The 57,671-nt window shown below is 51.9% G+C and carries 58 protein-coding genes, 1 tRNA gene, 1 rRNA gene and 1 riboswitch (1 of these 61 running past the window's edge); of the genes, 57 read left to right on the top strand and 3 right to left on the bottom strand.

All coding sequences use genetic code 11. The features are described 5' to 3' along the window. The 5 genes from holB to rsmI all read left to right on the top strand — a co-directional run. Positions 1 to 389, top strand: the final stretch of a protein-coding gene (gene holB, locus E1757_RS32275; RefSeq protein WP_133236038.1) for a DNA polymerase III subunit delta'. The gene continues 589 nt to the left of window position 1, outside the view; only the last 389 of its 978 coding nucleotides appear in the window; the start codon falls outside the window, past its left edge; the stop codon is at positions 387 to 389. 1 nt (position 390) lies between these two features. Further along, entirely contained in the window at positions 391 to 1,200 is an 810-nt protein-coding gene (locus E1757_RS32270; protein WP_133236036.1) for a PSP1 domain-containing protein, read from the top strand. Positions 1,201 to 1,220: 20 nt separating this feature from the next. Next, a complete protein-coding gene (gene yabA / locus E1757_RS32265) occupies positions 1,221 to 1,571 on the top strand; it encodes a DNA replication initiation control protein YabA (RefSeq protein ID WP_133236034.1) in 351 nt (116 codons plus the stop codon). A gap of 189 nt (positions 1,572 to 1,760) precedes the next feature. Then, positions 1,761 to 2,537 carry a tRNA1(Val) (adenine(37)-N6)-methyltransferase gene (locus tag E1757_RS32260; protein WP_133236032.1) on the top strand — a complete coding sequence of 259 codons (777 nt, stop codon included), beginning with the start codon at positions 1,761 to 1,763 and terminating at the stop codon, positions 2,535 to 2,537. A 13-nt stretch (positions 2,538 to 2,550) separates the two neighbouring features. Then, a complete protein-coding gene (gene rsmI / locus E1757_RS32255; protein WP_246079685.1) occupies positions 2,551 to 3,423 on the top strand; it encodes a 16S rRNA (cytidine(1402)-2'-O)-methyltransferase in 873 nt (290 codons plus the stop codon). 277 nt (positions 3,424 to 3,700) lie between these two features. Here the strand turns inward: rsmI and E1757_RS32250 are convergent, their stop codons facing one another. Further along, positions 3,701 to 3,955, bottom strand: a complete 255-nt coding sequence (locus E1757_RS32250) for an AbrB/MazE/SpoVT family DNA-binding domain-containing protein (RefSeq protein WP_010501678.1) — start codon at positions 3,953 to 3,955, stop codon at positions 3,701 to 3,703. Positions 3,956 to 4,311: 356 nt separating this feature from the next. On the opposite strand from E1757_RS32250, the gene E1757_RS32245 reads away from it, so the two are divergent. From E1757_RS32245 to spoVT, 19 genes are all read left to right on the top strand, one after another. Continuing rightward, positions 4,312 to 5,601, top strand: coding sequence for an HD domain-containing protein (locus tag E1757_RS32245; RefSeq protein ID WP_133236028.1), 1,290 nt, complete (start codon positions 4,312 to 4,314; stop codon positions 5,599 to 5,601). 62 nt (positions 5,602 to 5,663) lie between these two features. Next, positions 5,664 to 6,431, top strand: coding sequence for a TatD family hydrolase (locus tag E1757_RS32240; protein ID WP_133236026.1), 768 nt, complete (start codon positions 5,664 to 5,666; stop codon positions 6,429 to 6,431). Positions 6,432 to 6,655: 224 nt separating this feature from the next. Beyond that, a riboswitch (cyclic di-AMP (ydaO/yuaA leader) is annotated at positions 6,656 to 6,849 on the top strand. Between the two features lie 305 nt (positions 6,850 to 7,154). After that, a complete protein-coding gene (locus E1757_RS32235) occupies positions 7,155 to 8,294 on the top strand; it encodes a resuscitation-promoting factor (protein ID WP_133236024.1) in 1,140 nt (379 codons plus the stop codon). Between the two features lie 301 nt (positions 8,295 to 8,595). Further along, complete coding sequence (gene rnmV / locus E1757_RS32230; RefSeq protein WP_133236022.1) at positions 8,596 to 9,141, top strand: ribonuclease M5; 546 nt, start codon at positions 8,596 to 8,598, stop codon at positions 9,139 to 9,141. Positions 9,142 to 9,147: 6 nt separating this feature from the next. Beyond that, positions 9,148 to 10,053 (top strand): 16S rRNA (adenine(1518)-N(6)/adenine(1519)-N(6))-dimethyltransferase RsmA, encoded by a 906-nt coding sequence (gene rsmA, locus E1757_RS32225; protein ID WP_133236020.1) that lies wholly within the window; start codon positions 9,148 to 9,150, stop codon positions 10,051 to 10,053. 59 nt (positions 10,054 to 10,112) lie between these two features. Next, positions 10,113 to 10,985, top strand: coding sequence for a sporulation peptidase YabG (gene yabG / locus E1757_RS32220; protein WP_133236018.1), 873 nt, complete (start codon positions 10,113 to 10,115; stop codon positions 10,983 to 10,985). Between the two features lie 184 nt (positions 10,986 to 11,169). Continuing rightward, positions 11,170 to 11,442, top strand: coding sequence for a biofilm formation stimulator Veg (veg, locus tag E1757_RS32215; RefSeq protein ID WP_133236016.1), 273 nt, complete (start codon positions 11,170 to 11,172; stop codon positions 11,440 to 11,442). A gap of 261 nt (positions 11,443 to 11,703) precedes the next feature. Further along, on the top strand, positions 11,704 to 11,898 hold the full coding sequence (locus E1757_RS32210; RefSeq protein ID WP_133236014.1) for a small, acid-soluble spore protein, alpha/beta type: 195 nt from the start codon (positions 11,704 to 11,706) through the stop codon (positions 11,896 to 11,898). 119 nt (positions 11,899 to 12,017) lie between these two features. Next, positions 12,018 to 12,872: a 4-(cytidine 5'-diphospho)-2-C-methyl-D-erythritol kinase gene (gene ispE / locus E1757_RS32205; protein WP_133236012.1), complete on the top strand. Its 855-nt coding sequence runs from the start codon at positions 12,018 to 12,020 to the stop codon at positions 12,870 to 12,872. 135 nt (positions 12,873 to 13,007) lie between these two features. Beyond that, positions 13,008 to 13,835, top strand: a complete 828-nt coding sequence (gene purR / locus E1757_RS32200) for a pur operon repressor (RefSeq protein ID WP_133236010.1) — start codon at positions 13,008 to 13,010, stop codon at positions 13,833 to 13,835. Positions 13,836 to 13,841: 6 nt separating this feature from the next. Beyond that, the gene (locus tag E1757_RS32195) at positions 13,842 to 14,228 is read left to right on the top strand and encodes a RidA family protein (protein WP_133236008.1); all 387 of its coding nucleotides are present in this window, start codon (positions 13,842 to 13,844) and stop codon (positions 14,226 to 14,228) included. 121 nt (positions 14,229 to 14,349) lie between these two features. After that, positions 14,350 to 14,634, top strand: coding sequence for a septation regulator SpoVG (gene spoVG / locus E1757_RS32190; protein WP_089201676.1), 285 nt, complete (start codon positions 14,350 to 14,352; stop codon positions 14,632 to 14,634). Positions 14,635 to 14,946: 312 nt separating this feature from the next. Continuing rightward, positions 14,947 to 16,347 carry a bifunctional UDP-N-acetylglucosamine diphosphorylase/glucosamine-1-phosphate N-acetyltransferase GlmU gene (glmU, locus tag E1757_RS32185; protein WP_133236006.1) on the top strand — a complete coding sequence of 467 codons (1,401 nt, stop codon included), beginning with the start codon at positions 14,947 to 14,949 and terminating at the stop codon, positions 16,345 to 16,347. 94 nt (positions 16,348 to 16,441) lie between these two features. Then, positions 16,442 to 17,071 (top strand): 50S ribosomal protein L25, encoded by a 630-nt coding sequence (locus tag E1757_RS32180; RefSeq protein WP_133236004.1) that lies wholly within the window; start codon positions 16,442 to 16,444, stop codon positions 17,069 to 17,071. Between the two features lie 288 nt (positions 17,072 to 17,359). Next, the gene (gene pth, locus E1757_RS32175) at positions 17,360 to 17,920 is read left to right on the top strand and encodes an aminoacyl-tRNA hydrolase (RefSeq protein WP_133236002.1); all 561 of its coding nucleotides are present in this window, start codon (positions 17,360 to 17,362) and stop codon (positions 17,918 to 17,920) included. A 66-nt stretch (positions 17,921 to 17,986) separates the two neighbouring features. After that, a complete protein-coding gene (gene fin / locus E1757_RS32170) occupies positions 17,987 to 18,217 on the top strand; it encodes an anti-sigma-F factor Fin (RefSeq protein WP_133236000.1) in 231 nt (76 codons plus the stop codon). A gap of 410 nt (positions 18,218 to 18,627) precedes the next feature. Further along, positions 18,628 to 22,149, top strand: coding sequence for a transcription-repair coupling factor (gene mfd / locus E1757_RS32165; protein WP_133235998.1), 3,522 nt, complete (start codon positions 18,628 to 18,630; stop codon positions 22,147 to 22,149). Then, positions 22,136 to 23,236 carry a peptidylprolyl isomerase gene (locus E1757_RS32160; protein WP_133235996.1) on the top strand — a complete coding sequence of 367 codons (1,101 nt, stop codon included), beginning with the start codon at positions 22,136 to 22,138 and terminating at the stop codon, positions 23,234 to 23,236. The genes mfd and E1757_RS32160 overlap by 14 nt, the downstream gene beginning before the upstream one ends. A 245-nt stretch (positions 23,237 to 23,481) precedes the next feature. Next, positions 23,482 to 24,024 (top strand): stage V sporulation protein T, encoded by a 543-nt coding sequence (gene spoVT, locus E1757_RS32155; RefSeq protein WP_133235994.1) that lies wholly within the window; start codon positions 23,482 to 23,484, stop codon positions 24,022 to 24,024. Between the two features lie 125 nt (positions 24,025 to 24,149). Here spoVT and E1757_RS32150 read toward each other — a convergent pair whose 3' ends face one another. Then, positions 24,150 to 24,818, bottom strand: coding sequence for an ABC transporter substrate-binding protein (locus tag E1757_RS32150; RefSeq protein WP_246079684.1), 669 nt, complete (start codon positions 24,816 to 24,818; stop codon positions 24,150 to 24,152). 141 nt (positions 24,819 to 24,959) lie between these two features. Continuing rightward, positions 24,960 to 25,157, bottom strand: coding sequence for a hypothetical protein (locus E1757_RS36155; RefSeq protein WP_181956721.1), 198 nt, complete (start codon positions 25,155 to 25,157; stop codon positions 24,960 to 24,962). A 291-nt stretch (positions 25,158 to 25,448) separates the two neighbouring features. On the opposite strand from E1757_RS36155, the gene E1757_RS32145 reads away from it, so the two are divergent. From E1757_RS32145 to E1757_RS31985, 33 genes are all read left to right on the top strand, one after another. Continuing rightward, the gene (locus E1757_RS32145; RefSeq protein WP_133235992.1) at positions 25,449 to 27,188 is read left to right on the top strand and encodes a putative polysaccharide biosynthesis protein; all 1,740 of its coding nucleotides are present in this window, start codon (positions 25,449 to 25,451) and stop codon (positions 27,186 to 27,188) included. Between the two features lie 88 nt (positions 27,189 to 27,276). Beyond that, complete coding sequence (yabN, locus tag E1757_RS32140; RefSeq protein WP_133235990.1) at positions 27,277 to 28,773, top strand: bifunctional methyltransferase/pyrophosphohydrolase YabN; 1,497 nt, start codon at positions 27,277 to 27,279, stop codon at positions 28,771 to 28,773. A 64-nt stretch (positions 28,774 to 28,837) separates the two neighbouring features. Beyond that, the gene (locus E1757_RS32135) at positions 28,838 to 29,110 is read left to right on the top strand and encodes an HU family DNA-binding protein (RefSeq protein ID WP_133235988.1); all 273 of its coding nucleotides are present in this window, start codon (positions 28,838 to 28,840) and stop codon (positions 29,108 to 29,110) included. Beyond that, positions 29,110 to 29,394, top strand: a complete 285-nt coding sequence (locus E1757_RS32130) for an RNA-binding S4 domain-containing protein (protein ID WP_133235986.1) — start codon at positions 29,110 to 29,112, stop codon at positions 29,392 to 29,394. The genes E1757_RS32135 and E1757_RS32130 overlap by 1 nt, the downstream gene beginning before the upstream one ends. Positions 29,395 to 29,512: 118 nt before the next feature. After that, positions 29,513 to 29,797: a sporulation protein YabP gene (gene yabP, locus E1757_RS32125; protein ID WP_133235984.1), complete on the top strand. Its 285-nt coding sequence runs from the start codon at positions 29,513 to 29,515 to the stop codon at positions 29,795 to 29,797. After that, positions 29,794 to 30,372: a spore cortex biosynthesis protein YabQ gene (gene yabQ, locus E1757_RS32120; RefSeq protein ID WP_133235982.1), complete on the top strand. Its 579-nt coding sequence runs from the start codon at positions 29,794 to 29,796 to the stop codon at positions 30,370 to 30,372. Before yabP ends, yabQ begins: the two co-directional genes overlap by 4 nt. 15 nt (positions 30,373 to 30,387) lie before the next feature. Continuing rightward, positions 30,388 to 30,720 (top strand): FtsB family cell division protein, encoded by a 333-nt coding sequence (locus tag E1757_RS32115; RefSeq protein WP_133235980.1) that lies wholly within the window; start codon positions 30,388 to 30,390, stop codon positions 30,718 to 30,720. 106 nt (positions 30,721 to 30,826) lie between these two features. Then, positions 30,827 to 31,348, top strand: a complete 522-nt coding sequence (locus E1757_RS32110; RefSeq protein ID WP_133235978.1) for a S1 domain-containing RNA-binding protein — start codon at positions 30,827 to 30,829, stop codon at positions 31,346 to 31,348. A 128-nt stretch (positions 31,349 to 31,476) separates the two neighbouring features. Continuing rightward, positions 31,477 to 31,550: transfer RNA gene (locus E1757_RS32105), tRNA-Met, on the top strand. 466 nt (positions 31,551 to 32,016) lie between these two features. After that, positions 32,017 to 34,512 carry a stage II sporulation protein E gene (gene spoIIE / locus E1757_RS32100; protein ID WP_133235976.1) on the top strand — a complete coding sequence of 832 codons (2,496 nt, stop codon included), beginning with the start codon at positions 32,017 to 32,019 and terminating at the stop codon, positions 34,510 to 34,512. Between the two features lie 408 nt (positions 34,513 to 34,920). Further along, positions 34,921 to 35,697, top strand: coding sequence for a vWA domain-containing protein (locus E1757_RS32095; RefSeq protein WP_246079683.1), 777 nt, complete (start codon positions 34,921 to 34,923; stop codon positions 35,695 to 35,697). Further along, the gene (locus E1757_RS32090) at positions 35,681 to 36,601 is read left to right on the top strand and encodes a protein kinase domain-containing protein (RefSeq protein ID WP_133235972.1); all 921 of its coding nucleotides are present in this window, start codon (positions 35,681 to 35,683) and stop codon (positions 36,599 to 36,601) included. Before E1757_RS32095 ends, E1757_RS32090 begins: the two co-directional genes overlap by 17 nt. Before the next feature lie 93 nt (positions 36,602 to 36,694). Beyond that, entirely contained in the window at positions 36,695 to 38,149 is a 1,455-nt protein-coding gene (gene tilS, locus E1757_RS32085; RefSeq protein WP_133235970.1) for a tRNA lysidine(34) synthetase TilS, read from the top strand. Positions 38,150 to 38,182: 33 nt separating this feature from the next. Further along, a complete protein-coding gene (gene hpt / locus E1757_RS32080) occupies positions 38,183 to 38,722 on the top strand; it encodes a hypoxanthine phosphoribosyltransferase (RefSeq protein ID WP_133235968.1) in 540 nt (179 codons plus the stop codon). 70 nt (positions 38,723 to 38,792) lie between these two features. After that, a complete protein-coding gene (ftsH, locus tag E1757_RS32075) occupies positions 38,793 to 40,742 on the top strand; it encodes an ATP-dependent zinc metalloprotease FtsH (RefSeq protein ID WP_133235966.1) in 1,950 nt (649 codons plus the stop codon). Positions 40,743 to 41,135: 393 nt separating this feature from the next. Next, a complete protein-coding gene (gene nadA, locus E1757_RS32070; RefSeq protein ID WP_133235964.1) occupies positions 41,136 to 42,074 on the top strand; it encodes a quinolinate synthase NadA in 939 nt (312 codons plus the stop codon). A 36-nt stretch (positions 42,075 to 42,110) separates the two neighbouring features. Then, positions 42,111 to 43,718: an L-aspartate oxidase gene (gene nadB / locus E1757_RS32065; RefSeq protein ID WP_133235962.1), complete on the top strand. Its 1,608-nt coding sequence runs from the start codon at positions 42,111 to 42,113 to the stop codon at positions 43,716 to 43,718. Further along, a complete protein-coding gene (gene nadC / locus E1757_RS32060) occupies positions 43,711 to 44,580 on the top strand; it encodes a carboxylating nicotinate-nucleotide diphosphorylase (protein WP_133235960.1) in 870 nt (289 codons plus the stop codon). Before nadB ends, nadC begins: the two co-directional genes overlap by 8 nt. Next, positions 44,577 to 45,341 (top strand): type III pantothenate kinase, encoded by a 765-nt coding sequence (locus E1757_RS32055; protein WP_133235958.1) that lies wholly within the window; start codon positions 44,577 to 44,579, stop codon positions 45,339 to 45,341. Before nadC ends, E1757_RS32055 begins: the two co-directional genes overlap by 4 nt. A 48-nt stretch (positions 45,342 to 45,389) precedes the next feature. Then, positions 45,390 to 46,259 carry an Hsp33 family molecular chaperone HslO gene (gene hslO, locus E1757_RS32050; protein WP_133235956.1) on the top strand — a complete coding sequence of 290 codons (870 nt, stop codon included), beginning with the start codon at positions 45,390 to 45,392 and terminating at the stop codon, positions 46,257 to 46,259. Between the two features lie 59 nt (positions 46,260 to 46,318). After that, positions 46,319 to 47,251 carry a peptidyl-prolyl cis-trans isomerase gene (locus E1757_RS32045; RefSeq protein ID WP_133235954.1) on the top strand — a complete coding sequence of 311 codons (933 nt, stop codon included), beginning with the start codon at positions 46,319 to 46,321 and terminating at the stop codon, positions 47,249 to 47,251. 107 nt (positions 47,252 to 47,358) lie between these two features. Further along, positions 47,359 to 48,297, top strand: coding sequence for a cysteine synthase A (cysK, locus tag E1757_RS32040; RefSeq protein WP_133235951.1), 939 nt, complete (start codon positions 47,359 to 47,361; stop codon positions 48,295 to 48,297). 113 nt (positions 48,298 to 48,410) lie between these two features. Next, the gene (locus E1757_RS32035; RefSeq protein WP_133235949.1) at positions 48,411 to 50,018 is read left to right on the top strand and encodes an anthranilate synthase component I family protein; all 1,608 of its coding nucleotides are present in this window, start codon (positions 48,411 to 48,413) and stop codon (positions 50,016 to 50,018) included. A gap of 45 nt (positions 50,019 to 50,063) precedes the next feature. Continuing rightward, on the top strand, positions 50,064 to 50,645 hold the full coding sequence (pabA, locus tag E1757_RS32030; RefSeq protein ID WP_133235947.1) for an aminodeoxychorismate/anthranilate synthase component II: 582 nt from the start codon (positions 50,064 to 50,066) through the stop codon (positions 50,643 to 50,645). Next, the gene (gene pabC / locus E1757_RS32025; RefSeq protein ID WP_133235945.1) at positions 50,642 to 51,529 is read left to right on the top strand and encodes an aminodeoxychorismate lyase; all 888 of its coding nucleotides are present in this window, start codon (positions 50,642 to 50,644) and stop codon (positions 51,527 to 51,529) included. Before pabA ends, pabC begins: the two co-directional genes overlap by 4 nt. 11 nt (positions 51,530 to 51,540) lie before the next feature. Further along, the gene (gene folP / locus E1757_RS32020; protein ID WP_133235943.1) at positions 51,541 to 52,386 is read left to right on the top strand and encodes a dihydropteroate synthase; all 846 of its coding nucleotides are present in this window, start codon (positions 51,541 to 51,543) and stop codon (positions 52,384 to 52,386) included. A gap of 24 nt (positions 52,387 to 52,410) precedes the next feature. Beyond that, positions 52,411 to 52,773 carry a dihydroneopterin aldolase gene (gene folB, locus E1757_RS32015; protein ID WP_133235941.1) on the top strand — a complete coding sequence of 121 codons (363 nt, stop codon included), beginning with the start codon at positions 52,411 to 52,413 and terminating at the stop codon, positions 52,771 to 52,773. A 5-nt stretch (positions 52,774 to 52,778) separates the two neighbouring features. Continuing rightward, positions 52,779 to 53,282, top strand: coding sequence for a 2-amino-4-hydroxy-6-hydroxymethyldihydropteridine diphosphokinase (gene folK / locus E1757_RS32010; RefSeq protein ID WP_133235939.1), 504 nt, complete (start codon positions 52,779 to 52,781; stop codon positions 53,280 to 53,282). Then, entirely contained in the window at positions 53,267 to 53,476 is a 210-nt protein-coding gene (locus tag E1757_RS32005) for a helix-turn-helix domain-containing protein (RefSeq protein ID WP_133235937.1), read from the top strand. Before folK ends, E1757_RS32005 begins: the two co-directional genes overlap by 16 nt. A 21-nt stretch (positions 53,477 to 53,497) precedes the next feature. Next, the gene (dusB, locus tag E1757_RS32000) at positions 53,498 to 54,514 is read left to right on the top strand and encodes a tRNA dihydrouridine synthase DusB (RefSeq protein WP_133235935.1); all 1,017 of its coding nucleotides are present in this window, start codon (positions 53,498 to 53,500) and stop codon (positions 54,512 to 54,514) included. A gap of 192 nt (positions 54,515 to 54,706) precedes the next feature. Continuing rightward, positions 54,707 to 55,183: a transcription elongation factor GreA gene (greA, locus tag E1757_RS31995; RefSeq protein WP_133235933.1), complete on the top strand. Its 477-nt coding sequence runs from the start codon at positions 54,707 to 54,709 to the stop codon at positions 55,181 to 55,183. Between the two features lie 120 nt (positions 55,184 to 55,303). Then, a complete protein-coding gene (lysS, locus tag E1757_RS31990) occupies positions 55,304 to 56,803 on the top strand; it encodes a lysine--tRNA ligase (protein ID WP_133235931.1) in 1,500 nt (499 codons plus the stop codon). Positions 56,804 to 57,368: 565 nt separating this feature from the next. Further along, positions 57,369 to 57,671 (top strand): 16S ribosomal RNA (locus E1757_RS31985); the annotation flags it as partial.

Raw genomic sequence — 57,671 nt, 5'->3', positions numbered from 1 at the left:
CCGCGCGGGAGCTTATTCAAGGAAATGGGTTTGCAGAAATCAGAAATCTAGTGATACAATTGACGAAGGAGAGCTTGACCCGTTTGCCTGCGGCCATGCTGACAGCGCAGCAGAAGCTGGCGAAATCGGAGCTGTCGGATCAACTCCCTATGTTTATGGACATGCTGATCTTATGGCTCAAAGATATGGTACGGTTAAATCTCGGAGACCGGAACGACCTGGTTTACGCAGATCAATCCGATTGGATGGCAGGGCAGTCCCTGTCTTATGATATGAAGCATTGGGTTCACTGCCTGGATCAAGCGATTGAACTGAAAAAAAGACTTCGCTTCCATGCTAACCCGCAGCTCGTGCTCGAGAAAATGTTGATGCAACTGAAGGGGGTGTAACATGTACTCGGTTGTTGGTGTTCGCTTCAAAAAAGCGGGCAAAATTTATTATTTTGATCCTATCGATTTGCCGGTGGACAAAGAAAGTTCAGTCATCGTCGAGACGGCTCGCGGCATCGAATACGGTAAAGTGGTGATCGGGAAACGAACGGTGCAGGAATCCGATGTCGTGCTGCCTTTGAAGAAAGTGATCCGGATCGCCGACCAGACGGATGCTCAGCTTGTAGAAGACAATAAATCGGCGGCCAGGAACGCTTTTGCTTTATGTCAGGATAAAATAAGAGACCATCAGCTAAAAATGAAGCTGGTGGATGTTGAGTATACATTTGACCGCAATAAAATAATTTTTTATTTTACGGCTGAAGGAAGGGTCGATTTCCGGGAGCTTGTAAAAGATTTGGCGGGCGTGTTCCGCACACGGATTGAACTAAGGCAGATCGGCGTTCGCGACGAAGCCAAAATGCTTGGAGGCATTGGTCCATGCGGCCGGATTTTATGCTGCTCTTCGTTTTTAGGCGATTTTGAACCGGTCTCGATCAAAATGGCCAAGGATCAAAATTTATCCTTGAATCCTACGAAAATTTCCGGGCTTTGCGGCCGGTTGATGTGCTGCTTGAAATATGAGCACGATAATTATGAAAGCGCCAAAGAAGATGTGCCGCGGGTTGGCAGCGATGTCATCACTTCATTAGGCAACGGTCGTGTCGTTTCCTTGAATATTGGCGAGCGTACGGCCAAAGTGCAGATTTACGAACTGGGTAAAGTGATGGAGCTTTCCTTTGACGATGTGGTGGCGGCGGCGCAGCATTAAGCTCTTTTTGAGGTGAAAGTGTGGATAAACGTGATGTTTTTGTGCAGATCGATCAAATGGAAGAGCAGATGGGGACCCTTTATTCGGAGTTAGGCCGGATGAAGCAGCATATCAAGGAGCTTTTGGAAGAAAATAAAAGACTCAGTCTCGAAAATCAGCAGCTGCGCAAGCTGTTGAAGGATGTCGATCACGCAGACGCTGAACTGCCGCTCGTTCCTATCACAGCAGCGCAAGCAAAAGAAATAACCGGCGAAGGCCACGACAATTTGGCGAGGCTGTACCATGAAGGCTTCCACATTTGCAATGTGTATTACGGACATTTGCGGACCGAAGGCGATTGCTTGTTCTGCATGTCATTTTTAAATAAATAATGGTACGTGGATGAATCTCAATCTTATGAATGGGGGAAACGCCGTAGGGAAGGAACACTTCTCTGCGGTTTTTTCTTGGGTTGTATGGAAAGTATAAATTTCATACTTAGCTTCGCAAACTTTGATAAACGCGCTCATTTCGTAAGAAACCGCGAAGCCGTTTATTCTGGAAAGAGGATAAACTAGTATATGAACAATGTTAACTTGAAGGCCAGCGAAAGGCTGGACGATTTGCTAACGGAAAACATTAAAATCATTCAGAGCGGCGAAGTATTCAGCTTCTCGCTGGACGCCGTATTATTGGGGCGGTTCAGCTATGTGCCGCCAACCGCCAGGGGACGTGTAGTCGATCTGTGTACCGGCAACGGCGTCATTCCGCTGCTCCTGACAACGAGGACGAAAGCTTCGATTGTCGGGGTGGAAATACAGGACAGGCTGGCCGATATGGCGGAGCGCAACGTGCGCATCAATAAGCTGGAACAGCAGGTTCGAATCGTGCACGGAGATTTGCGTCATGCGGATAAACAATTGGGTCATGGCGTCTTCGATGTGGTTACCGTAAACCCTCCCTATTTGCCGGTGCCGAACGGCGAGCAAAATGTCAACGAGCATGTCGCTGCGGCGAGGCACGAGGTCCACTGTACGCTGGAGGATGTCGTCAAAGCAAGCTCCAGGCTGGTACGGAGCGGCGGACGCGTCGCGATGGTGCACAGGCCGAGCCGGCTGGTGGAAATTTTTTGCGTGATGCGCGAATATAGACTGGAGCCCAAACGGATTCGCTACGTGCATCCGCGCGCCGGCGAGGAAGCGAACATGGTCTTAATCGAGGCGCTCAGGGACGGCAAGCCGGAGCTGAGGACACTGCCGCCTTTAATCGTTTACAAAAATAAAACGGAATATTGCGATGAGCTGCTGGACGTTTATTACGGCAAGCGGACCGAGCTCATTCAACCGCCCGTTATATAATGAGGGAACGCGTGTGAATATTCAAAAAAGCTACCAAAACGACAACGGGAAAGGCAAGCTGTATTTGGTCGGTACGCCGATCGGCAATTTGGAAGACATCACCTTCCGGGCGATCCGGGTGTTGAAGGAGGTGCAGCTGATCGCGGCCGAGGATACGAGGCAAACGCGAAAGCTGCTCACCCATTATGACATATCGACCCGGCTGGTCAGCTATCATGAACATAATAAACAGGCCAGCGGACCCGAATTAATCCGGCTGATGATGGCGGGCGAATCGATAGCGCTGGTCAGCGACGCCGGCTTGCCGGCGATCTGCGACCCCGGCGCCGATCTCGTTAGGCAGGCGGTGGAGGCAGGGGTGGACGTTATACCGATTCCGGGCGCCAATGCCGCTCTATCGGCCCTGATCATATCCGGCCTGCCGACAGACCGATTCACGTTCCTCGGCTTTTTGCCCCGGGACAGGAAGCCGCTGCTGGAGGAGCTCCGATCGCTGCAGCATGTTAAGGACACGCTGATCTTCTATGAGTCGCCTCATAGGATTGAAAAGACGCTGGAAGCGATGCTCGAGACGTGGAATCCGGAGCGGCGCATCTGTTTAATTCGCGAGCTGACGAAGAAATATGAAGAGGCGGTCAGAGGGACGGTTAAGGAATGCAGTGAGCTGTTGAAGGAACAGCCGCCGCAGGGCGAATACTGTATCGTTGTAGAAGGAGTAACGGCCGCCGAGCAGACGGCAGCCGCAGACTGGTGGGAAGCATTCAGTCCGGAGGAGCATGTCGAGCATTATGAAGCTCAAGGGCTTGACCGCAAAGAGTCGATCAAACGCGCCGCGACCGATCGTCGAATCCCGAAGCGCGAGCTGTATAATTACTTACATAAATAGGAAAACATCCGCGAAATTAATAATTTCGACCGTTGGAACGGGCTGATTAAACGTCTTTCTTCTATTATATAGTGTGCAAGCCTAACAGTCGTAAGGAGTGGAAAGAGGAGAGAGCAGCCCCCGCTCTTTCAGCCGGAAATGCTCTCGCTCCCGCGGCAGCCGTTCAAAAAAAATCCCCAATTGGCAGAAGCTCTGCTAATCAGGGACATAGAGGAGATATGAAAAAGGTTAGAATTACCTAAGTAAGAATTGCTATCCTTATTATAACCTATTTTTCTTATTTTGTCACAGGTATTGGCATTTCTGATAAACATTCATGGCAAACAATTTTTCCCTTAAAATACGAAACGTTCTCGGCATTGCCGCAGAAGATACAAGCCGGCTCATATTTCTTCAGCATGATCCGTTCGCCGTCCACATAAATTTCCAAAGCGTCCTTCTCGCCAATACCCAATGTACGGCGAAGCTCGATCGGAATAACAACGCGACCCAATTCATCGACCTTTCTAACAATACCGGTAGATTTCATCATGATAATAAGTCCCCTCTCGGAAAATAAATCGCCATGTTTCGACATAATTCTTATTTCTTATGATACCAACCATTCCCATAATAGTCAACCTGCTATTTACTAATTTATTTTTCAAAATATGGAAGAGAGAAGGCGATTTTATGAAAATTTTATTATAAATTAAGGAAATCCTTCACAAAAATGCAAACCCAATGCATCCAATTCGGAGGTTTTTCTAGTAAACTTTTGATATAAAGCTAATTATTGTAAGCTCTGAAAAAGTCGAATTTGGAAGATTTTCATGACATTTTTCGACAAATATCGCCTAATTGCGAAGTGCTTTGTCGAAAAAATAATCGTACAAGGAGGTAGCCCTTATGACACTTCCCTTAAGAGAAGAAAAAGTATTCAAGGATCCGGTTCACAAGTACATTTATGTTCAGGATCGAACGATTTGGGACCTGATTAACACGAAAGAATTTCAGCGGCTTCGCCGGATTCATCAGCTCGGCACCTGCTTTTTGACCTTTCACGGCGCCGAGCACAGCCGGTTCTCCCATTCGCTTGGCGTGTACGAAATTACCCGGAAAATCATCTCGCAGTTCGAGCGTAACCGGTATGACGATTGGCCTAGCGAGGAAAGACTGCTTTGTTTATGCGCCTCACTGCTCCATGACGTCGGGCACGGGCCGTTTTCCCATTCAATTGAGAAAACGTTCGGAACCCATCACGAGGACTGGTCCTGCCGCATCGTACTGGGCGATACGGAAGTAAACCGGGTGCTCCGCGAGGTATCGCCGACCTTCCCTCAACAGGTTGCGGAAGTCATTGCCAAAACGTACCATAAAGAAATAGTCGTCAGTCTCGTTTCCAGTCAGCTGGATGCCGACCGGATGGATTATTTGCTGCGTGACGCTTATTTTACCGGTGTCAATTACGGCATGTTCGATCTGGAACGGATTCTGCGCGTCATACGGCCTTTCCAAGGACATATCGTCTTGAAAGAAAGCGGTATGCATGCCGTAGAAGATTATTTGATGTCACGCTACCAAATGTATTGGCAGGTGTACTTTCACCCGGTAACCCGCAGTGCCGAAATTGTTTTGCATAAAATATTCCAGCGAGCCAAGCAATTGCACGAGGAAGGCTATACGTTCTCCTTTATGCTGCCGCCGCTGCCCAGCTTGTTTCGACAAACGCTGACGGTGCAAGAATATCATATGCTGGATGAAGCGCTGATGCAGACGGCTCTGATGCAGTGGTCGTACGAGCGCGACCCGGTCTTGTCGGACCTGTGCTCGCGGTTTTTGAACCGCTGTCTCTTGAAATACGTGATGCTGGAACGGATCGAGACACCGCTTATCGATCAGCTCCGCGAGATGATGCGCAGCTTCGGCATCGACCCCGAGTATTATCTCGAGATTGATTTTCCTTCCGATCTTTCGTATGATGTGTACCGTCCCGGCGAACATGACGAGAAGCTGCCGATCCTGCTGCTCGACAACAAGGATACGCTGACGGAAATATCCCGCAAATCGGAAATCGTCAGGTCGATCAGCGGCATCCATATGGGCAAATACCATTTGTACTTCCCCGAGGAGCTGCTGGACCAGTGCCGTTCCCAGTCGATTTCGCCTGCATTATGCAAGCTGCTCAGGCTGGAATGAACGCCTGATGACTACAGCGCAGTCCAATACCGAACACGCACATTAAAGGAGATCACATTGCCATGTTGACCGATACTCATACCCATCTTAATGCTCCCCAGTTCGATGAAGATCGACATGATGTCATTCAGCGCGCGGTTGAGAGCGGAATTAGTCGAATTATCAATATCGGATTTAACCGCGAGACGATTCCGAGCTCGATCGCACTGGCGGAGCAGTACGATTTTATTTATTCAACCGTTGGTTGGCATCCGCAGGATGCGAAAGATATGACGTCTGACGATCTGGCATGGATCGAACAATTATGCAGTCATCCCAAGGTTGTGGCGATCGGCGAGATCGGACTCGATTATTATTGGGACACGTCGCCCAAGGATGTGCAGGATCGCGTATTTCGCGAGCAAATCCGGCTCGCCCGCAAGCTGGACATGCCGATCGTGATTCATAACCGCGATGCCCACCACGACATCCTCCAGGTGCTTCGCGAGGAGCGCGCGGCCGACGTAGGCGGTGTGATGCACTGCTTTTCAGGCAGCTGGGAAACGGCCAAGCTATGCCTCGATATGAATTTTTACATTTCGTTCGGGGGCCCGGTAACGTTTAAGAACGCCAAGCAGCCCAAAGAGGTGCTGGAGAAAGTGCCGTTGGATCGATTGTTGATCGAAACCGACGCGCCTTACCTCACTCCGCACCCATTTCGAGGCAAACGCAACGAGTCGTCATATGTGAAATTAGTCGCAGAAACCGCAGCACAAATCAAAGGCTTGACCTTAGAGAAGCTGGCTCATGCGACCACGCAAAATGCAATTACATTATTCGGGTTACTTTAATTGCATAAGAGGGTTGAGACGAGTCTATTTTCGTCGAAAAGACGATAACGCGAGAAAAATAGTTAATAAAGTACGACAGCATTAGAAAGATAATGATTACATGCCGTATTTCGGGAAAAAAACGGAAATTCGGATGAAAATCGCAGTTTTTTGGTGTGTTTGTATACTTTACAATTTTGCATCAGACAGCGTAAACTCAATATTAACTTAATACGTTTGCCAAATTTTCATTTTCGCTGAGTTTCCGTCAGGGAAACGGGGGAACCGCAAGGTGGCCGTCCAGTTTTTACAATGAGACAAAGGTCACATTTTCAGGGGTGAATCACGGTTAAGGTTATGCAGTTTGAACCGGCCGTGTAGGGCGACTCTCAAGTCCGAATCCGTCAGCTAACCTCGTAAGCGTTAAGAGAGAGGTAACGATTGTCGTGCGCTTTATTTCATAACAAGTGAAATAATTCAAAGTCACGGGAAGAGACCTCTTTCCGCGGCTTTTTTGTTTTCCTTCGTTGCAGCAGCTTGGAAGTTTAACCTTTGATCGGGAATACGAACGTACCCGGGTATACAGGAGGTGATGACTCCGCAGGTAAAAGAACGATATGGAACGGAAGCTTGCAGCCCTTACTTATGTTGAGAGACGAAAAGCTTGCAAAACTTAACCATAGTCGCGTCAGATGGATCTTTTGAGTAATAACGACGGCGGGGCTTTGAAGGAGGACCGAACAAGTGGGAGCTATTCAACAAGAGCAAACCCATGTAAGACGATCATCCAGCATGTCCTTCGCAATGCGATGGAATCATGAAACCTTGCGTTTAACATTGATTGTTTCAGTAAGTTCGATCGCGATGATTTTATTGTTTATGCTAATGTTAAGCGGTACGGCTGCCAAGAAGGTGACCGTAATTGTAAACGGCCAGGAATCGGTTATCGTTACGAAGCAAGGGGAATTACAGCATTTACTGGATGAGCAAAAAATTGCAGTAGGAGAGCATGACTATATATCGCAGGGACCGGGCTCGAGGTTGAGGAACGGTGACCGAATTACGATCGAGCATGCCAAGCCGGTTCAATTGACCGCAGATGGCGAAACGAAAACCGTCTTTACGGTTGGTAAAACGGTAGGTCATGTTTTAAATGAACAGAATGTACCTGTTGGCGAGCTTGACAAGGTAAACCCGGCTGTCGATGCCGCGCTGCCGACTGATGGAGCGATTCAGGTTGTCCGTGTCAAGAAAGAAACCGAGGAGGTTTCGGAGCCGATTGCTTTTGATGTGGAAAAAAAGAACGATCCTCAGCTTCCGAAGGGCAAGGAGAAGACCGTTCAGGAGGGGCAGGAAGGATTGCTTCTCAAGACGAAGGAAAAGTTGTATGAAGACGGCAAACTGATAGCCGAGCAAGTGATTGACGAGAAAGTAAAGTCCGGAAGCGTTAATAAAATTGTGGCCATAGGAACCAAAAATCCGGTAGTGGCTTTATCGGCCTCCTCGCCGAATACGCAAGATGTGATCAAGAGCGGGGTCTCCTTCGGAGTGAAGCAGGTTATTAACAACGCGACGCTTACGGCCTATTCGGCTGGGGTTGCGTCGACCGGCAAGAGCGCCGAGCACCCGCAGTATGGACTGACGTCCTCAGGCACGAAAGTAATGGAAGGTCGAACGATTGCAGTGGATCCGAATGTAATTCCGTTAGGTTGGTGGGTTTATATTGACGGTCTTGGATTTCGCAGGGCTGAAGATACCGGCAGCGCAATCAAGGGTAACAAAATCGATGTTTATTTTGACAGCAACGATTATGCGAACCGGTTTGGCACGAAGCGCGGGTATACGATTTACGTCATTGGACCGAAGAAACCGACGGCGGACTAAAGGCCTGCAATTGGGGCAGACTCATCATATATAGAGACGATTGAGAGAGAAGAGGGAGTCCTCTTCTTTTTCTCTGTTTTTCCCGCCGCTTCAAGCTCCGGGCAGGGACGGGATAAAGAGCTTCCGCTCCGGATGCCGAAATAAATAGGGACCTTGAGGTAAGGAAGTGCTTCCTGTGATATGATAGGTGAAACATCGTTTTCCTCCCCGGGGGACATGCTCCCATTGGCGCACAATCCGGCCGAGATGGGGTATTGGGTGAGGAAGTATTAGGGAAGTTTCGGGAGGAAATAGGCAGATCATGATCAAGGAAATCATCGTTGTGGAAGGCAAGGACGATACGACGGCCATTAAGCGGGCGGTGGATGCGGAAACGATAGAAACCGGAGGATCGGCCATTAATAAAGATATTTTGAAACGGATCAAGCTGGCTCAGCAGCGGCGCGGCGTTATCGTACTGACCGATCCCGATCACGCGGGAGAGCGGATTCGTAAAATTATTGCCGCACAGGTGCCCGGCTGCAAGCATGCGTTTATTACGCAGGAAGAAGCGACCAGCAAAGGGGATATCGGTGTGGAAAATGCTTCTGTTGAAACGATACGGAAAGCGCTGACGAACGTACGTACGGATTATGAGTCGGTGGAATCGGACATTCGCTGGGACGACTTGATCGCGGCGGGACTCATCGTTCACCCGCAGGCCGCTTCCAGACGGATGGCGGCGGGGCAAAGTCTCGGCATAGGCTATTGCAACGGCAAGCAGTTTTACAACCGCTGCAGAATGTTTCGGATTACACGCGAGGAATTTGCCGCCGCATGCCGGCAGTTGGATGAAGAAAAGGGGTAAGTCATTATGGACACAGGTAAAACGGTTGTACAGGAGGATATTGCTTCCCCGAAAAAAACGAGCGAGCTTTTGAAAAGGCATGGTCTCGTATTGAAAAAAAGCTTGGGGCAAAACTTTTTGGTCGACCCGAATATTTTGCACAAAATCGTAGCCGCGGCAGAGCTGGACAAAACGAAAGGCGCGCTTGAAATCGGGCCGGGCATCGGAGCGCTGACCCAGCAGCTGGCCAAGGAAGCCGGTAAGGTGGCGGCTATCGAAATCGATCAGCGGCTGCTTCCGTTACTGAAGGAGACGCTTGGCGGCTACCCTCATGCAACCGTCATTCACGGCGACGTGTTGAAGGTGGCATTGAAGCCGTTATTCGAGGAGCAGTTTCAAGGCTTTGAGCAGGTCAGCGTCGTTGCCAATCTGCCCTATTACATCACGACGCCGATCATAATGAAGCTGCTGGAGGAAAAGCTGCCGCTGGAGAACATTGTCGTAATGATCCAGAAGGAAGTGGCGGAACGGATGTCGGCCAAGCCGGGGGGCAAAGAATACGGCAGCCTCAGCATCGCCGTGCAATATTATTGCGATCCGGAGATTGTGACGATCGTGCCGCATACCGTATTCGTGCCGCAGCCGAATGTCGACTCCGCCGTGATCAAGTTGAAGGTGCGCAGGCGGCCGGCGGTCGAAGTGGAGGATGAAGCGTTTTTCTTCGATGTCGTCCAGGCTTCATTCGTCCAGCGCCGGAAGACGATCTATAATAACTTGGCTGCGCGTTATTTCACCAAGGAAACGAAATCGCAGCTGGAAGCGATATTGCGGGAAGCGGGGATTGAACCGTCCCGCCGGGGAGAAACGCTTTCGATGCAGGAATATGCGCGGCTCAGCGGCATCCTGTCTCAAGCGGTGGGGCGTGCAAAATAAAAGGTTGCGGTCACCAAATGCCGACCAAAGCCATAGGATACACGAGGAGGCGATTGCCCATGAAACAGGGAGATCTGGTCACTCGTAGATCTTATGGCGGTGACATTCTTTTTAAGATTCAGGACATCCAGCCGCAGCTGGCCGTTTTGCGGGGGGTGGATTACCGCCTGCTGGCCGATGCGCCGTTAAGCGACTTAACCGTGGCGCATCAGTACGATCCTTATCTGCATGCGGGCGCGGCAAGGCCGCCTTGGATGGATTCCATGCGCATAACCCAGCCTGCGGCCATGCTGCCGTTTCCTAACGGCTGGACGTCGAACAATGCGAATACGGCGCCGCAATATTTCGAAATGCCCGGTAAAGTGCTCCATTTGGACGGAGACCCTGCATATTTGCGGAAATGCATGAATCTGTACGGAGAGCTTAGAGTGCCTGTAGAGGGCTATTACGTGGCCGAGGCGGACATGGCCGATGCGTTATACCGGCTGCTCCCGCAAACAAGACCGGATATTGTAGTCATTACGGGACATGACGGAATTTTGAAAGAAAAGCGAAAAGGAGATATCAGCCAGCTCAGCAGCTATAAAAATTCCCATAACTTTGTGAAAGCGGTGCAGGCAGCCCGCCAATATGAGAAAAACAAGGATGCGCTGACGGTAATCGCCGGGGCGTGCCAATCGCATTTTGAAGCTTTGCTGCAGGCGGGGGCCAATTATGCCAGCTCGCCTGCCCGCGTCCTGATCCATGCGTTGGACCCGCTTTGCATCGCCGCTAAAGTAGCGTTTACGCCGATCAAGGATACGGTCAATATGGTGGATATCATCAGGCTGACTCACAGCGGACTGGAGGGTATGGGCGGTATCGAATCGCGGGGAAGTTACCGCCGGGGCGTTCCCAAAGTGCAAAAATATATTCCTGCTCAAGCGCCTTAGGGTGCTTTTTTTTGTAAATTCGACAATTGTGTGAACGAACCCTTTCTTTTTTGATTCAAAAGCGGACCGGAATAAGGTAAAATGCCGTTGACAATAGGTTTGTGTGGCTGATATAATATTTATTCAAATTTGACATACTACCTCTATTGCTGTATACTTTGTAAGGAAAGAGGTGGAATGGTCAATGGCAAAAAATGCGCTGTTGGAGATCAAACGCAGTTTGGAACCTCATGTCGGACAAAAAATCATGTTAAGAGCAAATGGCGGACGCCGCAAGACGATTGAACGATCCGGTGTGCTGGAGGAAACCTACCCTTCCGTTTTTATCGTAAAACTGGATCAGGAACAAAATGCGTTCAAGCGAGTCTCTTACAGTTATGCAGATATATTGACGGAGTCCGTAGAAGTAACCGTGTGCAATGATGACGGACAAGTACGGATCACGATACAACAATAAATACATAAACAGCATGCCCCCGGGTGTGCTGTTTTTTGTTAGGTGAATAGAAAGAATAAGCTTTATACTTAGCTTCGCACAACCATGGCAAACGCACTTGTCCTTAAGGACGGCGGAGCTGTTTATCCTTGGCTGAAAGCTTGATAAACGCTCTCGTCCTCTAAGGAAGGCGAAGCCGTTTATCCCGGGCAGGGAGCGGCTGCATGGAACCGGAGCGGCAGGGCATACTACAGCTATATTATCGTAAAGGAGGGATCGTGCATGGCGCGCAGAAGCCGCGGAGTGATGTCGGAGCAGTTCAAGTCCGAGCTGGCGAAGGATCTTGGTTTTTATGAAACCGTGCAGCGTGAGGGCTGGGGAGGTATACGTACGAAGGATGCGGGAAACATGGTGAAGAGAGCGATTCAAATTGCCGAGCAAGCCTCCCGCCAACCGCAGCAGCCCCCGAGGTATTGATCCTGGCCGGTTTCAACGGTCCAAACGGAAGCTGGAGCACGCGAAGCGCGCTTTAGCTTTTTTTTGTTGTCTGGTATAGTATTAGAAAAAGAACTTTAGCGCTGTAAAGAAGGTGTCCTATGAAAGTTTTTGAGAAAGCGCCGGCCAAAATCAATCTCATGCTGGATGTCCTGCATAAGCGGGAGGACGGCTACCATGAGGTCGAAATGATCATGACGATGGTAGACCTGGCCGACCGGATCGAAATGCAGGAGCTGCCCCGCGATACGATCATCATTTCGAGCCAGGCCGGTTACATACCGTTGGATGAGAAAAACTTGGCTTTTCAGGCGGCAAGGCTAATTAAAGAACGCTATGACGTGAAGCAGGGCGTTTACATACATTTGGATAAAAAAATACCGGTCGCGGCCGGCCTTGCAGGAGGCAGCAGCGATGCTGCGGCTACGCTGCGCGGCTTGAACCGTTTGTGGCAGCTCGGGATTCCGACGCCGGAGCTGCAGCGCTTGGGGGCGGAGCTCGGCTCGGATGTGCCGTTCTGTGTTACCGGAGGCACCGCGATTGCTCGCGGACGCGGCGAAAAGCTGGAGCCGATCGAAGCGCCGCCGCAGTGCTGGGTCATCCTGGCCAAGCCGCCGATCAACGTATCGACGGCCGACATTTACGGCAAGCTGAGAGCCGGCCATATTCAGCGGCATCCTTCCGTGGCGAAGGTGCTGGAAGCGATTCGGCTGAAACGGTTCGATCTGCTGTGCGACGGTCTAGGCAATGTGCTGGAGGAAGTAACCCTGGACCTGTATCCCGAGGTCAGGCAGCTGAAGGAGTGCATGCTTCGGCTTGGCGCCGAAGGGGTGTTGATGTCGGGCAGCGGTCCGACCGTGTTCGGCCTCGTTTCCAAAGAGGCGAAGGTAGCGCGGATATACAACGGGCTGCGCGGTTTTTGCAAGGATGTGTACGCGGTGCGGCTGCTTACTTGATAAGCAGCCTTAAGTTCATGTTAACTGCATGTCAGAATAATTTTCATGAACATCTTGAAAAAATACGTATAAAAATGGTATATTCTCATTATATTATTCGGATTTTATGCCATTTTACGAATGAGGGGTGCACCGATGAAAAAGTTGAAACGAAGCGCAAGATTGGTCGAGATGACGCAATACTTGCTATTTCGCCCTCATACACTTATTCCTTTAACTACATTTGCGGATCGGTACAATTCGGCTAAATCCTCGATCAGCGAAGATTTGGCAATTATTAAGGAAGTGTTTGAGGAAGAGGGACTTGGCGATCTACAGACGTTGGCCGGAGCGGCCGGAGGGGTCAAGTTTATCCCGAAGGTATCCAAGGCGGCGTCGCTGATGTTTATTCAGGGCATCTGCAAGCAGCTGGAGCAGCCGGAGCGGATTTTGCCGGGCGGATATATGTACATGTCCGATATTATGGGGCAGCCGTTTATTTTGAACGAAGTCGGCAAAATGTTTGCAACCGCTTTTTCCTCCAAAGATATCGATGTCGTCATGACGGTGGAAACGAAAGGGATTCCGATTGCTTATGCGACGGCGTCGTTTTTAAACCTGCCTGTCGTGATCGTAAGGCGCGACAACAAGGTGACGGAAGGATCGGCGGTCAGCATCAACTATGTTTCCGGCTCGAACAAACGAATCCAGACGATGTCCTTATCGCGCAGAGCTATGAAAGAAGAATCGCGAGTGCTCATTATAGACGACTTTATGCGGGTTGGCGGGACCGTGCACGGAATGATGGACTTGTTGAAGGAATTCAAGGCGACAGTCAAAGGGGTCGGCGTATTTGTCGAGTCGGGCGAAGTGGAGGAGCATCTGGTCGAAGAATATATTTCGCTGGCCAAGCTGTCCGCAGTCGATCCGAAGACCAAGCAAATTACGGTAGTACCAGGAAACTATTTCTATGATGGAGTGTGACCATACATGGCATTGAATACAATCGCAACCAATCAGGCGCCGGCCGCTATAGGCCCTTATTCACAAGCCGTTCAATTCGGCAATCTGCTGTTTACTTCCGGACAAATTCCGCTCGGATTGGATGGGCAGGTGGTTGCAGGCGGAATCGAGGAGCAGACGCATCAAGTTTTTCGCAATTTGGAAGCGGTTTTGTCGGCCGCGGGCGCGAATTTCGACCAAGTGATTAAAGCAACCGTATTCATTAAAGATATGAACCAGTTTGCACAGGTAAACCAAATATATGCGGAGTATTTCGGAAGCCATAAACCGGCCCGTTCTACAGTCGAAGTTGCCCGGCTGCCCAAGGATGTGCTTGTCGAAATCGAGCTGATCGCTGCGGTTATTGTCGAATAATTAACAATTAATCAAAAATTAATTAAATTATATTAATTTAGATAAAAAAAGAAGGAATTTGCCCTAAAATGTGGAATTTTATAGACCAAGTCTTCGAGATGGAAAAAGGTGGTGAACACTAGTGCAGATTACAGACGTGAGACTCCGTCGGGTCAACTCCGAGGGAAGAATGAAAGCCATTGCTTCCATTACCATCGACAACGAATTTGTGGTTCATGACATTCGTGTGATTGACGGTAACAACGGCATGTTTGTGGCTATGCCCAGCAAGCGCACGCCCGATGGGGAGTTCCGGGACATCGCTCATCCGATCTCTTCCTCCACCCGTGAAAAGATTCAAGCCGCTGTTTTGGCGGAGTACGACCGAGCAGCGACTGAAGAAGAGGTAATCGTTGAAGGCGCATAATCGATTGGTGGGAGAGCCGGAAGGCTCTCTTTTCTTTTTGCGCAAATTCATATATATTGAGTGCAGGGCGTGCAATGCGCACATAAGATAAGCTTATAACCTGTGGGGCGCGCGAGCTTCTGGCGCGCTTCTTTTTGCGACATGCGATTGGCGGCCCGGCGGCGAATGCCCCCTCAAAGAGGCGGAATGAAACGAACGGGTCTAGAAGTGGGTGAATAAGCAGCGGAGCGGACGGGAAGCCGTCCGCGCGGCAGGCACTTGATTCAACCGGACTGCAAAGGGACTATTAATGGGTAAAGGAGTGGGCTGGAATTGAACATCATGGGGATTGTACTGGCTGCCGGACAAGGCAAACGGATGAAATCGAAATTGTATAAGGTACTGCATGAGGTCGGAGGCAAGCCGATGGTAGGCCACGTCGTTCATGCATTAGAACAGATAGAGACGCAAAGAACCATCGTCGTGGTCGGGCACGGAGCCGAGTCCGTTCAAGCCTACTTGGGCGACCGGGTTGAGTATGCAATGCAAGAGCAGCAGCTCGGAACCGGGCATGCCGTGCTTCAAGCGGAGGCACTGCTTGGCCGGGAGGACGGTCTGACCGTCGTGCTGTACGGCGATACGCCTCTCATTACAAGCGAATCGCTGCACGAAATGATCCGCATCCATCGGGAGAAGGGTGCCGCGGCGACCGTTATGACCGCAATTATGGACGATCCGACCGGACTGGGCCGCATCATTCGAAATGAACAGGGCGGCGTGTCGAGCATTGTGGAGCAGAAGGATTGCACGGCCGCGCAGCGCGAGATCAAAGAAATCAATTCCGGCATGTACTGCTTCTCGAACCGCAAGCTGTTCGAAGCGCTCAGCCAAGTAACGAACAACAATGCGCAGCAGGAATATTATTTGACGGATGTGATCGGTATATTGGTCGGTCAAAACGAAATCGTCGAAGCCTACTGTACGCCGGATGCGATGGAAACGTACGGGGTTAACGACCGCGTGGCGCTGGCCGAGGCGGAGCGTTTCATGCGCGCCCGCATAAACCGCCGGCATATGCTGAACGGCGTAACGCTGATCGACCCGGCCAACACTTACATCGGTGCGGATGTACAGATAGGTGCGGATACGGTCGTTTTGCCCGGTACCGTGCTGAAGGGCTGCACGGAAATCGGAGAGGATTGCGTCATTGGACCGCAAACGGAAATTACCGACAGCAAGATCGGCGACGGCGTTCATATCAGGCAGTCGGTACTGCTGGAGGCCGTGGTCGGCAACCGCTCTGCCGTCGGGCCGTTCGCTTATTTGCGGCCGGGCGCCAAGCTGGGGGAGCAGGTTAAAATCGGCGACTTTGTCGAAATTAAAAATGCCGTCCTGGCCGATGATGTCAAAGTGTCGCATCTTAGCTATATCGGTGATGCCAGGATCGGCAAAAACGTCAACTTCGGCTGCGGCGCCATCACGGTCAATTACGACGGCTTCAACAAGCAATTGACGGAGGTGGAGGAGGATGCCTTCATCGGCAGCAACGTCAATCTGATCGCACCGGTCAAAATCGGCAAAGGCGCCTACGTGGTTGCCGGCTCGACCATTACGCACAATGTGGAGGCCAACGATTTGGCGATCGCCCGCGAGCGTCAGGTCAACAAACCGGGCTATGCGGAGAAGCTGCGCAAAAAATTTTATGAAAAGAAAAGACAGTCGCAAAACAAGTAGACTGTTTTGATTGTCCTTCAATTGGGTAAATTAACATTAGGGATTTCTGTTAGAACCTAATCCGGTTGGCTAAATTGAAGGAGGTTTTACCCTTATGGCAGTAACAATGAATGCGGAAGAACGCCGCAGCGGTACGAAATCGGAACGCAAAGGACTGCGTGCGAAAGGGAAAATTCCGGCAGTTCTTTATGGATCGAAAGTTAACAGTATACCTATTGCGATAGATGAAAAACAGCTCACGACGCTGCTTCGCTCCAATCCTCATGCCATAATCGAATTGGACGTACCGCAGCTCGGCAAACAAAATGTCATGATTAACGAAGTACAGCGCGATTCGATTTCCCGAAACGTTCTGCATGTCGATTTCCATCAAATTAATATGGACGAGCCGGTAACGACAACGGTGCGTCTTGACTTTACGGGCGATGCGGCCGGTGTCAAAGCGGGCGGTATTTTGCAAATCCAGCACCATGAGATCGATATTCGCTGCCTGCCCAAACATATTCCGGCTTCCATCGAAGTGGATATAAGCGAACTGGAGATCGGGAGCAATGTCCTTGTATCCGAGCTGAAGGTTCCGGCATCGGTTGAAATCAAAACGGATATGAACGACGTGCTGGCTACCGTGCTGCTGCCGCAGAAAGAAGAAACTCCGGCTGATGTGGAGGAAGAAGCGGAAGCGAGAGCGGATTCGGCGGAAGCTGCAAGAGTGGAGCAGCCGTAAACAATCGTTAGCGTATCGGGCCGGAATGGCCTTGTTGGCTAAGGGGAGCGTGTCGAACTTTGGTTCGGTGCGCTCCTTTGTCGCGTCCGCGGCTGTGCGCAACAGGCGCTCTGAGCGTCTGCACAGAGATTTAGGCAGTAGTCGAAATCCAATATAACGTGCGCTGGCGCTTCCCCAGAACGCCCTCTCCGCTATATGTACCGGTCTGTTAGCCGCCTGACGTAGACCGGGCTTCATGAATGAAGCAAAGTCTGGTATGATCGAGTAAGGAAGGGGAGAGCGTACGACGTGAAATGGTTCGTAGGATTAGGGAATCCGGGAACTGCATATCAGTCAACCAGACATAACATCGGCTTTATGGCCGTTGACCGGTTTGCGGATAAGCATGGCATAAAAGTTTCCCAGAACAAATGCAAGGCGCTGATGGGCGAAGGGCATGTAAACGGGATCAAGGTATTTTTATTGAAGCCGATGACGTACATGAATTTATCCGGAGAATCGATCCGCGCCTTTATGGACTTTTACAAAGCGCCGATTGATGAATTAATTATTATTTATGACGATCTGGATACGCCTTACGGACAAATACGGCTGCGCTATCAGGGCAGTGCCGGAGGCCACAACGGGATTAAGTCGGCGATCCAGCATCTTGGCACACAGTCATTTCAACGCATCCGGATGGGCATTAACCGGCCTGCACCCGGATATAATATAGCAGATTATGTATTGTCCTCGTTTTCGAAGGAAGAATTCAAAACGATGCCGCAATTGCTGGATACGACCTGTGAAGCGATGGAGCATGCGCTGGACAATCCGTTTGAAAAAACGATGGCGAAATTCAACGGCTGACCGCGGGGCTGGCGGGCTAAATTTCTCCTTTTTTGGTCATAATGAAGGAAAAGGAGGAGAGCGCGCGTGGCCGTAAAGTATATTTGCCGTCATTGTCAAACGCTGATCGGGGAGTTGGAGCAGCAGCATGTCAGCGAGGAGCTGTTAGGCTTCCATTTCTTGACCCCCGAGGAGCGGAGAGATATAATATCGTATAACCCGAGTGGGGATGTTACGGTGAAAGTGATCTGCGATTATTGCAAGGAAGCTTTGGACAGCAACCCGGAGCTTTCATTACTGACCAGCCCGCTGCAGTAACCGTTTGGGTCGCAGCATCGTTGACACGGATTTGAAAACAAAGTAGTCGGATACCGCCTGGGCACGTTGAGTCTAGGCGCTTTTTCGGGTGCGCCGAACGGTGATTAACCCGTAATAGGCCGAACCAATGGACCGGAGTGAAAAAGGAGCCTTGCCTCACGGGGTAAAGCTCCTTATGCCCGTTGGAGCGGGGGCTTTACGAAGGCGGGCGGGAGGAAAGTCGCGCTTGCTCGGTCTGGAGGCAACCGCCGGTCCGGTACAGGTGACTTTTATACAGGAGCGTAACGGTTCAGGGGCGGAGCATGCTGGCGCCGAAGCGTTACGCCGTTAATGCTTCCATGTAGATGGAAGCTATATTGAACAGGCTTACGCAAGAAGCCTTTGTTAATGGGTGAGAGGGGTGTACGTTTTTGCAGGCTTTAATTCAAGCTTTCTCCGCGGATTCTGATTTGCAGAGCATTGTGTCAGGCGTACGCTCCGGAATGAAGGAGCAGCTCCTGTCGGGCTTATCGGGTTCGTCCCGTCAGGTCATGCTGGCGGCACTTTATGAACAGCTGCAGCAGCCTTTATTTATCGTGACGCATAACATGTTTTCCGCACAGAAAATATTCGAGGACTTGGTGGAATGCTTGCCGTCGGACAAAGTTTTATTGTTTCCGGCACAGGAGCTGCTGGCGGCGGAGTCGGCCGTAGCCAGTCCGGAAATGCTGGCGCAGAGGATCGACGCTTTAACGAAGCTGGCCGTCGGGTTCCACGGAATTGCGGTCATACCTTATGCCGGGATGCGCCGGGTGCTGCCGCTCAAAGGCTTGATCGCCGAGGCGAGAATTCCGGTCGCGGTCGGTCAGACGCTGCAGCTGGATGATTTTGTCGCCCGTATGATCGGGATCGGCTACGAGCGCGTAGAACGCGTCGAGGCGAAAGGGGAGATGAGCGTCCGCGGCGGGATTATCGATTTTTTCCCGTTGTATGCCGTTCATCCGTACCGGATTGAATTGTTTGACGAGGATGTTGATTCGATTCGGACCTTTGACATCTCGACCCAGCGTTCGATTGACAAACTTAACGATGTTGTCATTGCGCCCTGCCGTGAGATTATTGCCGATGGAAAACGGTTACAATCTGCGGCGCAGCATGCTTATGAGCTGCTGCAGGCGCAGCTGGAAAAAATGGCCGACCGCGGCGCGAAGGAGCGGCTGCTTGAAGGCGTCGGGCATGAGATCGAAATGCTGCGGGAAGGTCAATATTTTCCCGGATTGTTTAAATATGTTTCGCTGCTTTATCCGGAGCGCCAAACGCTGCTTGATTACATGCCGGCGGACTCCGTCCTGCTGATCGACGAGCCGGCAAGGCTGCTCGAGACGGCGAAGCAGCTGGAGCGGGATGAAGCGGAATGGACGACCATGTCGCTGCAGGACGGGAAAAGCATGCCTTCGCTTGTCCTTTCGAAGCCGTATGAAAGCTTGCTGCAGCGCAAGCCGTTTCCGACGCTGTACATGTCGTTGTTTTTGCGTCAGGTGCCGCAAACGCAGCCGCAAAATATCGTTAATTTCATGTGCCGGGTGATGCAAAATTTTCACGGGCAGATGAACGTGCTCAAATCCGAGATGGAACGGTGGAAAAAATCGGGCGCCAAGGTGCTCGTTCTGGCCAACGGGGAAGAACGGGTGGAGCGGGTACGGCGCGTGCTTGCCGACTACAGCATCGAGGAGCCGACGATTTTAAACGGCAACCTGCAGACCGGGTTTGAACTGCCGAATATTCATCTGGTGGTCATTACCGAAGGGGAAATGTTCACGCAGAAGCAGCGCAAGGCGCGCAAGGTAGACAAGAAGATCGAGAACGCCGAACGGATCAAAAGCTACCAGGAGCTGAAAATCGGCGATTACGTCGTTCATGTGAACCACGGTATCGGCAAATTTGTCGGCATCGGGACATTGGAAATAAATGGAATTCATAAAGATTATTTGCATATCATGTATGCCGGCGGAGACAAGCTTTCGGTCCCGATCGACCAGATCGACCATATTCAAAAATATGTGGGCTCCGAAGAAAAGGAACCGAAGGTATACAAGCTGGGCGGAGCCGATTGGAACCGCGTCAAGAGCAAGGTGCGCGCTTCCGTTCAAGACATCGCCGACGATCTTATCAAGCTGTATGCCGAACGTCAGGCGACGCTTGGCTATAGCTTCAGCCAGGACAGCAACTACCAGCAGGAGTTTGAAGGCATGTTTCCATATGAGGAAACGACCGATCAGCTTCGCGCGATCGAGGAAATCAAGGTAGATATGGAGAAGCCGAGGCCGATGGACCGGCTGCTTTGCGGCGATGTCGGCTACGGGAAGACCGAGGTTGCGATCCGCGCCGCCTTCAAGGCGGCCATCGACGGCAAGCAGGTGGCCGTTCTCGTGCCGACGACCATATTGGCCCAGCAGCATTACGAGACGTTCCGCGAGCGCTTCTCCGGTTATCCGTTCAATATCCAGGTGCTGAGCCGCTTCCGCTCGAAGAAGGAGCAGACCGAAACGATGAAGGGCATAAAGGCGGGTACCGTCGACATCGTCATCGGCACGCACCGGTTATTGTCGGCTGACGTGAAATTCAAAGATTTGGGACTGCTGATCGTCGACGAAGAGCAGCGGTTCGGCGTATCTCATAAAGAGAAGCTGAAACGGTTGAAGACGAATGTCGACGTACTGACGCTGACCGCGACGCCGATTCCCCGTACGCTGCACATGTCGATGCTGGGCGTACGCGATTTATCGGTTATCGAAACGCCGCCGGAAAACCGGTTCCCGGTGCAGACTTATGTCGTGGAGCAGAGCAACGCGCTGGCGCGCGAAGCGATTGAGCGCGAATTGGCCCGCGAAGGACAGGTGTACTATTTGTTCAACCGCGTGCAGGGCATCAATCAGATGGCCGAGCAAATTTCGATGCTGGTACCGGACGCCAGAGTTACGGTCGCGCACGGTCAAATGTCGGAGCAGGAGCTGGAGAAGACGATACTTGACTTCCTGGACGGGGAATACGACGTTCTGGTCAGCACGAGCATTATTGAGACCGGCGTCGACATCCCGAATGTAAACACGCTGATCGTCCATGACGCGGACAAAATGGGTTTATCCCAGCTCTACCAGCTGAGAGGACGTGTCGGCCGGTCGAACCGGATTGCTTATGCTTACTTCACCTATCAGCGCGATAAGGTGCTTACCGAAGTAGCGGAGAAACGACTGCAGGCGATAAAAGAGTTTACAGAACTGGGGTCAGGGTTTAAAATTGCGATGAGGGATTTGTCCATCCGCGGCGCGGGCAACCTGCTCGGGGCGGAACAGCACGGTTTTATCGCGTCTGTAGGCTTCGACCTGTATTCGCAAATGCTGGCGGAGGAGATCGCCAAGCGCAAGCATGAAATTACGGGAGAGGCGCCAGAGACGCAGAAGCCTTGGGTGACGCAGCTGGATATCCAACTGGATGCGTATATTCCCGGCGACTATATTTACGACAGCGTACAAAAAATCGAAATTTATAAAAAGGTTGCCGCCGTTAAATCGTTGGAAGAAGCGGCCGAGCTGCATGACGAGCTTGTCGACCGTTTCGGCGATTTGCCGGAAGCGGTCCATAATCTGCTTGCAGTGGCGCGCCTAAAAGTGTATGGTTCTTTATATGCGATCGAAACGGTGTCGCAAAAAGGATCGGATTATGAAATCAAAATTCATGCCGGCCAAACCGGCAGCTTGGACGGGCAAAGATTGTTCGCAATCGCGAACGAATTTGAAGGCCGGGTGAAGCTGATCGCGGGTCCGCAAATTCATATCCAGCTGAAAGGCAAAGGACTGCAGCCGGATCAATGCATCGAATTGCTGGAAAAATTTTTGATACAATACAAGCGGGCTTTGAAACTGAAGGGAGAACTGCAGAATGCTGTCAAATAAATGGGTGAAAACGAAAAAGGGGCTTATTGCGCTGTTGGCCGCCGTAACACTAGTCTCGGTGGTGGCGACAGGCTGCGGGAAAAAGACGGAAGCTCCGGCCGACACGAGCACGACGGCGCCGGCCAAGCAGGAGGGCAATCCTGACGAGGTGCTGGTAACGTATAAAGATGGCGGCAAAATAACCCGCGGCGAATTCAACACCTTTTTGAATATCAATACGTTCTTCTACAGGGAATACGCCCAATATAAAGAAGATCCGGCATTTCAGCAGGATATGATGAAACAGCTGGTTACGTTCCGCGTGTTGTCCGCCCGTGCCGACGATAAAGCCAAAGCGGAGGCGGAGCAGAAGACGAAGGAGCAGATGGATCAGATCAAAATGTTCCTTGGCATGCAAGAAGGCGGTCTGGACAAGCAGTTGAAGGATGCCGGAGTGTCGGAGAAGGACATTAACGACTTCGTGCTCCGCAGCATGCAGGGGATTGCGGCTATGGAGAGCAAGGTAACCGAGCAGCAAATTAAAGAAGGCTACGATAAGCATTTGGCTCAAGATAAAAACGTTTATGATGTCGCCACCGTAAGCCATATTTTGATCGGTACGATGGATCCGACCACCCAGAAGGAAACGCGTACGAAGGAAGAAGCGCTGAACCGCGCGAAGGAAGTGCAGGATAAGCTGAAGAATGGCGGCGATTTTGCGGCGCTGGCCAAGGAGTATTCGGAAGATCCGGGCTCCAAGGAAAAAGGCGGCAAATATGAGAACGTCGAAATTTCCCAATGGGTGCCTGAATTTAAGAAGGCGGCTATTGAGCTGCCGTTGAACCAAATCAGCGATCCGGTTGAAACTACCTACGGTTATCATATTATGAAGGTCGAATCGCGCAAGACAAAAACGTTCGATGAAGTGAAGCCAAATCTGCGTTCCGAGGCTGCGGAAAGCCAGGTATATGAATTCGTCGAGAAAGAACTGCCGACGATTATCGAAACCAACAACTTGCCGAAGCCTACACCGGCCGCGCCGCCTGCATCGACGCCGGCTCCTGCGCCAACTCCGGAAGCGCCGAAGACCGAAACGCCAAGCAAGTAATATATTACCAGGGTACCCGAATGGGTACCCTGTTTTTATTTCTCAAATATGGACATAATGTATTCAACGGCGTCACCTAGCAAGTACATAGACGGCCCGTTTGACGCCCGCTAGCCATACATGTATAAGCCGCTGGGAATCGAAGAATACTATGGCTACAACTCCAATTCCCTCTATATTGAACAATACAACTGAGTCATCCAGTCGTAACTATCTCTTCAAGGAAAGCGAGGCATCTAGAAATTATGAAAGCAACTGGGATCGTTCGTCGAATTGACGATTTAGGAAGAGTGGTTATCCCTAAGGAAATTCGCCGCACACTACGGATAAGAGAAGGGGATCCGCTGGAAATTTTCGTTGACCGCGACGGGGAAGTCATCTTGAAGAAATATTCCCCGATCGGCGAATTGGGCGATTTTGCCAAGGAGTATGCGGAATCGTTGTACGAAAGCACCAATCATACTACGATGATCTCGGATCGCGATACCATCATTGCAGTGGCCGGGGCGTCCAAGAAGGATTACTTGGAAAAGCAGATCGGTTCCCTGGTGGAATCATGCATGGAAAATCGGAAGAGCGCAATGGAAAGCAATTCAGGCCAATATGAAGTCATCAAAGATGTGAGCGAAACGTATTCGTCCTATGTAGTTGCGCCGATTGTTGCCGGAGGCGATCCGATCGGATCGGTCGTACTGTTCAATAAGGATGAAAATGTCAAAATGGGCCAAATGGAAATGAAGATGGCGGAAACGGCCGCCGGGTTTTTAGCCAAGCAGATGGAGCAATAATCGGGAGAGCTCAGAGAAGCTGAAAAGGGGGTCGAGGGCTCCCTTTTTTGTGTGCGCCTGATCCGTACGTACAAAAAGAAAAGAGAGCGCAACGCTCTCCCTCTTTCCCTCTTGTATGAAAACGATTATTTTTTCAAAATGATGTTTTCCAGGTCATTCAGCATCAAGTTGGCGGCAATAATGCTGCCGGAGGAGTTCCATATATCGTCATTCACTTTAAACGCCTTGCCGTTCTTCACCGCGTTCAAGTTTTTCCACAATGGTTCGTTCGTCCATTCCTGCTCGCCCTGGCTCGATTCCTTCTTCTCGTTATCCCATACATAATAGAACAATATATCGCCATCCATGTCCGGAATCCGTTCCTTGTTCACGTCGTCGGCGAATTTGTCCTGATTTTGCGCCGGAGGGCGCGGAAATCCGAGTTTTTGCAGCATGAACCCGGCGAACGTATCCTTGTAGTAAATCCTCGTTTTACTCGGAATAAACCGGACAAGGGATACCTTCATGTTCAAGCTCTCGCCCGCCTTTACCTTGAAATCTGCAATTCGTTGGTCGAGCTTGGCAAGCAGCTGGTCGCCCTCGTTCTTTTTGTTCAATGCTTCGGCGTACAGCTTGAAGTTTTTTTGCCAGTCGGCATTGATCCGTTCGGAAAATACAGTGGGCGCAATGGCGGACAGCTGGGCGTACACCTTCTCCTGGCGCAGCTTGTTGCCGATGATCAAATCCGGCTTCAGCTGGGCGATTGCCTCCAGATTCGGCTGATTTTCGTCGCCGACAACCTGGACGCCGTCCAAATCTTTTTTCAGATGGTCATAAAACGGGCTGCCGGACCATGATTTGACCGCCCCGACCGGCTTGATGCCAAGCGACAGCAGCGCCTCGGTGCCTCATTCGTCAAGATGACGACTCGGGCAGGATTGCCGGCAATTTTCGTTTCACCCATCGCATGTTTGACGGTATAAGCTTGCGCCGCGGCTTTCGGCTCTGCCGGCTGCGAGGTACCGCCACCCGCGGCGCCCCTCCTGACCGGTCGTTCGGCTGCAGCCCGCCAGGAGAAAGCTGACGGTTAGAACGCCGGTAAGAATAAACGCCGAACGCTTTTTCATTCGGCGGTATGTATGGAATAACAACATGAATCGCTCCTTTTTTCAGTTGAATTGCACAACCTTGACAAAGGCGCTCGTTGCCGAAGGCAATAATTGATAATGATTATCATTATTATCCAAGGATAAACAGCTTCGTTGTACGGATAATTACCTTGTCTGTCAATACGGAATTTGAAGCAGTCCTGCGGGGAAAATGACGCGTTCCTGGCGGCATTCTTTTTTTGCCAAATTGGATGGTATATAATAGATGGATTGCAGCGGTGCCGTGAGAACGGCCGAAGGCAACGGACAAGTTTGGTAGGCGAAGGGGAAGCGGGGATGAAAGAAAAAGCGCAGGCTCAGGGCCGAGAGGCGCGGCAAACGGGAGCGGTGCTGCTGCGGGGCGCAGCCGTGCTGGGAGCAGCGGCAGTGCTGTCCAAGCTGATCGGTACCATGCAAAAAATTCCGCTGCAAAACGTCGCGGGCGACGAAGTCTTCGGTATCTATAATGCGGTCTATCCGCTTTATATTTTAATTTTATTTTTGGCTACGGCCGGCTTTCCGATCGTCGTGTCCAAGTTCGTATCGGAGCATGCGTCAGCGGGCCGTTACGAGGAAGGGCGGCGCGTGCTTAAAGTATCGGCGGCGGTGCTGGTCGTCTCAGGCTTTCTGTTTTTTTTATTCCTGTACTTCGGTTCCGGCTGGCTGGCGGACCTGATGGGGGCGACGCAGACCGGCATGGCCATTCGCAGCGTCTCGTTCGCGCTGCTGCTGGTCCCGGTAATGTCCGCGCTGCGCGGCTATTATCAAGGCTATCAGAACATGATTCCGACAGCCGTTTCGCAGGTGTTCGAACAGACGGTCAGGGTGGTGACGATGTTCGCCCTGCTGCTGTTTTTCGTCCATTACGGCTACGGAGCGGACTGGATCGCCGCCGGCGCGACATTTGGCTCGGTCATGGGAGCTGTCGCCGGACTGCTCGTCATGCTTTATTACGACCGGAGAGAACGGCTTCGCCGTAAGGCAGGCCAGACTCGAGCGGAACGGGAGGACCTTTACGGGGGCACTGCCGCCGGACCCCGTCCCGCCGTAGATGCGGCGGATGCGAAGACACAAGAAGCGCCTTATGAGAGGGAAACGACAGGCAGCCTCGTGCGCCGCCTTCTGCTGTATGCGCTGCCGATTTGTCTCGGCACGATTGCGCTGCCGATTCTGACCATGGTCGATTCATTCACCGTACCGCGGCTGTTGATGCGTTACGGACTTGACGAAAGCGGAGCGCTGTATCAATTCGGCTTGTATAATCACGGGCTCCCTCTTGTGCAGCTGGTGGCGATGATCGCCTCCTCGATGTCGGCCGCGCTAGTCCCTGCCATAGCGGAGGCCAAGTACAAGGGGGATGCCGCGCTGCTGCTCGGCCGTACCGTGATGTCGCTGCGGATCACGTGGCTGATCGGATTGGCCGCCTCGGTCGGATTGTCCGTGCTGGCCGAACCGATCAACATGATGCTGTTCAAGAGCGCGGAAGGATCGATGTCGATGGCGATCCTCGCATATACCGCGCTGTTCAGCACGCTGAACATTATCGCGGGCAGCATTTTGCAGGGCTTCGGCGCCGTGGCGGCGCCGGCGCTCTACCTGCTCGCCGCGGCGGCGGTCAAAGTCGCGGCGAACGCCGCCCTCGTGCCCCGCTGGGGCATCGATGGCGCCGCAGCCGCGGCGGTGGCCGCCTATGCGCTCGCGGGCGGTCTCGCGCTCGCCCACGCGCTGCGCGCGACGGGCGTCACGCCGGCGGTCGGCCGCGCGGTCATCAAACCGCTGCTGTGCATCGGCTTGATGACCGCGGCCCTGCTCGCCGTGACGCACGGCCTGCCCGCGCTGCTGGGCGCGCTCCGGCTGAGCCTGCCCCCGCGGGGCTTGGCGGCCGCGGTCGCGCTCGCAGGCGTAGCCGTAGGCGCGCTCGTCTACGCGCTCGCGCTGCTGAAGCTCGGCGTTGTAACCTCCGCCGAGCTGGCGCACATTCCGCAGCTGCGGGGCAAGCCGCTCGCGCTGCTGCGCAGGACAAGGCTGCTGCGGTAATATGCGGCGCTCCCCCTGCCGCTCGGCGAAGCGTGAGCGAGCGGTATCGGCAATACATTTCAGTTATCCTTATAAGGAGGCGAATGCCATGCAACCGCAAATTATCGTCGTCGGTCTAGGCTCCGGCGATCCCGATCAGCTGACGCTCGGCGTCTGGAAGCAGCTTCAGGCGGCGGACAAGCTGTGCCTGCGCACCGACCGGCATCCGATGGTCGCTATGCTTCAAGCGAACGGAATCGGATATGAATCGTTCGATGCACTGTACGAGCGCCACGACTCGTTTGAGGAGGTTTATGAAGCGATCGCCGGCGATCTGCTGGCTGCGGCCAAAGCCTCGTCCGCGCCCGTCGTATACGCGGTGCCCGGCCATCCGATGGTGGCCGAAAAGACGGTACAGCTGCTTCGCGACCGCTGCCCGCAGGAGGGCGTGGCGCTGCAGCTGCTGGGCGGGGAAAGCTTCCTGGACCAGGCGTTTCTGCGCCTCGGGTTCGATCCGATCGAAGGCTTCCAGCTGCTGAACGGAACCGATCTGTCCGTACACAGCTTGAACCCGCAGCTGCATACAGTCATCGGCCAGGTGTACGACACGTTTACCGCCTCCGACGTCAAGCTGACGCTGATGGAGCTGTATCCGGACGATCTGGAGGTCGTTGTCGGACATGCATTAGGCGTAGCGGACGAGGAGCGGATTCACCGCATCCCGCTGTACGAGCTCGACCATCTCCAGGATTACGGCAATTTATCGCTTGTATGGGTGCCCCGTTCCGACGAGGACCGGCTGCGCAACCGGACGTTCGCCCGACTTCACGAAATTGTCGCCATTTTGCGCAGTCCGGAGGGCTGCCCTTGGGACCGCGAACAAACCCATCAGTCCTTGCGCAAAAACTTGATTGAGGAAGCATACGAGGTGCTGGAAACGTTCGACGAAGCGGATCCCGAGCATATGGCCGAAGAGCTGGGCGATTTGATGCTGCAAATTATGCTGCACTCGCAAATCGAGGCCGAAGAAGGCGGGTTTACCGTGCTTGATGTGATCGGCGCTTTAAATGAGAAGCTGATCCGCCGCCATCCTCATGTTTTCGGAGACATGCAGGCGGAGGATGCGGAGGACGCCTTGCAAAACTGGCAGCAGATCAAGCAGGAGGAGAAACGCCAAAAGGGCGTCGATCCTGCGGAGCTGTCCGTACTGAGCGGCGTGCCGCGCGAGCTGCCCGGCTTAATGAAGGCATACAAGCTGCAGAAAAAAGCGGCCGCCGTCGGCTTCGATTGGACACGGCTGGAGGAAGTGCTGGAGGTTGTCGAATCGGAGCTGGCGGAAGTGAGGGAAGCGATCGCCGAACAGTCGTTTAAGGAGCAGCAGGAGGAGTTGGGCGATCTGCTGTTTGCCGTCGTTAATTTGGCCCGTTTTTTGAAGATTGAACCGGAAGAAGCGATGGCTGGAGCGAATCGCAAATTTTTTGAGCGATTCGGTTATATTGAGCGCCAATTGCGTTTAAAGGGCAAAAATTTTGACCAAACTGATCTACAAGAGATGGAGTCTTTGTGGCAGGAAGCAAAAAAAGTTTTAAGAATCGACATGAACTAGCAGGAATTTCCTGACTAACAAAGAATACATAACACAGTGTTATTTTTGAGGAGGAAAAGTATCCATGAACAAAACAGACCTGATCAACAACATTTCTGAAAAAAGCGGTATGACGAAAAAGGACGTTGAAACCGTTCTTAACAACTTTCTGGGCGAAGTAACCGACGCGCTGTCGTCTGGCGACAAAGTACAATTAATCGGCTTTGGCACATTCGAAATTCGCAAGCGCTCCGGGCGCACGGGCCGCAACCCGCAAACGGGCAAAGAAATTGCCATTCCTGAGTCCAAAGTTCCGGCTTTCAAAGCAGGTAACAAGCTTAAAGAAGCGGTAAAATAATGCGCCTTGATAAGTTTCTCAAGGTTTCCCGGTTAATCAAGCGGCGTACGGTCGCCAAAGACGTGTCCGATCAAGGACGCGTCTGGATTAACGGGAGAGATGCGAAACCGAGCAGCGCCGTCAAAATCGGCGACGAGTTGAAAATTCAATTCGGGCAAAAGAGCGTGACGGTGCGTGTGGAACTGCTTTCCGAGTCGCCCCGCAAGGAAGACGCGGCAAAGATGTACACCCTGCTGAAAGAAGAAATGCACAAAACCGAATTATGGCAAAGCCAGGGAGACTGATTCGTTCAGTCTCTTTTTTTGCTGGTTCTAATCTTGGACATCCCTCCATATTTTTAAGTAAACAAGCTTTGTTCGGGGTTACCCAAGCCTTCAACAAGCTGCCGGGAGGGATCGTACCATGGCAATCGAGCCGGGAAAAGTGAAGCGACAAGAAATCAAGATGCTCAACCGCAAACTGCTCGAAGTGTCCGGCGTCATGAACGTGGAGAGTTTCGACAGTGAAGAGTTTCTACTGGAAACCGAATGCGGATTTCTCATGATCAAAGGGCAGAACCTGCACATCAAAAACTTGAGTCTGGAGCAAGGGTTGGTGGCGATTGAAGGATTGGTGAACGAGCTGGCCTATGTTGATACCAATTCCCAAGGCAAATCCAAGGGATTGTGGGGCAAGATCTTTAAGTGACGCTGCAGACGCAGTTCGTAACGATGGGCATGATGCTGTTGGGGGGACTATCGTTAGGCGGTATGTTTGATTTGTACCGGGTGCTTGCAAGCCAGCTGAAGGCACCGAGGTATGCCTACTACCTGTTGGATCTCGCATTTTGGCTCATCGGAACGCTGCTCGTATTCAAGCTCTTGTACATGAGCAATCTGGGACAAGTGCGGATGTATGTATTCATTGCTGTTTTGGCCGGTGTGGCCGTATATTTCGCCTTGTTCAGCCGGATGGTCATTGGGTTCGTTTTATTTTTGATCCGTATGGTCCGCGCGTTGATCCGCATCGTGAAGCGGACGATCGAAATTTTTATCATTACGCCGGCTGTATGGTTGTATCGGGCGGTAATCCTATTTTTAGGATTTTTGTGGGCCATAGCTATTTTCCTTTATAAAATTATGTTACAATTGCTTTATCCTGTGTGGAGACTGTTAAAGTGGCTTTCCATGCCGCTGATTCGGAAAATAAACGTCCCTGTATGGGTAAAACAATTAGGCCAGACGATTTCGTCGTTGATTCGGCGGCTATTCGGCCGGACGTAGGAGGATTTTGCAGTTATGAGTTCTGCCTCCAAGGCAAGCAGCAGTGCGAAGCCTTCCAACAAAGGCTCATACCGGAGACGCCGGTTGGTGATGATTGTTTTAGGCTGTTTTTTGAGCTGGGCGGGAGTCACCCTGTGGAATCAAATCGGTAAAATCAATGATCGTGGCGAGAAAGTAGCCGCGTTGGAAGAGAAGCTGAATGAGGCGAAGCTGATCAACGAGAATACGAAGCGCGAAGTCGTCCGATTGAACGATCCCGAATACGTGGAGCAAAAAATCCGTAAGGAGCTGCACTATATCAAGCAGGGGGAAATCCTGTTTTATGTACCCAAGGAACAAAAGAAGTAGGGCGCGACAGCGCTATCAAAGCTTTTGTTGACCATATTGTAGCTGTACGTTATAATCGGCATGTCAGGGTTTTCGTTAACTATTTAAGGGAGGAACATTTTACTTTATGGCAATTGAAGTGGGCAGCAAGCTGGAAGGAAAGGTTACGGGCATTACTCACTTTGGGGCGTTTGTGGAGCTACCTGAGGGCGGTACGGGCCTAGTGCATATCTCAGAGATAGCAGATAACTATGTTAAGGATGTCAACGACCATCTGAAGTTGAATGACATGGTTACCGTCAAAGTGATTAATGTGGATAAGGACGGCAAAATCGGTCTATCAATCAAGCAAGCGGTTGATAAGCCGGTGGAAGCGAAGCCCGCTCGTTTTGAAAGACAAGGTGGCGGACCTGGCGGACCTGGAGCTGGCGGCGGTTTTGGCGGCGGAAGAAGCGAAACCGGTCGTGGCGGATTCGGCGGCGGCGGACGCGGTGGAGACCGCGGGGGTCGTGGAGGCAAGCCTCCTGCTGGCAAATTGACATTCGAAGATAAAGTATCGCGTTTTCTGAAAGACAGCGAAGAACGCATCTCGTCCCTGAAGAAGAACACCGAGGGGAAACGTGGAGGCCGAGGCGCCAGACGCGATTAACCATAGCATATTTCAGCCGTATGAACGGGGAATCGTTCGTACGGCTTTTTAGTTATACGTGCCTTCACCGAGCATTGTCCGATCAGCTTGACAAAACGGATGAGGCATTATATACTCATGCTTGTTGTGGCGGCGTAGCTCAGCTGGCTAGAGCGTACGGTTCATACCCGTAAGGTCGGGGGTTCGATCCCCTCTGCCGCTATTGCAAGTCACGAAAGGCACCCTGCCGAGAACGTTGATTCCGGCGGGGTGTTTTTTTTGGATTGAGAGCAGGCACATCGTAATCAGAGAATATCGGCGTTTCTGACGGTTTTTCTTTTAAATCAGGCAGACTTTTGGAACTCTTTCCCTAAGCTTGTCGTCGCGCTGAAGCCGGTTTCGGTGCTTTTGTCGTAACCTTATGGGGAATAGGCTGAATCGACAGCATCTAACGGCAATAGAGCATGCATAGCGTTCCGGTGAGGCGAACGTTCGTTTCAAAATAAATTTTATTTTAAATTGTAAACGTTTACAAAAATGTCTGCCGCTTACTGCGGCGTGGGCTGCGGGCTCGTCCTGTTTTTTGTCGGAAAAAACTTTTGGCTCGCCAACTCATTGTGACAAACTTTTATGGGGCACTGCCGCTATACTAGGAACCACTAATAGCTTATGGGTGGTGTTCATAAAATATGCTAAAAAAATTAGGCTTAACCAATGCAGGGCTTACATGGAACCGGTGGACGCAGCAGGCCAAGCAAAAAACGGCCGGCATCGTGTTGGACAATCGGCTCGTTCAATCGTTCGTCATCAAGAAATGGTCCATCCTGTTATTATTGATGTCATTTTTACTGGGCAGGGCGATGATCCTCGACCAATTGGCGCCTTTCGCCGTCGCTTTTTTTGCCGTTATCTATTTTTTGCGGCGGGAGCTGGTGCTCCTGTCGGGGCTGCTTCTGATCGCAGGGAGCCTGTTTTCGGCCGAGCCGATGCATACCGGTTATATGGCTGCGCAAATTCTCGTTTTTGCGCTCATTCAGAAAGGTGTGGAGCGCTTTGAACGATCCGATATTTCTTATGCTCCTGTCATCGTCTTTGTATCCGTCTTTTTCGTGCAGCTGTTCGCCTGTCTTGTCACTACGGAGCTGAGCTGGTATACGTTTATGCTGACGAGCGTCGAGGCGCTGCTCAGCTTGATATTAACGCATATTTTTTTACAGGCGATTCCTGTATTTACATTGACCCGCAAAAACTACAGCCTGAAAAATGAGGAAGTGATCTGCCTCATTATTTTGCTCGCCTCCGTCATGACAGGGACGGTCGGCTGGCTGACGGGTCCTGTTACAGTGGAGCACGTGCTCTCCCGCTATTTGATTCTGCTGTTCGCGTTGGTTGGCGGAGCGCCACTGGGTGCTTCGGTTGGCGTCATTACCGGCTTGATTTTAAGCCTTGCCAACTCCAACGCCATATACCAGATGAGTCTGTTGGCGTTTGCCGGGATGCTCGCCGGCTTATTGAAGGAGGGCAACCGGCTGGCCGTTGCCATGGGAATGCTGCTGGGCTCGTCCATCCTTTCCTTCTATATCGGCACCCAGGCGGAAGTTATCCATTCCACATGGGAATCGGCGGTGGCCGTATTGATGTTTCTGCTCACGCCGCGGAGCATGATCGAATCGCTGGCCAAATATGTGCCCGGCACGCAGGAAAATTTGAAGTCGCAGCATGATTACGCCAAGCGGGTGCGGGATCTTACGGCGAGCAGGGTGGAGCAGTTTTCGGAGGTATTCCGTCAGCTTTCCAAAAGCTTCAAACAAATAACGGTCGATGCGCAAACGATGCGCAAGGAGGAGGATGTCGGGCATTTTATGAACTCCGTGGCGGAGCGCACCTGCGCTGCCTGCTGGAAGCGGAATCAATGCTGGGACAACAAGTTTTATCAGACGTACAAGTTTATGACCGATATGATGACGGAGGTGGAGCTCGATCCGGAGATGACCCGCAAGGATATCCCGCCGCAGTGGAAAAAAATATGCGCCAAAACCGATCAGGTGCTCGAGGTGATGAAGCAGCAGTACGGCTTGTACAAAAACGATCAGCATTGGAAAAAACAAATTATCGACAGCCGTCAATTAGTTGCAGACCAGCTGTCCGGCGTGTCGCAGGTCATGGAGGATTTGGCCAAGGAAATTAAACGGGAAGGCCAGGAATTGTTTCTGCAGGAGGAACAAATCCGGGGTGCCTTGGAGGAGCTGGGGCTATCGATCCATAGCATAGATATCATCAGCCTGGATGAAGGCAATGTGGAAATTGAAATTATTCATCAATATACGAAGGGATATGATGAATGCCGCAAAATTATCGCCCCGCTGCTGTCGGACATTATCGGAGAGCATATTGCCGTAAAAAATGAGCAGCTGCTGGAGCGCAAGGAAGGCTACAGCACCGTCGTATTCGGTTCGGCCAAGGAATACGAGATCGAGACCGGCATTGCCGCAGCCGCCAAAGGAGGCGATCTGCTGTCCGGGGACAGCTTCAGCACCGTCGAGCTCGGCAACGGCAAGTTCGCCGTCGCCTTGAGCGACGGCATGGGCAACGGGGAACGGGCGAGGGCCGAGAGCAGCGCCGCTTTGACGATACTGCAGCAGCTGCTGCAGTCGGGTATGGACGAGAGGCTCGCGATCAAGTCGGTCAATTCGGTGCTCATGCTGCGTTCCTCCGACGAGATGTATGCGACGGTCGATGTCGCGATCATTGATTTGTACAGCGCGCATACGACGTTTTTGAAGATCGGCTCGACCCCGAGCTTCATTAAACGCGGCAGCGAGGTGTTTCCGATTACCGCGAACAATTTGCCTGTCGGTATTGTCGACGATATAGAGGTCGATTTGGTCAGTATGCCGCTGCTTCCGGGCGATATTTTGATCATGATGACCGACGGCATCTACGATGCGCCGGGACATGCGGTCAATAAAGAAATGTGGATGAAGCGGACGCTTTCGGAAATTGAGACCGAAACGCCGCAGGAATTTGCCGATATATTACTGGAGCGGGTTGTACGCTATCACCACGGAGAAATTTATGACGACATGACGGTCGTGGTGGCGCGTATTGAAAAATATAAGCCGGAATGGGCAACCTTCAGTTGGCCTGGCATGCAGCGAATCGAGCGGCCCAAGACCGTAAGCTGACAACATGAGCCACAAACCGGATGACTCTTGCCAGGATACAACATCGGGTCCTGTTTATATAAGGGTGGCGGCAGAAGGCGGCAGCCTCGCAGCGTAAAGCAATTGGATAAAGGGATTGTTCAAGGAGCTCCGCAGACTCCTTGGACAATCCCTTTACCTATGCAGCAAGAGCGCCCGGGAGAAAACGTTCGAAACCTGCCGCGGCAAAACATTTTCCAAGTTTAGGAAACCTATGAAATGGAAAAACTAGTAGGAACGATAGGCGAGCGCAAACGAGACGGACAAACCGCATCAGTCGGAGCATACACCCCGGCCAAGGCTGATGAATGCCAATGCCGGCGGCACGCATTCGGCGCGGCTTCCAAGCCGGTTTGCTTGAGTGAGCCTCAGCACAGGAGGGTACAAACGATGAAACAAATTATACTCATCACCGACGGTTGCTCCAATGTAGGGATTAGCCCGGTCATTGCGGCCGCCCAAGCGAAGGCGGAAGGAATCGTGGTGAATGTCATAGGCTTGCTGGATTCCGGATTTTCGGCCGAGCACGGAGCGGAGGAAATTAACGAAATCGCCGGCGCGGGCGGTGGAATGAGCCGGATTGTTACGACGGACCAGCTATCCCAGACGGTTCAAATGATGACGCGAAAGACAGTTACGCAATCGATCCAGCAGGTGATCGGGAAGGAACTGCAGCAAATATTGGGAGATTCCCGCATCGAGAGCTTGCCGCCGGACAAACGTTCCGAGGTCGTGCAGGTCATGGATGATTTGACCGAAACCACCGATCTGCGCATCGCTTTGCTGATTGATACGAGTGCCAGCATGAAGCCTAAACTGCAGGCCGTCAAAGAAGCGATTTACGATTTGCAGCTTAGTCTGCAGGCGCGGGCAGGCGTCAGCAAGACGGCCGTGTTTCATTTTCCCGGTTCGACGCTGCCGCAGCTGGATGTGGAGATGGATTTGGATTGGACAACAAATCTTGCAAATCTAAACCGTTTGTTTTATAAATTAAACATGAAGGGTACGACCCCTACGGGTCCTGCGCTGATAAAAGTCATCGAATTTATGACCGGCGGCATTTCTGACGATATAAGGAATGAAGAGAATGAAGCGGATAATCAGGGGCATGCGCCGGGACGCACGCGGAAGGGCAAGGATGGGATGCTGAGTGACTACGTCGTTTGAGCAGGAGCTGCAGCCGGGTTCTGTCATTATCGGAAAGTGGAATAAATCGCAGTACCGCGTCGAACGATTGCTGGGCGCCGGGGCGAACGGCAAGGTGTATCTCGTGAAGCGGGGGCAGCTCAGCTATGCGATGAAAATCGGCTTCGACGCCGCAGATCATCAATCGGAGATCAACGCCCTGAAAGTGCTGTCCAGGTCGGACACCTCGTTTCGCAACTATTTGCTGGATGTCGACGACTTCCGTCTCGGCGGCGTCGATTATCCGTATTATATTATGCGCTACATTAAAGGCCAGTCGATGACCGACTTCATTTGGCGAAACGGGCGCGATTGGGTGCATCTGATCGGGCTCAACATGCTGCGCAAGCTGGTCGAGCTGCATGCGCAGTCCTATATTTTCGGCGATATTAAGGTGCAAAATATGCTGGTTTCCGGCTACGGCGACGTGGAATTGATCGACTTCGGCGGGGTCACGGCGAAAGGACGCTCCGTTAAGCAGTTTACGGAGGTATACGACCGCGGCTACTGGGGCGCGGGCTCGCGCACGGCGGACGAGGCTTACGACTTGTTCGCTTTCGCCGTTTTGATCATCAGCAGCATGGAATCCGAGCAGCGGCTGAAAGGGCTCGACAAGCTGCTGCCGCAAAACCGCAGCGTCGAGCTGCTTCTCGGCATGCTGCAATCGAACACGGCGCTTCGCCCCGTCGCGCCGCTGCTGCGCAAAGCGCTGCTCGGGCAGTATGCGACATCCCGGCAGGCATTGGCCGAATGGCGTAGGCAAGGCTATAAGAAGCCGGCGCTTGCATCGTCGAAGAAAGGGCTGGCCGGCTGGTTGAAATTGTGCTTCGCCCTCTCCCTGCTTATGTTCGGAGTGACGTTATATTTGGTTTATTGGCCGTCTTGAAACAGGCCGCATCGGGTGGCATACGGATCAGCCCCTGTTGTTTGCAATCGGGCAGGAGCTTGACGGGAGACGGTTGTCGAAAGGAATGGAAGTATGGATTTCGTATCCGGTGTAGAGAAGGAAATCAGAACAGAGCGCCTTTTCGAGCAAGGGGACAGTATCGTGGTGGCGGTATCGGGGGGGCCGGATTCCGTCGCTTTGCTGCATGTCCTTTTTACATTGTCCAAGTCATGGAACTGGCGGCTGATCGTGGCACATATGGATCACCGGTTTCGCGGCGAGGAATCGGAGCGGGAAGCCGCATTCGTGGCGGCATGGGCTGCCGAGCTCGGTCTGCCGTGCGAGGTGACGCGGATAGACGTGCCGCAGTACATCCGGGAGACCGGCAAGAACGCGCAAAGCGCGGCGAGGGAACTGCGTTACCGGTTTTTGCATGATACCGCTGCGAAGTTCGGGGCCAAGCGGATCGCTCTGGCGCATCATGCCGACGATCAGGCGGAAACGCTGTTGATGCGCTTCCTTCGCGGGACAGGGCCGGCCGGGCTGGCAGGGATTCCCAGGCGCCGATTTGAAAATGAAATGGAACTTGTGCGCCCTTTGCTTCGTATATATAAATCAGAAATCGTTGCCTACTGCCGCGACCGGCATTTGAACTATTGCGTAGACAGCAGCAATCTGGACAGCAGCAAGTATGTCCGCAACGAAATCAGGCTTGAGCTGATGCCGGCGCTTCAAGACCGGTACAATGAACAGCTGCCGCAGGCGCTCAATCGCTTGTCCGAAATGATGGCGGCCGAGCACGATTATATGGAATCGCAGATCAAACCGTTATTCGAGCGGCATGTAGTCAAAGAAAGCGATTGCGCCAGGTGGTCAAGAAAATGGTTTTCCGGGTTACATGTTGCTTTACAAAGGCGATTGATTAAACTAATATTAAATTATCTTGCTCTTGAGGCCGATTCCATCGATTTCCTGAAGCTGGAGCAGGTTAGGGAAGCGATTGTGAAGGACGGCGTCTCCAACCTGACCTTGAATATTGGTGCAAACGTCATTTTAACTACGGAATATGATTCGGTTCGTCTTCATAATTATGTGGTACCGCCTATCCCGTTTTTATATACGCTCGAGCCGCAAGCGGGCAGTTTGCGCATAAATGAAACAGGCGCCCGGCTCGAATGCGCACTGTTTGACCGGGACGCATTCGATCTGTCGGCGGGGGATCGCGATCGCGCTTTTGCCGCATGGTTCGATGCCGGCCAGCTTCAACTCCCTTTGCAGGTTCGCAGCCGCAGGGACGGCGACCGGATGAGCGTGTTCGGATTAAACGGCTCGAAAAAAGTAAAGGATATGTTTATTGACGCCAAAATTCCGCCCAGCTTGCGTGGCAGCATGCCCGTCATAACGGACGGTCAAGGCCGCATCGTGTGGCTGCCGGGGGTCAGAAGATCGTCCCTGGCGCCGGTGACCGACGAAACCCGATTAATCTTGTATATGAAGCTTTACATGCGGGATTACGATCCTTTTGCATGTCAAGAATCGTATAAATAATTATACAATTTCATCCCAGTAGGAGGTTCTCTCTTGCAAAACGACATTCAAGAAATACTTTACAGCGAGCAAGATATTCAGGACAAAGTAAAGGAGATGGGCCAGCTACTAAGCCAGGATTTCGAAGGACGCAACCCGTTGGTTATTTGTGTGCTGAAGGGAGCGTTTATTTTTATGGCGGATTTGGTTAAACAAATTACTGTACCTCTGGAAATTGATTTTATGGCGGTTTCGAGCTACGGGCAGTCGACCAAATCGTCAGGCGTCGTAAAAATTATTAAGGATTTGGATGTATCCGTGGAAGGCCGGCATGTTCTAATTGTTGAAGATATTATCGACAGCGGACTTACATTGAGCTATTTAATCGATGTTTTGGAACGGCGGAACGCGCTGTCCATTACCGTTGCCGCATTATTTGATAAACCCGCGCGTAGAAGTGTCGATTTGGATGCAGACTATAAAGGGTTCGTCATCCCGGATGCATTCGTCGTCGGCTACGGTTTGGATTACGGAGAAAAGTACCGGAATTTGCCGTATGTGGGCATTTTAAAACCAGATGTGTACTCCCATTAGCATTTCTTGTGATGCCAAGACGTGCTGTGGTACAATATACAAAGTTGCCGTTTTTGAGAGGAGGTAGGGGATGAATCGAATTATTCGCAATACAGGATTTTATTTGCTTATTTTTTTGGTCACTGTCGGTATCGTTCACTTTATCAGCACGCAAAATGATCAGAAAGACGCGATTACCTACGATAAGCTCCGACAGGCCTTAATAGAAAAAAATGTGGAATCGGTCAATGTGAAGTTTGACGGATATACATACTTGGTTCGCGGTAAATACAAAAATCCGCCGACGCCGGACAAGAAAAATTTTGAGACCCGCGCGCCGTTCGACCAAGAAACTATCCAATTGATCGAAAAAGGCGAAGTTCCGACCTTTACCGTTGAAAAGATGGAAGGGGATAATGTCTGGATCAGCTTCCTTACCTCCATTATTCCGTTTGTTATTATTTTCATCCTGTTCTTCTTCCTGTTAAATCAGGCGCAGGGTGGCGGCGGAAAAGTAATGAATTTCGGCAAGAGCCGCGCGAGATTGTATAATGAAGAGAAGAAGCGCGTAACCTTTGAAGATGTGGCGGGGGCCGATGAAGAGAAGCAGGAGCTTGTTGAAGTCGTCGAGTTTTTGAAGGATCCTCGGAAGTTTGCCGCCGTAGGCGCGAGAATCCCTAAAGGGGTGCTTTTGAACGGGCCTCCGGGAACCGGTAAAACATTGCTTGCCCGTGCGGTCGCCGGAGAAGCGGGAGTACCGTTCTTCAGCATAAGCGGTTCCGACTTCGTGGAAATGTTCGTCGGTGTCGGTGCATCCCGTGTGCGCGACTTGTTTGAGAATGCGAAGAAAAATGCGCCATGTATCATCTTTATAGACGAGATTGACGCCGTAGGACGTCAGCGCGGCGCCGGCTTGGGCGGCGGCCATGACGAGCGTGAGCAGACGCTGAACCAGCTTCTCGTGGAGATGGACGGTTTTGGTGCCAACGAAGGGATCATCATCGTAGCCGCGACGAACCGTCCGGATATTTTGGACCCTGCCTTATTGCGTCCAGGCCGTTTCGACCGGCAAATTACGGTCGACCGTCCGGATGTGAAAGGCCGCGAAGCGGTATTGAAGGTGCATTCCCGCAACAAGCCGCTTAATAAAGACGTGAAGCTGGAAGCATTGGCACGTTATACAACAGGCTTTACCGGCGCCGATCTGGAAAACCTGTTGAACGAGGCGGCGCTCATTGCCGCGAGACGCAACCGTAAAGATATTTCGATGGAAGAGTTGGACGAAGCGTTTGACCGTGTCATTGTGGGTACGCAGAAGAAGAGCCGGGTGATCAGCGATCGCGAGAAGCGGATGGTCGCTTTCCATGAGGCGGGGCATACGATTGTCGGCTATTATGTTCCGAATGCCGAAATGGTGCATAAGGTGACGATTATTCCGAGAGGACGCGCCGGCGGTTATGTGATGATGCTGCCGAAAGAAGGCGAAGACCGGATGATGAACACCAAGACCGAGCTGCTGGATAAGGTAACCGGTCTGCTTGCGGGCCGTGTGTCCGAGGAAATGTTCATCGGCGAGGTTGGGACGGGCGCTTACAGCGACTTCCAGCGTGCGACGGGCATCGTCCGTAAGATGATTATGGAATACGGAATGAGCGACAAGCTCGGGCCGATGCAGTTCGGTAATGTGCAGGGCCAAGTATTCCTTGGCCGCGATTTGGGGCATGAGCAGAACTATAGCGATGCGATTGCGTATGAAATCGACCAGGAAATGCAAACCATCATCCGTTCCTGTTATGCGAAAGCGACGGAAACGTTGGAGAAATATGCGGATGAGGTTCGCCTCATTGCCGAAACGCTGATTGTAAAAGAGACGTTGGAGAAAGACCAAATCAAGCAGCTGATCGAGACCGGCAAGCTGGATGATGACAGCAGCAAGGATGTGAAAGTGAACATCCAGGGCCAGCAAGCGACAGCGGAAACCAACAAGCTCGATTTCGTCAAGCCGATCGATGCCAGCGACGACGAGAAGAAAGAATCTTAATTCAATTGTTATAACAGAGCCGGAGGCGCCTAGAGCCCTCCGGTTTATTAGTTTTCAGCGGAAGCCCTCCCTAAAGCAATCGGAATAAGCTTGGGAGAAGCTGCTTCACTGTCTGATTAAAAAATGTTGCGCGGCAGATGTGATTCATCGGATCATGGAGAGACGCTCGAGTAATGTAAAGATTCGGTTAACAAGCGATATTAGAAGAAACCGGAATGGAGCAGGAAGTACGACGATTCAGAAGGCGCAGGCAAAGCATTTTTCGGCTAATTTGTAGGTATTTAAGCATTGACACCACCTCCGATGTTGTGTAAATTAGGTGTAAATCTTTAAACATTATGTGAACATTTTCACGAACTATAAAGGGGTACAGGACGAAAGGACGGTGTGGGGATGGAAGCTTTAGCCTTAGAGCGCAAAGAGGAACAGAAGCGCGAGCTGAAGGAACGAATCGCTCAATTGAAGAAAGAACGCAATGCCATTATTCTTGCTCATTATTACCAGCGTGACGAAATACAGGAGGTTGCTGATTTTCGCGGCGATTCCTTTTTGTTGGCGCAAAAAGCGGCATCCACCGATGCGGACGTAATCGTGTTTTGCGGCGTGCATTTTATGGGTGAAAGCGCTAAAATTTTGGCTCCGAACAAGACGGTGCTCATACCGGACGAACGCGCCGGCTGTCCGATGGCCGACATGGTAAATGTGGAAGGGCTGCGCGCTTTAAAAAAACAGCATCCGAATGCGAAGGTGGTTGCTTATATTAATACATCGGCCGATGTGAAATCGGAGACGGATATTTGCTGTACGTCCGCCAACGCGATTAAAGTCATCGAATCGGTCGATTCCGATGAAATCATTTGGGTGCCGGATAAAAACCTCGGCGATTACGTATCCAAATTCACGGACAAAAAAGTGATTATTTGGGAAGGCTACTGCAACACTCACGACATGCTGACCGTCAAAGATGTTGAAGAGATGAAAGCCCAGTATCCAAACGCTCAATTCGTCGTCCATCCGGAATGCCGTCCCGAAGTCGTCAAGCTTGGCGATTTCGTAGGCAGCACGACGGCGATTATCAAATATTGCAAAGAATCCGAACATCAGGAGTTTATCGTGGGTACGGAGGACGGAACCGGATTCCAGCTGCGGATGGACAGTCCGGATAAAACGTTCCATTTCGCAACTAAATATTTGGTTTGCCCGAATATGAAAGTCAACAACTTGAAAAAGGTTGTACGTTGTCTCGAAACGATGCAGCCGCAAATCTATGTGCCGCAGCAAGTTGCTGATCAAGCCAGAGCATCCCTGGAGCGCATGCTACAAGTGAAGTAGCATGCGCTACTCTCTTGTAAGAGGAGGTGAATAGCCGTGATTCCGCGTTATTTAGTTGATGTTGATCTTAATGAATTACCGCAGGTACATACGGAGGTTATGGTGATCGGCGCTGGAATCGCCGGTCTTTTTACGGCATTAAAAGCCAGCGAGCAGTATAAAGTGCTGATGGTGACGAAGAAGTCGCTGCTGGACAGCAACACCCGGTACGCCCAAGGCGGCATTGCCGCGGTCATTTCGGACGAGGACTCGCCCGATTACCATCGGCAGGATACGCTTATAGCCGGAGCGGGATTATGTCTGCCGGCGGCCGTCGACGTATTGGTGCACGAAGGTCCGGCCGGCGTCAACGATTTGATCCGGATGGGAACCCAATTCGATTTGGAGAACGGCGTATTTGCATTGACCAAGGAAGGGGCTCACAGCCAGCGGCGAATTTTGCATGCGCATGGGGATGCGACCGGAGCGGAGATTGTTCGGGCTTTGTCGGAGAAAACGAAGCAAAACCCGAACATTGAAGTTTGGGATGATCATTTTGTTATTGATCTGATTACGGAGGACGGGGAATGCGCGGGTGCGCTAATCCAAAAGCCGGACGGGCAGAAGGTGATTGTGAAAGCAAACGCCACCATATTGTGCACGGGCGGCGCAGGCCAGTTGTACCGCTACACGACAAATCCGGACATCGCGACAGCGGACGGCATTGCGATCGCTTACCGGGCGGGCGCCCTGATTCAGGACGTGGAATTCGTCCAATTCCATCCGACCGCGCTATGTTATCCGGGTGCGCCGCGATTTCTTGTATCCGAGGCGGTGCGCGGGGAAGGCGCGATTTTGCGCAATATCAAGGGCGAGCGGTTCATGGAGAGGTATCACCATCAGCTCGAGCTGGCGCCGCGCGATATTGTGGCCCGGGCGATCGTCGACGAAATGGAGCAGACGAAGTCTACGTTCGTCTATCTTGACTTTACGCATGAATCGGAAGAAACGGTGAAGCACCGGTTTCCTACGATCTATGAATTTTGTTTGAGCTACGGGCTCGACCTGTCCTCCGACTGGATTCCGGTCGCCCCTGCCGCCCATTACATGATGGGCGGGGTGAAGACGGATCTGTACGGGGAGACGGAAGTACGCCGGTTGTTTGCGTGCGGGGAAGTATCGTCGACAGGCGTGCATGGGGCGAACCGTCTGGCCAGCAATTCCTTGTCGGAGGCGATCGTATTCGGCCGACGCATCATCGAGCGCATTCAACAGCTGCCGCCGATGGAGCGGCTTCATTTTAAAGTGGAGCACCGGCATAAAACCGAGCCTGCCAGGCAGCCGATTGTCGAGAAGAAGCTGAAGCTGCAAAAAATAATGCTGCGCTACGTCGGACTGAAACGCACGGCGAAAGGCTTGCAGAAAGGCTATGACGAGCTGAGCCGGCAGCTGCCGATCTTCGAAGCGTCATTGACGAAGCGGGAGGATTACGAGTTTGCGAACCTGCTCACCTGCGCGCTGCTGACGACACAGGCCGCGTTGATTAGGGAAGAAAGCCGCGGGGGACACTATCGGGAGGACTTCCCGGAAAGCCGCGATATATGGAAGAAACATACCGTTTTCAGCCGGGAGCTGGGCATTACGGAGGGACATTTTGATGTATGAGCTGCAGATGGATATAGTAAATAAGAGCCTTCGAACGTGGCTGGAGGAAGATATCGGCATGGGGGATATCACGACCATGACGACTATTCCGAAGGATAACCGCTCCGTCGGAATTATTCATGTGAAGGATCAAGGAATCATCGCGGGTATTTCTATCGCCGAGGCGGTTTTCGCGCTAGTCGATCCGCAGCTGAAATTTGTCGCCAAGGTGCGGGAAGGACAGGCAGTCAGCAAGGGTACAATCCTTGCGGAGGTGTCGGGCGGCACGCGCAGCATTCTGCTCGGGGAGCGGCTGGCCTTGAATCTGATGCAGCGGATGTCCGGAATCGCCACCCGGACCAGGCAGTACGTCGATGCGCTGCAAGGCCTGCCGGTCCGTCTGGTCGATACGCGCAAAACGACGCCGGGACACCGGCTGCTGGAGAAGTACGCGGTCCGCGTCGGAGGCGGGCATAATCACAGGTTCGGCCTGTATGACGCCGTCATGATCAAGGACAACCATATCAAGGGCTCGGGCGGCATTGTGCAGGCGATTCAGGCGGCGCGCGCGCAAATACCGCATTCAATGAAGATCGAGGTCGAAGTCGAAACGATGGAGCAGCTGGAGTTGGCGCTGTCGGCACAGCCCGATATCATCATGCTGGACAATATGACGCCTGCGCAGATGCGCGAGGCGGTCGAGCGCATGAAATCGCAAGCGCCGCATATTGTGGTAGAAGCGTCCGGCTCCGTTACTTTGGAGACGATACATGAAATCGCGCAAACCGGCGTCGATGTCATTTCCGTCGGCCGGCTTACCTATTCCGTTCAGGCACTTGATATCAGTCTCGATCTGAACGAACAAAAGGGGGGACAGCCGTGATTCTAGTCGTAGATGTGGGCAATACCAATATCGTATTAGGCATCTACAACGACAAGCAGCTGCTGCATCATTGGCGGTTAAGCACGAATCGCTCGGCTACGGCCGATGAATACGGGATGACCATTTACAACTTGTTTCGGCATGCCGGCCTGTCGATGGATCAGGTCGAAGGCGTCATTATTTCCTCGGTAGTGCCTCCTTTAATGTTTGTATTGGAGCAATTATGTTTAAAATATTTGAAGAAGGCGCCTTTGGTCGTAGGTCCAGGGATGAAAACGGGCTTGAACATCCGGTATGAGAACCCGCGCGAAGTCGGTGCGGACAGGATCGTCAATGCCGTGGCGGCTATCGAGCAGTACGGTTCGCCTTGCATTATTGTCGATTTCGGCACGGCAACTACCTTTGACTACATAGATGAAGCGGGACAATATCTCGGAGGGGCGATTGCTCCCGGCATCGCCATATCTACAGAGGCGTTATATCAGCGTGCGGCCAAGCTGCCGCGCATCGAGCTGACGAAGCCGAAAAGCGTGATCGGCCGCAATCCCGTATCCTCCATGCAAGCGGGGATAATTTACGGCTATGCGGGACAGGTGGACGGCATTGTCAACCGTATCTGCGATGAGTTCGGCGTTAAGCCGAAGGTCGTTGCGACCGGCGGTTTGGCGGAGCTGATCGCGAACGAATCGCGGACGATTCAATGTGTGAACCAACTGCTGACCTTGCAAGGGCTGCAAATCATTTACGAACGAAATCAATAGGGCGGGCACGACTTGTCCAATAACAGCTGAAGATGAAAGGGTACACCGATGCGTGATTATTTAATTAGAGCGACCGCCATGGAAGGCAAGGTAAGAGCTTTTGCCGTCCGGGCTACCGGTATTGTGGATGAACTCAGCAGGCGTCATGGAACGACGCCTACAGCGACCGCCGCGCTGGGGAGAACCGTTGCGGCAGGCCTAATGATGGGCGCCATGCTGAAGGGAGAAGAAAAGCTTACACTCCTTGTAAAGGGAGGCGGTCCGATCGGCCAGATCGTCGTAGATGCCAACGCCAGCGGAGAGGTGCGGGGATATGTCGACAACCCGCAGGTCGATTTGCCGTTGAACGAGGCAGGCAAACTGGATGTCGCGGGCGCCGTCGGTACGGAAGGCTTTTTGAATATTATTAAGGATTTGGGGCTAAAGGAGCCGTACCGCGGCAGCATTCCGATTATTTCCGGTGAGTTGGCCGAAGATTTTACGTATTATTTTGCCAAATCCGAGCAAACTCCTTCCGCCGTTGCCTTGGGCGTGCTGGTCGGTGTCGATTATTCCGTAACGGCAGCGGGAGGCTTTATTATCCAGCTGCTGCCTGGCCTAACGGACGATGAAATTTCGTTAATCGAGCTTCAGCTGTCGCGGGTCGGGCCGATTACAGCGATGCTGGAGCAAGGGCTTGAGCTGGAAACTATTTTACATAGGTTGGTGCCTGACGTCCAGGTACTGGGAGAGTCGGATGTGGTATTCAAGTGCAAATGCTCCAGGGAGCGGGTGGAACAGACGCTAATCTCTCTGGGACGCGTGGAAATCGAGCAACTGATGGAAGAAGACGGGAAGGCGGAAGTGGTGTGCCATTTTTGCAATGAAACGTTCCTGTTCGATAAAGAGGATCTGACTGCTATATTGCAGCAATTGTAATCCGGATATTAGGAAATCAATATGGGAAGCGCGAGAGTGACCATACGAGGGGATCAGGAATGCGAAACGTTAAAGTATTGTGGGGAGTCAATGCGGTTTTGCTGTTTGCTGTTATCATCCTTTCCTTCGTATTGTTTGCCGATACCTTTACCGAACCCAATATCGACATGAAGCCGGGCCAAACGAACCAGAGTCAATCAGCACGTATTGTCGCAACAATCGGAGAGAAAACTATAACCAGCATGGATTTGGAGCAGCAGCTGCTGCAAAGGCATGGCCGGGAATTGTTGAATCAAATGGTGGATCATGAAGTTATTCGAATGGAAGGAAAAGCACTAGGCATCAATGTGGATGAAGGCGAAGTTCAAAAGGAACTCAAACGTATGCAGCAGGGCTACGATAGTGAAGATCAGTTTTATGAATCCATGAAAGATCAGCTTGGGTTGACGAAAGACGCTTTACGAGCAGATGTATTCGACAAGCTGCTGCTGGAAAAGCTGGCGATTCAACATATCGCAATTTCCAACGAGCAGGTTGATGCCTACATAAAGTCGCATCCCGAGGAATTTAAGACGTCCCGGCAGCTTCGCCTTCAACAGATCGTCGTCGGAAACAAGGAACAGGCGAACAAAGTCGCTGCCGATCTTGCGAAAGGCATCGATTTCGCGCAGGTGGCCAAGGAACGCTCGCTCGATGATACGACACGCAACAATGGGGGAGATCTGGGTTGGGTGGACGAAGACGACCCGTTCGTTGCCGCGCCGTTGCTGAAGGCCGCTTCACAGCTGAAGCCCGGCGAGGTCAGCAAGCCGATTGAGCTGAATAACCAATTGTATGTGATTAGGCTTAAAGACCGTAAGGAAGATCCCCAGGTCGCCAAGGACCAGATCATAGAAGCGGTCCGTAAGGAAATGGCTTTGCGCGAAGCGCCGCCTTTAAAGGAAGTTATTAAAGCAATCCGTGAAAAATGGGACGTTCGTATCACTTATTAAGGTAAATTCATATTGACAAGCCCCATAGGGGTTGATAAGATAATAAGTATATAAAACCCAGCAGCTTACTCGGATATTATGGATAACATGATTAGGAGGAACTCATTATGGCCAAATTAGTTCAAAGCGTCACCGATTTGATCGGCGGTACACCCCTGGTGAAGTTGAATCGCGTTGTACCGGAAGGCAGTGCAGAAATCTATGTCAAGTTGGAGTATCAAAATCCGGGTGCAAGCGTTAAGGACCGCATCGCGATCAGCATGATTGAAGAAGCCGAAAAAGAGGGCAAAATCAAGCCGGGCGATACTATTCTGGAACCTACCAGCGGCAACACCGGTATCGGTCTGGCTTTGGTCGCTGCAGCAAAAGGCTACAAGGCAATTCTGGTTATGCCAGAAACGATGAGTATCGAGCGCCGCAACCTGCTTCGCGCTTATGGTGCGCAATTGGTATTGACGCCGGGAGCCGAAGGCATGAAGGGCGCCATTAAACGCGCCGAGGAAATTCAGGCCGAGAATCCTTCTTACTTTATTCCGCAGCAATTTAAAAACCAGGCAAACGTTAAAATTCACCGTGAAACAACCGGTCCGGAGATCGTTGAAGCGATTAACTCTCATGACGGCAAGCTGGATGCTTTCATTTCCGGCATCGGTACTGGCGGTACGATTACAGGAGCAGGCAGCGTGTTGAAGGAGAACTTCCCTGACATCAAGATTTATGCTGTTGAACCGAGCGCATCGCCTGTGTTGTCCGGAGGCAAGCCGGGCCCTCATAAGATTCAAGGTATCGGCGCAGGCTTCGTTCCCGATATTTTGAACACGAATATTTACGATGCGGTGATTCAAGTAGATAACGAGGATGCGTTCGAAACTTCCCGCCGCGTAGCGAAGGAAGAGGGGATTCTTGGAGGTATTTCGTCCGGTGCTGCCATTTTTGCCGCATTGAAAGTCGCCAAGGAGCTGGGAGCGGGCAAACGGGTAGTTGCCATCGTGCCAAGCAACGGCGAAAGATATCTCAGCACACCTTTGTACCAATTCGAAGATTAATGCACTCAATCCCGGCCCCTCAAATTGCGGAGGGGCTTTTTTTCATGGGCATTTTCAAGTATACTAAGTCCAAACTTATTGTGAACGTCGCAGAAAAAGAAGGGGGCAGCGCAGTGACTTTAATTTCTTATGAGCAGTGGCGGCAATGGTCACGGCAGTATACGATGCTTCCCTATGTTCTGTGGTATCCGTTGGAGTCGGACCGGCTCGTTTCGTGGGAGCTTGCCTGGAAGGAAGCTGTTCCCGGCGCCTTTGTGCTTGAAAGCGGTAAAGGCGGCAAATATACGTTCCTTGGCTTGGAGCCGTTGTCGGAAATTCACGGCAAAGGCCGGCGGGCTGTCATTCGAGACATGGCGGCCGGGCCTGATGATGCCGTTGAAATGGAGGGGGCGCCGCTCGAGCTCGTACGGAAGTGGATGGAGCCGTATCGCGCTCCTACCGTGGACGGGCTGCCCAAATTTGTCGGCGGCTGCGTCGGGTTCTGGGGCTACGACGTCGTCCGTACGATCGAACGGCTTCCCGACAAGGCGGCGGACGATGTATCCGTTCCCGATTATGCGTTTGTCCGCTTGGACAAGCTCTGGGTTATCGATCACGAGGAGCGCCGGCTTTATTGCGCGGTGCATACGCCGGTTGCCTGTACGGCCGGCGGGCGCGAACAGCTGCGTGACCAGAGCGATCCGCTGGAGCTGGAAATGGAGCTGGAGCATCGCTACAAGCGGGCTCAGGCTGCGGCGGAGCAGATGAAACGGCAGTGGGACCGGATAGCGGAGGTGAACGCCAGGGCTCCTATGATCGAGCGCCGGGAACGGATGCTCCAATGTACGTCCGCGGATTTACTGCAGGTTGACGTTGATGCGATTGAAGGCATTCAGGCGGATTTTCCGAAAGAGGCGTATATCGAAGCGGTCAAACGGATACAAACGTACATCGGTGCCGGTGACGTTTTTCAGGTGAATTTGTCGGTTCGGCAGCATAAGCGGCTGCAGCAGTCGTCCGACGCGATCTACGAGTGGCTCCGCCTTGTCAACCCTTCGCCTTATATGGGCATGCTCCGGTTTGCCGATTTTCAGCTCGTTTCCGGTTCGCCGGAGCTGCTGGTTCAGCTGGAGAACGGCATCGTCCGCGCGCGGCCGATTGCCGGCACGCGTCCCCGCGGAGCTACCGCGGAGGAAGACCGTCGGCTCGCCGAGGAGCTGATCCAGCACGAGAAAGAGCGCGCCGAGCACATTATGCTCCTTGATCTGGAGCGCAACGATTTGGGGCGGGTGTCGACATACGGGACGGTGCGGGTTAAAGACTTTATGGTCATTGAGTATTACTCCCATGTCATGCATATCGTATCGCAGGTCGAAGGCCTGCTGGCCAACGGCAAACAAGCGTTCGATATTATCGCGGCGGCATTCCCAGGAGGGACGATCACCGGCGCTCCCAAAATCCGTACGATGGAAATTATTGAAGAGCTGGAGCCGGTGAGGCGCGGTCCTTACACCGGATCGATCGGCTGGATTGACTATAATGGCAATATGGAATTTAATATTATTATCCGCACCTTGTTAGTAGCGGATGGTATAGGGTATGTCCAGGCGGGAGCGGGCATCGTTACCGACTCCATTCCGGAGAAGGAATATACCGAATCGATCAACAAGGCGAAAGCAATGTGGAAGGCAATTCAATATAGCGAGCAATTTCATGAGTTATTTCGCAAGATCGAGTCCTGAAATGAGATTCATGAGGAAAAATTAGTTTAAGGGAGGCCACTGCGCATGATTCTCGTGATTGATAACTACGATTCGTTTACGTATAATTTGGTGCAATATTTGGGTGAATTGGGCGAGCAGGTGGAGGTTCGCCGCAACGATGAAATCGATTTGGACGGAATTGAAGCATTAAAGCCCGATCATATTCTGATTTCCCCCGGGCCGTGCACTCCGAACGAAGCGGGGATCAGCCTGTCGCTGATTGAGCGGTTCAAAGGGCAGATTCCGATACTCGGCGTATGTCTCGGCCACCAGTCGATCGGACAAGCGTTCGGAGGCGAAGTGGTACGGGCGGAACGGCTGATGCACGGAAAAACATCGCCGATTGCTCACGACGGGCGGACACTGTTCAAAGGCTTGCCATCGCCGTTTACCGCGACACGTTACCACTCCTTGATCGTCAAGCGCGAAACGCTGCCGGATTGCCTGGAAATCAGTGCGGAAACGGCAGAGGGAGAAATTATGGGACTTCGCCATAAGGAATATCCGATTGAAGGCGTACAATTTCATCCGGAATCGATCATTACCGACCACGGATTGCAAATTTTGCGCAATTTCTTGAATGAAACGGCTGTGAAGCCGGCGTGAACATATATGTGAACGGCACTGTGATAAATGAAGAGAAGGCCGTGGTCTCCGTATACGACCACGGTTTTCTTTATGGGATCGGTCTGTTCGAGACATTTCGCACCTACGGCGGCATCCCCTTTTTGCTTGAAGCGCATATGGACCGTTTGGCGTCCGGGTGCAGGCAGCTCGGTATAGCCTACGAGCCGTCGGCGGAAGCTTGGAAGCGGATCGTGACGGAGCTGCTGAGCGTCAATGGTCTGGACGACGCGTACATCCGATTCACGGTAACGGCCGGCACGGATGCGCTCGGTTTGCCGGGCGGAGCTTATGCCGAGCCTTCCGTCATTGTGTACATCAAGCCGCTGCCTGCGCGCAGCGACAAGCTGTATCGGGACGGGAAGCCGCTGCAGCTGCTTCGGCTCGCACGGAATACGCCGGAAGGCGAAGGGAGACTGAAGTCGCTTCATTATATGAACAACCTATTAGCCAAGCGCGAGCTGCAGCAATATGCCTGGGCAGCGGCCTCGGCGGCGGAAGGATTATTTGTCGATGCGAGAGGCTTTTTGGCGGAGGGCATCGTCAGCAGCCTGTTTTTTATGAAAGACGGGCGGCTGCATACGCCTGCTCTGGAAACGGGCATATTACCGGGTATTACCCGCGCCTTCGTGATGCAGTTGGGCGACCAGGCCGGCATGAGGCCCACGGAGGGCTTGTACACCTGGCATGATTTGCTCGATGCGGATGAAGTATGTCTGACGAATTCGATTCAAGAAATCGTTCCGGTCACCTCATTGTTCGACTCCAGCGGACAGGAAACGAGAGTTGGCGGCGGCAGTGCAGGAACGCTGACCGCCGCGCTGATGCTTCAATATGAGCAGAACACCGGTTCAATCGGTAAATGAAAGGTGATCGTATGAACAAGCTATCGAATGGAATTATTCAATGCCGCGAGCTTTCGTTGGATGTGGGCAATCGAACGGCAATCATGGGAATTTTGAATGTGACTCCCGATTCGTTTTCGGATGGAGGCCGTTATCAAGAGCTGCCTGCGGCCGTAGAGCGGGCCAGACGAATGGTGGAGGAAGGGGCCGATATGATCGATATCGGAGGCGAATCGACCCGGCCGGGCTCTGAGACCGTTACGCTCGAGCGGGAACTGGAGCGGGTCATTCCCGTCGTTCGGGCTTTGCGCGAAGCGGGAATCCGGGTGCCGCTGTCCATCGATACCTATAAAGCGGAGGTAGCCCGGCAGGCGCTGGAAGCGGGGGCCCATATTTTGAATGACATATGGGGACTGAAGAAGGACGACGCCATGGCGCGGACTGCTGCGAGGTACGGCTGTCCGATTATACTGATGCATAATCGGGTAAAGGCCGTATATGATCATTTCATCCACGACGTCATCCAGGACTTGCTGGAAAGCGTCCGCCTCGCTCACGAAGCGGGCATTCGGGACGAGCAGATCATTCTGGACCCGGGGATCGGCTTCGCCAAATCGTACGAGCAAAATTTACAGCTCATGAACGAATTGCACCGAATCGTTGACATCGGTTATCCGGTGCTGTTAGGTACCTCGCGGAAAAGTATGATTCAGAAGACGTTGAACCTCCCGCCCGGCGACGTGCTGGAAGGGACGGCGGCAACGGTAACGATGGGCATTACGCAGGGCTGCCGGATTATGCGCGTGCACGATGTGGCGGCTATCAAACGAACGGCGGCGATGACCGACGCCATTGTGGCTCGGCGCTTTCCTTCATAAATAATTGATTAGGGGGTTGTCAGGATGGATAAAATTGTGATGAGCGGCATGCAGTTCTATGGCTATCACGGGGTATTCCCCGAGGAAAACAAGCTGGGGCAGCGATACCATGTCGATGTGGAGCTTCATTTGCCATTGGACAAGCCCGGACAAAGCGACAGCATTGACGATACGATTAATTATGCCGAAGCTTACGAGATTATTAAACAGATCGTGGAAGGGCAAGTGTTTAAACTGATCGAAGCTTTGGCGGAACATATTGCATCTCGGCTTCTGCAAACTTATACTAGTATAAATGAAATTACCGTACGCGTCTTGAAGCCCCACCCTCCCGTGGCGATGGTTTTTAATGGCGTAACGGTTGAAATCCATAGAAAGCGGGCATAAACTTCATGGGCTTGTCGCCGCGAATTGATGCATATATAGGACTGGGCTCCAATATAGGAGACCGGGAGCGTTATTTAGCCGAGGCCATCCGGCAGCTGGAGAGTCACGAGCATGTCCGAATCTCGGGTCGCTCAGCCATTTACGAAACCGACCCGATCGGTTTGACCGATCAAGCACCGTTTCTGAATATGGCGCTGGAGCTGGAGACAACGCTTCGCGCTGAAGGGCTGCTGGCTGTGATGCAGCAAATCGAACAAAACCTCGGCCGCACCCGGGAAGTTAGATGGGGACCGAGAACGATAGACTTGGATTTGCTGCTGTATGGCGACGTGGCGCAGGATGACCCGCAGCTTATACTGCCACATCCGAGAATGATGGAAAGAGCGTTCGTGCTCGTTCCTTTAGTGGAAGTTATGCAAAAACGCCGCTTTCAGCAAGCTGCCGAATTGGCGGCACACCTGGAAACCATTGACGGAAAGGAAGGCGTCACACCATGGAAAAAAATATAATTGCACAGCGCATCCGCGCTTTCCGCAAATTAAAGGGCTTTACCCAAACCGAATTGGCCGACCAGCTCGATGTGTCGATTGCGATACTAGGCGCGATTGAAAGAGGAACCCGCAAGCCGGACACGAAAATAATTCGTAAAATTTCCGAAGTGCTCGGTATCGATCCTGAAGAATTGCTGCCTGTTGCCAAATAGTCATGGGAAGGAGTGATGACAATGTTGAAAATCGGTAATGTTGAAGCGCCCAACAAAGTGGTGCTCGCGCCAATGGCCGGCGTCTGCAACCCCGCCTTTCGTCTAATTGCCAAAGAGTTCGGCACAGGGCTTGTATGCGCTGAAATGGTGAGCGATAAAGCGATTGTGCACGGCAACCACCGAACGATGGAAATGCTGTATGTCGATGACCGCGAGAAGCCGTTAAGCCTGCAAATTTTTGGCGGCGATACCGAGACGCTTGTGGAAGCTGCGAAATATGTCGATCAGAACACGAATGCGGATATTATCGATATTAATATGGGCTGCCCGGTGCCGAAAATTACGAAATGCGACGCGGGCGCAAGATGGCTGCTGGACCCTTCGAAAATAGAACAAATGATCACGACGGTCGTCAAGTCGGTAAGTAAGCCCGTTACCGTTAAAATGCGCATCGGCTGGGACGAGGACCATATTTACGCCGTGCAAAATGCAAAAGCCGTTGAAAATGGCGGAGGGTCCGCAGTGTCCGTGCACGGCCGTACGCGTGTCCAAATGTATACCGGCCATGCCAATTGGGATATTATTAAAGAGGTTAAAGAAGCGGTTTCCATTCCCGTTATCGGCAACGGCGATGTTCTGACACCCGAGGATGCGAAGCGGATGCTCGATCAGACGGGCGTCGATGGCGTCATGATCGGCCGCGCGGCGTTGGGCAACCCGTGGATGCTGTACCGTACGGTTCAATATTTGGCGAAGGGCGAGCTGCCGCCGGAACCGTCGGGGCAGGAGAAAATCCGTATCGCTCTGCTGCATATGGACCGCTTGGTTTCGTTGAAAGGCGAGCACGTCGCCGTTAAGGAGATGCGGAAGCATCTCGCATGGTATTTGAAAGGATTGACCGGCTCGGCCCGTGTAAAGGATATCATTATGGAGCAGACCAAACGCGACGCGATGGCGCAGGTGCTTGAAGATTTCGCCTCCACACTGGAAGGGAACGCGCCTGCCGCTGCGGCAGGAGAGACGACTCTGGTCCATTGATATTTGGGCGGGGCAAGCATTTGGCTTAGATTGACATTTGTATAGGGTTGCAATATAATCAGTCAATAGTCATTTCAAAGATGGATCAGTCATCAGGTTTTTGTTCGTTAATATATTAATTATTAGTGAATTCATACTCGATGTAATCCGCTCGAAATATGAAAATCTTTCACATGACAGGAGATCGTTGTAATGAGTGAAAAAGAAGTCATCCTGACTCAGGAAGGTTTAAAAAAACTTGAGGAAGAATTGGAACATCTCAAAAGTGTTAAACGCCGTGAAGTTGCGGAAAGAATTAAAGTAGCGATCGGCTATGGCGATATTAGCGAGAACTCCGAGTATGAGGATGCGAAGAACGAGCAGGCATTTATTGAAGGCCGTGTGATCACGCTTGAGAAATTGCTGCGCAACGCCCGGATCATTAATAATGAAGATGTTAATACAGATACCGTTAGCGTAGGCTCAATCGTAACCTTGAAGGATCTTGAGTTTGGTGAAATCGTTGAATATAACATTGTTGGTACCGCGGAATCGGACCCATTTCAAAATAAAATTTCGAACGAAAGTCCTGTAGGTAAAGCGATTTTAGGCAAAGTAAAGGGCGCTGTTGTGGACGTTAGCGTACCTGCGGGCGTCATTCAGTACGAAATTATTGATATCAAGAAGTAATGGGGTATCCGTTTATTTTCCAAAGACGACCGGCAAAAGCTTCCTCTGGAAGCTTTTTTATAATGATAGATAGCATACGTTTTCAGCGGAGCTGAGAGCCATTGAATAGGAGTTGAATTCATGACAGTCGAACAACAGGAACTAAACGAACTGCTGCGGATCCGGCGCAGCAAGCTGGACGAGCTTCGCAATTTGGGGATCGATCCGTTCGGGCATAAGTTCGAACTTACCCATCATGCTGGCGAGCTTCTTCAAGCATACGATCAGCTGAGCAAGGAAGAACTGGATGCCAACGTCATCGAGGTAAATGTGGCCGGACGCATTATGCAGAAGCGAGGTATGGGTAAGGCGGGCTTCGCTCATATTCAGGACATTTCGGGAAAAATCCAAATTTATGTGAGAGAAGACGCGGTAGGCTCGACTAAATATCAAGCGTTTGACCTGTTGGATATCGGCGATATTATCGGCATTCAAGGCACTATGTTCAAAACCAAAACAGGCGAGCTTTCGGTAAAGGCTCACAATGTCGAGGTGCTGTCCAAATCGCTTTTGCCGCTGCCGGAAAAATACCATGGCTTAAAAGACGTGGAGCTTCGTTATCGCCAACGGTACGTCGACCTGATCATGAATCAGGAAGTACAGGCTGCCTTTATTCAGCGCTCGAAAATTATTCAGTCGATGCGTCGTTATCTCGACGCCCGCGGTTATTTGGAGGTGGAAACGCCTACTTTGCATTCGATAGCGGGAGGAGCGACGGCCCGTCCTTTCATTACGCATCATAACGCACTGGATATGCAGTTATACATGCGGATCGCAATTGAGCTTCATCTGAAGCGGCTTATTGTAGGCGGTATGGAAAAAGTGTATGAAATCGGTCGCGTCTACCGGAATGAAGGTGTTTCGACCCGTCACAATCCGGAGTTTACAATGATCGAGCTGTATGAGGCTTACGCCGATTATAAGGATATCATGAGGCTGACCGAAGAAATGATCGCCCACATCGCTCAGGAAGTTCTGGGCACGACCAAGGTAAACTACCAGGGACATGAGGTGGATTTGTCGCCGCAATGGAGACGCGTCTCGATGGTGGATGCGATCAAGGAAGTGACCGGCGTTGATTTCAGTCGGCACATGACCGACGAAGAAGCGCATCAATTGGCGAAAGAGCATAAGGTGCCGGTAGAGCCTATGATGACATTCGGCCATATCGTCAACCAGTTCTTTGAAACCTTCGTTGAAGAAACGTTGATTCAGCCGACATTTGTATTTGGGCACCCGGTGGCTATTTCGCCTTTGGCCAAAAAGAACGAGTCGGACCCCCGGTTTACGGACCGGTTCGAGCTGTTTATCGTTGCGCGCGAGCATGCGAATGCTTTCACCGAGCTGAACGACCCGATCGACCAGCGGGAGCGGTTCGAAGCGCAGCTGGTTGAGCGCGAGCAGGGTAATGATGAAGCGCATGAAATGGATGAGGATTTCATTCGCGCATTGGAATACGGTATGCCGCCTACCGGGGGTCTGGGCATTGGGATAGACCGTCTGGTAATGCTGTTAACCGATTCGCCTTCGATTCGCGATGTACTGTTATTTCCGCTAATGCGGGAGCGCCAAGGCGAATAAAATTTAGACATAGTAGATATGATAAAGCGTATCTTTCTTTTGAAGGATGCGCTTTTTTGATCGTTGAAAGTATAAGCGCTTTGCTTTCCACGATAACCTTGACAACAGGGATTGCGCAGCAGGTTATCCTGCGGAGGGACGGAAATACCCTTTGACCGATTGCTTAATATTGTTAAAGGAAAAACGTTCTATTGCTTTTTGCGTGCCGTTTTGGTATATTATTTTTTGTCGCTTTTGCGGCACGGCCGGTTTGGCCGTACATCGGAATTGCAGTCGTCTAAAAATATTTCTTGCAATTCGATAGGTAAACGTGGTATATTATAAAAGTCGCCGCTAAACAAGGTGAGGCGATTAAGATGGCGTGAAAAACCAGCAATAATGCGGCTTGGACGCAATAATTGCCCTTTGAAAACTGAACAACGAGTGAGTGTTAAAAATGAGAATGCAAATTCTCGCTAGCATTACTTTTGAGCTTAAGACAAGCTTTTTTACATCCCCTCAGTAATGTGGGGCCCCCGAAAAGTAATCGGAATTCTCTACGGAGGTTCGCTTCACTTTTTGGGGTATCGTGGAGAGTTTGATCCTGGCTCAGGACGAACGCTGGCGGCGTGCCTAATACATGCAAGTCGAGCGGACTGTTCCTTCGGGAACAGTTAGCGGCGGACGGGTGAGTAACACGTAGGCAACCTGCCTGTAAGACCGGGATAACTATCGGAAACGATAGCTAAGAGCGGATAGCTGGATGGAACGCATGTTCCGTTCATGAAACACGGAGCAATCTGTGGCTTACAGATGGGCCTGCGGCGCATTAGCTAGTTGGTGGGGTAACGGCTCACCAAGGCGACGATGCGTAGCCGACCTGAGAGGG

Origin of the sequence: Paenibacillus piri (genome assembly GCF_004354045.1) — a bacterium.
In the GTDB taxonomy this organism is placed as follows: domain Bacteria; phylum Bacillota; class Bacilli; order Paenibacillales; family NBRC-103111; genus Paenibacillus_S; species Paenibacillus_S piri.
The sequence above is the reverse complement of the archived record's forward strand: the minus strand, read 5'-3'. Positions and strand labels throughout refer to the sequence as shown.

Bases quoted from the DNA above. Each gene is read 5' to 3' on its own strand.
- E1757_RS32145 (WP_133235992.1), top strand. From the start codon at position 25,449: ATGAAAGAAAAAGCGCAGGCTCAGGGCCGAGAGGCGCGGCAAACGGGA.
- nadA (WP_133235964.1), top strand. From the start codon at position 41,136: ATGGAAGCTTTAGCCTTAGAGCGCAAAGAGGAACAGAAGCGCGAGCTG.
- lysS (WP_133235931.1), top strand. From the start codon at position 55,304: ATGACAGTCGAACAACAGGAACTAAACGAACTGCTGCGGATCCGGCGC.
- E1757_RS32270 (WP_133236036.1), top strand. From the start codon at position 391: ATGTACTCGGTTGTTGGTGTTCGCTTCAAAAAAGCGGGCAAAATTTAT.
- ispE (WP_133236012.1), top strand. From the start codon at position 12,018: ATGAAAGTTTTTGAGAAAGCGCCGGCCAAAATCAATCTCATGCTGGAT.
- E1757_RS32245 (WP_133236028.1), top strand. From the start codon at position 4,312: ATGACACTTCCCTTAAGAGAAGAAAAAGTATTCAAGGATCCGGTTCAC.
- purR (WP_133236010.1), top strand. From the start codon at position 13,008: ATGAAAAAGTTGAAACGAAGCGCAAGATTGGTCGAGATGACGCAATAC.
- folB (WP_133235941.1), top strand. From the start codon at position 52,411: ATGGATAAAATTGTGATGAGCGGCATGCAGTTCTATGGCTATCACGGG.
- rsmA (WP_133236020.1), top strand. From the start codon at position 9,148: ATGGACACAGGTAAAACGGTTGTACAGGAGGATATTGCTTCCCCGAAA.
- yabN (WP_133235990.1), top strand. From the start codon at position 27,277: ATGCAACCGCAAATTATCGTCGTCGGTCTAGGCTCCGGCGATCCCGAT.
- E1757_RS32130 (WP_133235986.1), top strand. From the start codon at position 29,110: ATGCGCCTTGATAAGTTTCTCAAGGTTTCCCGGTTAATCAAGCGGCGT.
- spoVT (WP_133235994.1), top strand. From the start codon at position 23,482: ATGAAAGCAACTGGGATCGTTCGTCGAATTGACGATTTAGGAAGAGTG.
- greA (WP_133235933.1), top strand. From the start codon at position 54,707: ATGAGTGAAAAAGAAGTCATCCTGACTCAGGAAGGTTTAAAAAAACTT.
- E1757_RS32005 (WP_133235937.1), top strand. From the start codon at position 53,267: ATGGAAAAAAATATAATTGCACAGCGCATCCGCGCTTTCCGCAAATTA.
- E1757_RS32195 (WP_133236008.1), top strand. From the start codon at position 13,842: ATGGCATTGAATACAATCGCAACCAATCAGGCGCCGGCCGCTATAGGC.
- E1757_RS32115 (WP_133235980.1), top strand. From the start codon at position 30,388: ATGAGTTCTGCCTCCAAGGCAAGCAGCAGTGCGAAGCCTTCCAACAAA.
- hslO (WP_133235956.1), top strand. From the start codon at position 45,390: ATGCGTGATTATTTAATTAGAGCGACCGCCATGGAAGGCAAGGTAAGA.
- yabG (WP_133236018.1), top strand. From the start codon at position 10,113: ATGAAACAGGGAGATCTGGTCACTCGTAGATCTTATGGCGGTGACATT.
- rnmV (WP_133236022.1), top strand. From the start codon at position 8,596: ATGATCAAGGAAATCATCGTTGTGGAAGGCAAGGACGATACGACGGCC.
- folK (WP_133235939.1), top strand. From the start codon at position 52,779: ATGGGCTTGTCGCCGCGAATTGATGCATATATAGGACTGGGCTCCAAT.
- E1757_RS32095 (WP_246079683.1), top strand. From the start codon at position 34,921: ATGAAACAAATTATACTCATCACCGACGGTTGCTCCAATGTAGGGATT.
- E1757_RS36155 (WP_181956721.1), bottom strand. From the start codon at position 25,157: ATGTTGTTATTCCATACATACCGCCGAATGAAAAAGCGTTCGGCGTTT.
- E1757_RS32110 (WP_133235978.1), top strand. From the start codon at position 30,827: ATGGCAATTGAAGTGGGCAGCAAGCTGGAAGGAAAGGTTACGGGCATT.
- E1757_RS32240 (WP_133236026.1), top strand. From the start codon at position 5,664: ATGTTGACCGATACTCATACCCATCTTAATGCTCCCCAGTTCGATGAA.
- spoIIE (WP_133235976.1), top strand. From the start codon at position 32,017: ATGCTAAAAAAATTAGGCTTAACCAATGCAGGGCTTACATGGAACCGG.
- dusB (WP_133235935.1), top strand. From the start codon at position 53,498: ATGTTGAAAATCGGTAATGTTGAAGCGCCCAACAAAGTGGTGCTCGCG.
- pabA (WP_133235947.1), top strand. From the start codon at position 50,064: ATGATTCTCGTGATTGATAACTACGATTCGTTTACGTATAATTTGGTG.
- ftsH (WP_133235966.1), top strand. From the start codon at position 38,793: ATGAATCGAATTATTCGCAATACAGGATTTTATTTGCTTATTTTTTTG.
- E1757_RS32260 (WP_133236032.1), top strand. From the start codon at position 1,761: ATGAACAATGTTAACTTGAAGGCCAGCGAAAGGCTGGACGATTTGCTA.
- E1757_RS32210 (WP_133236014.1), top strand. From the start codon at position 11,704: ATGGCGCGCAGAAGCCGCGGAGTGATGTCGGAGCAGTTCAAGTCCGAG.
- E1757_RS32250 (WP_010501678.1), bottom strand. From the start codon at position 3,955: ATGATGAAATCTACCGGTATTGTTAGAAAGGTCGATGAATTGGGTCGC.
- yabP (WP_133235984.1), top strand. From the start codon at position 29,513: ATGGCAATCGAGCCGGGAAAAGTGAAGCGACAAGAAATCAAGATGCTC.
- E1757_RS32180 (WP_133236004.1), top strand. From the start codon at position 16,442: ATGGCAGTAACAATGAATGCGGAAGAACGCCGCAGCGGTACGAAATCG.
- folP (WP_133235943.1), top strand. From the start codon at position 51,541: ATGAACAAGCTATCGAATGGAATTATTCAATGCCGCGAGCTTTCGTTG.
- cysK (WP_133235951.1), top strand. From the start codon at position 47,359: ATGGCCAAATTAGTTCAAAGCGTCACCGATTTGATCGGCGGTACACCC.
- E1757_RS32135 (WP_133235988.1), top strand. From the start codon at position 28,838: ATGAACAAAACAGACCTGATCAACAACATTTCTGAAAAAAGCGGTATG.
- E1757_RS32045 (WP_133235954.1), top strand. From the start codon at position 46,319: ATGCGAAACGTTAAAGTATTGTGGGGAGTCAATGCGGTTTTGCTGTTT.
- E1757_RS32160 (WP_133235996.1), top strand. From the start codon at position 22,136: ATGCTGTCAAATAAATGGGTGAAAACGAAAAAGGGGCTTATTGCGCTG.
- veg (WP_133236016.1), top strand. From the start codon at position 11,170: ATGGCAAAAAATGCGCTGTTGGAGATCAAACGCAGTTTGGAACCTCAT.
- tilS (WP_133235970.1), top strand. From the start codon at position 36,695: ATGGATTTCGTATCCGGTGTAGAGAAGGAAATCAGAACAGAGCGCCTT.
- nadC (WP_133235960.1), top strand. From the start codon at position 43,711: ATGTATGAGCTGCAGATGGATATAGTAAATAAGAGCCTTCGAACGTGG.